The 57671-nt window shown below is 30.7% G+C and carries 45 protein-coding genes, 3 tRNA genes and 1 pseudogene (2 of these 49 cut by a window edge); 21 read left to right on the top strand and 28 right to left on the bottom strand.

The window, feature by feature from the left end:
• The 17 genes and pseudogenes from ACVC3Y_RS01930 to thrA form a co-directional block, all read right to left on the bottom strand.
• Positions 1–635, bottom strand: partial view of a YebC/PmpR family DNA-binding transcriptional regulator gene (locus ACVC3Y_RS01930; RefSeq protein WP_303425680.1) — the 5' portion only. Its footprint begins 88 nt before the window's first position; only the first 635 of its 723 coding nucleotides appear in the window; its start codon is at positions 633–635; its stop codon lies off the left edge, out of view.
• A 78-nt stretch (positions 636–713) separates the two neighbouring features.
• Positions 714–1751: a hypothetical protein gene (locus tag ACVC3Y_RS01925; protein WP_303425682.1), complete on the bottom strand. Its 1038-nt coding sequence runs from the start codon at positions 1749–1751 to the stop codon at positions 714–716.
• A gap of 6 nt (positions 1752–1757) precedes the next feature.
• Positions 1758–3797: a carboxy terminal-processing peptidase gene (locus ACVC3Y_RS01920; RefSeq protein WP_452225969.1), complete on the bottom strand. Its 2040-nt coding sequence runs from the start codon at positions 3795–3797 to the stop codon at positions 1758–1760.
• Positions 3798–3820: 23 nt separating this feature from the next.
• On the bottom strand, positions 3821–4111 hold the full coding sequence (locus ACVC3Y_RS01915; protein ID WP_452225968.1) for a 4a-hydroxytetrahydrobiopterin dehydratase: 291 nt from the start codon (positions 4109–4111) through the stop codon (positions 3821–3823).
• A gap of 23 nt (positions 4112–4134) precedes the next feature.
• A complete protein-coding gene (locus ACVC3Y_RS01910; protein ID WP_452225967.1) occupies positions 4135–4962 on the bottom strand; it encodes a sugar nucleotide-binding protein in 828 nt (275 codons plus the stop codon).
• A gap of 15 nt (positions 4963–4977) precedes the next feature.
• Positions 4978–5892 carry a glutaminase gene (locus tag ACVC3Y_RS01905; protein ID WP_452225966.1) on the bottom strand — a complete coding sequence of 305 codons (915 nt, stop codon included), beginning with the start codon at positions 5890–5892 and terminating at the stop codon, positions 4978–4980.
• 1 nt (position 5893) lies between these two features.
• Entirely contained in the window at positions 5894–6964 is a 1071-nt protein-coding gene (gene gcvT, locus ACVC3Y_RS01900; RefSeq protein ID WP_452225982.1) for a glycine cleavage system aminomethyltransferase GcvT, read from the bottom strand.
• Between the two features lie 203 nt (positions 6965–7167).
• Positions 7168–7884, bottom strand: coding sequence for an FISUMP domain-containing protein (locus tag ACVC3Y_RS01895; protein WP_303425690.1), 717 nt, complete (start codon positions 7882–7884; stop codon positions 7168–7170).
• 205 nt (positions 7885–8089) lie between these two features.
• Positions 8090–9166 carry an acyltransferase family protein gene (locus tag ACVC3Y_RS01890; protein WP_452225965.1) on the bottom strand — a complete coding sequence of 359 codons (1077 nt, stop codon included), beginning with the start codon at positions 9164–9166 and terminating at the stop codon, positions 8090–8092.
• 45 nt (positions 9167–9211) lie between these two features.
• Positions 9212–11527: a chondroitinase-B domain-containing protein gene (locus ACVC3Y_RS01885; protein ID WP_452225964.1), complete on the bottom strand. Its 2316-nt coding sequence runs from the start codon at positions 11525–11527 to the stop codon at positions 9212–9214.
• A gap of 27 nt (positions 11528–11554) precedes the next feature.
• Positions 11555–12325, bottom strand: coding sequence for an SDR family NAD(P)-dependent oxidoreductase (locus tag ACVC3Y_RS01880; protein ID WP_452225963.1), 771 nt, complete (start codon positions 12323–12325; stop codon positions 11555–11557).
• 83 nt (positions 12326–12408) lie between these two features.
• Entirely contained in the window at positions 12409–13062 is a 654-nt protein-coding gene (locus ACVC3Y_RS01875; protein WP_452225962.1) for a YdcF family protein, read from the bottom strand.
• A 59-nt stretch (positions 13063–13121) separates the two neighbouring features.
• Positions 13122–13559 (bottom strand): annotated as a pseudogene (locus tag ACVC3Y_RS01870) (RbsD/FucU family protein).
• A gap of 192 nt (positions 13560–13751) precedes the next feature.
• Positions 13752–14552, bottom strand: a complete 801-nt coding sequence (locus ACVC3Y_RS01865; protein ID WP_452225961.1) for a DUF1853 family protein — start codon at positions 14550–14552, stop codon at positions 13752–13754.
• Positions 14553–15845 (bottom strand): threonine synthase, encoded by a 1293-nt coding sequence (gene thrC / locus ACVC3Y_RS01860; RefSeq protein WP_452225960.1) that lies wholly within the window; start codon positions 15843–15845, stop codon positions 14553–14555.
• A gap of 80 nt (positions 15846–15925) precedes the next feature.
• Entirely contained in the window at positions 15926–16855 is a 930-nt protein-coding gene (locus ACVC3Y_RS01855) for a homoserine kinase (protein WP_452225959.1), read from the bottom strand.
• A 51-nt stretch (positions 16856–16906) separates the two neighbouring features.
• Positions 16907–19351 carry a bifunctional aspartate kinase/homoserine dehydrogenase I gene (gene thrA, locus ACVC3Y_RS01850; protein WP_452225958.1) on the bottom strand — a complete coding sequence of 815 codons (2445 nt, stop codon included), beginning with the start codon at positions 19349–19351 and terminating at the stop codon, positions 16907–16909.
• Positions 19352–19563: 212 nt separating this feature from the next.
• Between thrA and ACVC3Y_RS01845 the strand changes: the two genes are divergently transcribed.
• On the top strand, positions 19564–21129 hold the full coding sequence (locus tag ACVC3Y_RS01845) for an NAD(P)H-hydrate dehydratase (RefSeq protein ID WP_452225957.1): 1566 nt from the start codon (positions 19564–19566) through the stop codon (positions 21127–21129).
• 74 nt (positions 21130–21203) lie between these two features.
• On the opposite strand, the gene ACVC3Y_RS01840 is transcribed toward ACVC3Y_RS01845, so the two are convergent.
• A complete protein-coding gene (locus ACVC3Y_RS01840) occupies positions 21204–22253 on the bottom strand; it encodes a TlpA family protein disulfide reductase (RefSeq protein ID WP_303425708.1) in 1050 nt (349 codons plus the stop codon).
• Positions 22254–22373: 120 nt separating this feature from the next.
• Here ACVC3Y_RS01840 and hutH point away from each other — a divergent pair, with 120 nt between their 5' ends.
• Positions 22374–23900: a histidine ammonia-lyase gene (gene hutH, locus ACVC3Y_RS01835; RefSeq protein ID WP_452225956.1), complete on the top strand. Its 1527-nt coding sequence runs from the start codon at positions 22374–22376 to the stop codon at positions 23898–23900.
• 58 nt (positions 23901–23958) lie between these two features.
• Positions 23959–25251 (top strand): leucine-rich repeat domain-containing protein, encoded by a 1293-nt coding sequence (locus ACVC3Y_RS01830; RefSeq protein ID WP_452225955.1) that lies wholly within the window; start codon positions 23959–23961, stop codon positions 25249–25251.
• Positions 25252–25296: 45 nt separating this feature from the next.
• On the opposite strand, the gene ACVC3Y_RS01825 is transcribed toward ACVC3Y_RS01830, so the two are convergent.
• The 3 genes from ACVC3Y_RS01825 to ACVC3Y_RS01815 all read right to left on the bottom strand — a co-directional run bounded on the left by ACVC3Y_RS01825 (position 25297) and on the right by ACVC3Y_RS01815 (position 28633).
• A complete protein-coding gene (locus ACVC3Y_RS01825; protein WP_452225954.1) occupies positions 25297–25491 on the bottom strand; it encodes a TraR/DksA family transcriptional regulator in 195 nt (64 codons plus the stop codon).
• A gap of 115 nt (positions 25492–25606) precedes the next feature.
• Positions 25607–25990: a hypothetical protein gene (locus tag ACVC3Y_RS01820; protein ID WP_452225953.1), complete on the bottom strand. Its 384-nt coding sequence runs from the start codon at positions 25988–25990 to the stop codon at positions 25607–25609.
• A 96-nt stretch (positions 25991–26086) separates the two neighbouring features.
• Positions 26087–28633, bottom strand: a complete 2547-nt coding sequence (locus tag ACVC3Y_RS01815; protein ID WP_303425712.1) for an ATP-dependent Clp protease ATP-binding subunit — start codon at positions 28631–28633, stop codon at positions 26087–26089.
• 262 nt (positions 28634–28895) lie between these two features.
• Between ACVC3Y_RS01815 and gyrA the strand changes: the two genes are divergently transcribed.
• Both gyrA and ACVC3Y_RS01805 read left to right on the top strand, forming a co-directional pair.
• Positions 28896–31445, top strand: coding sequence for a DNA gyrase subunit A (gene gyrA / locus ACVC3Y_RS01810; RefSeq protein WP_303425713.1), 2550 nt, complete (start codon positions 28896–28898; stop codon positions 31443–31445).
• Positions 31446–31476: 31 nt separating this feature from the next.
• Positions 31477–32721 carry a tetratricopeptide repeat protein gene (locus tag ACVC3Y_RS01805; protein WP_303425715.1) on the top strand — a complete coding sequence of 415 codons (1245 nt, stop codon included), beginning with the start codon at positions 31477–31479 and terminating at the stop codon, positions 32719–32721.
• A gap of 52 nt (positions 32722–32773) precedes the next feature.
• On the opposite strand, the gene ACVC3Y_RS01800 is transcribed toward ACVC3Y_RS01805, so the two are convergent.
• Complete coding sequence (locus ACVC3Y_RS01800; RefSeq protein ID WP_303425717.1) at positions 32774–33523, bottom strand: C40 family peptidase; 750 nt, start codon at positions 33521–33523, stop codon at positions 32774–32776.
• A 57-nt stretch (positions 33524–33580) separates the two neighbouring features.
• Entirely contained in the window at positions 33581–34759 is a 1179-nt protein-coding gene (locus ACVC3Y_RS01795) for an acetyl-CoA C-acyltransferase (RefSeq protein ID WP_452225952.1), read from the bottom strand.
• Between the two features lie 124 nt (positions 34760–34883).
• Here ACVC3Y_RS01795 and ACVC3Y_RS01790 point away from each other — a divergent pair, with 124 nt between their 5' ends.
• From ACVC3Y_RS01790 to ACVC3Y_RS01775, 4 genes are all read left to right on the top strand, one after another.
• Positions 34884–36932, top strand: coding sequence for an HD family phosphohydrolase (locus tag ACVC3Y_RS01790; RefSeq protein ID WP_452225951.1), 2049 nt, complete (start codon positions 34884–34886; stop codon positions 36930–36932).
• A gap of 100 nt (positions 36933–37032) precedes the next feature.
• A tRNA-Ser gene (locus ACVC3Y_RS01785) sits at positions 37033–37121 on the top strand.
• A gap of 29 nt (positions 37122–37150) precedes the next feature.
• Positions 37151–37225 (top strand) — tRNA-Pro (locus ACVC3Y_RS01780).
• A 29-nt stretch (positions 37226–37254) separates the two neighbouring features.
• A tRNA-Arg gene (locus ACVC3Y_RS01775) sits at positions 37255–37328 on the top strand.
• A 110-nt stretch (positions 37329–37438) separates the two neighbouring features.
• On the opposite strand, the gene ACVC3Y_RS01770 is transcribed toward ACVC3Y_RS01775, so the two are convergent.
• Positions 37439–38560, bottom strand: coding sequence for a GTP cyclohydrolase (locus tag ACVC3Y_RS01770; RefSeq protein WP_452225950.1), 1122 nt, complete (start codon positions 38558–38560; stop codon positions 37439–37441).
• Between the two features lie 15 nt (positions 38561–38575).
• A complete protein-coding gene (locus ACVC3Y_RS01765; RefSeq protein ID WP_303425724.1) occupies positions 38576–39580 on the bottom strand; it encodes a transporter in 1005 nt (334 codons plus the stop codon).
• A 107-nt stretch (positions 39581–39687) separates the two neighbouring features.
• Here ACVC3Y_RS01765 and ACVC3Y_RS01760 point away from each other — a divergent pair, with 107 nt between their 5' ends.
• The 4 genes from ACVC3Y_RS01760 to ACVC3Y_RS01745 all read left to right on the top strand — a co-directional run bounded on the left by ACVC3Y_RS01760 (position 39688) and on the right by ACVC3Y_RS01745 (position 45369).
• Positions 39688–39963 carry a DUF4834 family protein gene (locus tag ACVC3Y_RS01760; RefSeq protein ID WP_303425726.1) on the top strand — a complete coding sequence of 92 codons (276 nt, stop codon included), beginning with the start codon at positions 39688–39690 and terminating at the stop codon, positions 39961–39963.
• Positions 39964–40081: 118 nt separating this feature from the next.
• Positions 40082–42487, top strand: a complete 2406-nt coding sequence (locus ACVC3Y_RS01755; protein ID WP_452225949.1) for a YfhO family protein — start codon at positions 40082–40084, stop codon at positions 42485–42487.
• Positions 42488–42561: 74 nt separating this feature from the next.
• Complete coding sequence (locus tag ACVC3Y_RS01750; protein WP_452225948.1) at positions 42562–43851, top strand: glycosyl transferase family 1; 1290 nt, start codon at positions 42562–42564, stop codon at positions 43849–43851.
• Between the two features lie 60 nt (positions 43852–43911).
• Positions 43912–45369, top strand: a complete 1458-nt coding sequence (locus tag ACVC3Y_RS01745) for an oligosaccharide flippase family protein (protein ID WP_303425732.1) — start codon at positions 43912–43914, stop codon at positions 45367–45369.
• Between the two features lie 87 nt (positions 45370–45456).
• Here ACVC3Y_RS01745 and ACVC3Y_RS01740 read toward each other — a convergent pair whose 3' ends face one another.
• Positions 45457–46557 (bottom strand): hypothetical protein, encoded by a 1101-nt coding sequence (locus ACVC3Y_RS01740; RefSeq protein ID WP_452225947.1) that lies wholly within the window; start codon positions 46555–46557, stop codon positions 45457–45459.
• A gap of 276 nt (positions 46558–46833) precedes the next feature.
• Here ACVC3Y_RS01740 and ACVC3Y_RS01735 point away from each other — a divergent pair, with 276 nt between their 5' ends.
• Positions 46834–47664 (top strand): TlpA family protein disulfide reductase, encoded by an 831-nt coding sequence (locus ACVC3Y_RS01735; protein ID WP_452225946.1) that lies wholly within the window; start codon positions 46834–46836, stop codon positions 47662–47664.
• A 90-nt stretch (positions 47665–47754) separates the two neighbouring features.
• Here ACVC3Y_RS01735 and ACVC3Y_RS01730 read toward each other — a convergent pair whose 3' ends face one another.
• Together ACVC3Y_RS01730 and ACVC3Y_RS01725 are read right to left on the bottom strand one after the other, a co-directional pair.
• Positions 47755–48135: a RidA family protein gene (locus ACVC3Y_RS01730; protein WP_303425738.1), complete on the bottom strand. Its 381-nt coding sequence runs from the start codon at positions 48133–48135 to the stop codon at positions 47755–47757.
• 74 nt (positions 48136–48209) lie between these two features.
• Positions 48210–50945 (bottom strand): putative LPS assembly protein LptD, encoded by a 2736-nt coding sequence (locus tag ACVC3Y_RS01725; protein WP_452225945.1) that lies wholly within the window; start codon positions 50943–50945, stop codon positions 48210–48212.
• A 127-nt stretch (positions 50946–51072) separates the two neighbouring features.
• On the opposite strand from ACVC3Y_RS01725, the gene ACVC3Y_RS01720 reads away from it, so the two are divergent.
• From ACVC3Y_RS01720 to ACVC3Y_RS01690, 7 genes are all read left to right on the top strand, one after another.
• A complete protein-coding gene (locus ACVC3Y_RS01720) occupies positions 51073–52191 on the top strand; it encodes an N-acetylmuramoyl-L-alanine amidase family protein (protein WP_452225944.1) in 1119 nt (372 codons plus the stop codon).
• A 55-nt stretch (positions 52192–52246) separates the two neighbouring features.
• Positions 52247–53194, top strand: a complete 948-nt coding sequence (locus ACVC3Y_RS01715; RefSeq protein WP_452225943.1) for an MlaD family protein — start codon at positions 52247–52249, stop codon at positions 53192–53194.
• Positions 53195–53206: 12 nt separating this feature from the next.
• Entirely contained in the window at positions 53207–54520 is a 1314-nt protein-coding gene (locus ACVC3Y_RS01710; RefSeq protein WP_452225942.1) for a 4Fe-4S dicluster domain-containing protein, read from the top strand.
• Positions 54521–54656: 136 nt separating this feature from the next.
• Positions 54657–55448, top strand: a complete 792-nt coding sequence (locus tag ACVC3Y_RS01705; RefSeq protein ID WP_303425744.1) for a (Fe-S)-binding protein — start codon at positions 54657–54659, stop codon at positions 55446–55448.
• Positions 55449–55488: 40 nt separating this feature from the next.
• Complete coding sequence (locus tag ACVC3Y_RS01700; RefSeq protein WP_452225941.1) at positions 55489–55974, top strand: ABC transporter ATPase; 486 nt, start codon at positions 55489–55491, stop codon at positions 55972–55974.
• A 21-nt stretch (positions 55975–55995) separates the two neighbouring features.
• A complete protein-coding gene (serB, locus tag ACVC3Y_RS01695) occupies positions 55996–57219 on the top strand; it encodes a phosphoserine phosphatase SerB (protein WP_303425748.1) in 1224 nt (407 codons plus the stop codon).
• Between the two features lie 245 nt (positions 57220–57464).
• Positions 57465–57671 carry the beginning of a glycoside hydrolase family 3 N-terminal domain-containing protein gene (locus ACVC3Y_RS01690; RefSeq protein ID WP_452225940.1) on the top strand. It continues 2751 nt past the right edge of the window, so the window shows 207 of its 2958 coding nt (coding positions 1–207); it begins with the start codon at positions 57465–57467; its stop codon lies off the right edge, out of view.

The raw sequence follows: 57671 nt of genomic DNA, 5'->3' as shown, positions 1-57671 counted from the left end.
GCTGCTTGTTCTGGAGTTAGTTTTTTAGTTACTTGTGGAATACGTTCAAAACCAGAAGAAAGAATTTCAATTTCACGAGATTCTAATTCTGCTTGAATAGCACCAAAACTTTCAAAAGGCGCGTAGATTAAAATGCCGTCATCGTCTGCAAAAACTTCTTCTGCACCAAAATCGATAAATTCTAATTCTAATTCTTCAGGGTCTAATCCTTCGGCATTAATTCTAAAATTACAAGTATGATCGAACATAAATACAACAGAGCCAGAAGTACCTAAACTACCATCACATTTATTAAAATAACTTCTTACATCTGCAACAGTTCGTGTATTGTTATCTGTAGCAGTTTCTACTAAAACGGCAATTCCATGTGGTGCATAACCTTCAAAAACAACTTCTTTATAATCTCCTTGACTTTTATCACTAGCTCTTTTAATGGCACGTTCTACATTGTCTTTAGGCATGTTTACTGCCTTTGCATTTTGAATAACAGCTCTTAGGCGTGAATTACTATCTGGATCTGGTCCTCCTTCTTTAACAGCCATTACAATATCTTTACCAATACGTGTAAAGGCTTTACTCATTGCAGACCAACGTTTCATTTTACGTGCTTTTCTAAATTCGAAAGCTCTTCCCATTTTAATATTATTTTTTGGTTTCCGCGAAAGCGAAAATTTTTAATTAATTATTTAGTATTACAAATTTAAAAAAAAACCTTAATCCTTAGGAATGTGCTTGTCTAAAAATTTATCTTTAGTAATATCTAATGTGTTAAATGCTTTTTGACGATTGTTATTTAGTATTGTATTTACTTTATTATAGTTTTTTACAGCTTTGTTTATTTGCTTAACTTTATCGTTATAGTCGTCAATTTGTTTTTTAGTACGTTTTTTTTCTGGAGTTTTTTCTAAGGTATTACTAATGGTTTCCATATCGTCGTTTAATACTAAAAAATCTAATAACTGTGGCATTTTATTGTCTGCTTCATCTATAAAAAAATCAAAAATTGCTTTTGTAGCCTTTACTATGGTAGCATCATTTTTATATAAAGCTGTGTTTTCTAAAATAGTGATGCCTTCTTTTGCAGATTGGCTTAGTGCATTTGTGTTTTGTTGAATTGCGCTAATATCATTTTTTTCTAATGCTTCCATTAAATATATTTCATTAATATAGACTTTAAAAAAGATAAGATATAACTCATTATAATGATTAAATACTTCTCCCGAAATTTTCATTTTTTTACTTAAATCGGAATCACTTTCAATAATATTAATATCGTGTTTTTTAGCAAAAGCGTAAAAATTGTTTTCGTATTCTGCTTGCGCTTGTTCCATTTTTTCATCTGCCATTTCCTGAGCAAGAATGTATGCTTCCATTAGATCGTAGGATTGCTCTGCAATAGCTTTCATATCTAAAATTTCGGCGTAATCGTTATTTAAGATATTTTTATTAAATGTTAAATGTTTTAGTACTTGGTTTTTATATTCGTCACCATCATAACCTTCTGCTTTTTGTACTTTAAGAAATGCTTTTTCTACAGATTTTAGTAACACTTTTCGTTTGCTAGCAATATTTTTATCATTTTTACTATGGGCAATAGCCTTTGTATATTTCCAGTTGTTTTTTGCAATAACTTCTAATTCATCTCCAACAAATGTTAAGTAATCGGAAGGGTTGTCAAATTTTTGTGCAATACTATTTTGTGTTGAAAAACATAAAAGAATGACAATTAATATTTTAGTAAAGTTGTTCATAAATTATTAGTTAGGGTTTATAAAATTGCTAAGAATTAAATAGGCTTCATGTATATAAATGTCTTTAGATAAACTGCCTAATAGCATTTGGTTATTTGTTTTTTCATTTTCATTATAGCTTAATAACTCTGTAGTTGAAAGCGTATTGGAAACTGCAATTTTTGTTTCTGTTTTTTTATTATCGAAAATAGATTGCCACATGGTTTTGTAATCTTGCTCGTGTTTATATACATTATCTAATGTTAAAGCAAGGGAATCTTCGCTATAGTAATTTTCTAATAGTTTTTTATTTGCGGTTTTTACTAAAGCAAAATCTGCGCTTTTATTAACACGAGCATTACTTTTAGTAATTAGATTTGAGAAATTAATTTTTGGAAGCGGAACATGTTTAAGTGTTGCTAGAATGGTATCGTTAGGTAATGCATAAGGTTTATCTTTTTCATTAAACTTAAAATCATCGTAAATAGAAGGTAACTGGATATCTGGAATTACACCATTAGCCTGTAAACTCTTTCCTGTTACTCTATAAAATGCTTCGATAGTAATTTTACAAAAACCTAAATTATTTTTTTCGCTTAACGGAAGAATAACTTGCGCACTTGACTTACCATGTGTTGTAGAACCAACAAGAATTGCCCTATTATAATCTTGCAAAGTACTTGCAAAAAACTCGGAAGCAGAAGCACTATAATTATTTATTAATATTATTATAGGTTTATTAAAAAAAGTACCACGACTAGGATCTCTAAAGGTAAACTGTTCGTTTTTATTATCCCTAATAATAGAAACTGGACCTTTGTTTATAAACATACCGCTTAGTTCTATAGCTTCTTGCATAGAACCTCCACCATTAAATCTTAAATCTATAATAAGTCCTTTTATATTTTCTTTTTGAAGTTTATATAATTCCTTAGCAAAATCGGTGGTTAATCCTCTTTTATTATAAGATTCTAAATTGGTGTAAAAACTTGGTATTTTAATATAACCGAAAGTAACATCTTCACCAATAATGTATCCTGTAATCGAATTCTCTTCAACTTTTAAAACCGTTTTGTTTAGCTCAATATCTAATATAGAGCCATTACTTTTTTTAATTTTAAAAGTTACAGTTTTGTTGTCGCTGTTATTTAAAAATCGAATTATATCTTCGTTTTTTATACAATGAATTTGTAAAACATTGTCTTTTGAAGTTAATGATTTTATTACATCATCTTCTTCAAAAGCACCATTTTTAAAGGCTGAACTTCCTGGAATGATATGGCTAATTACAATTTCCCCGTTTTTATTTTTTTTAGTTAGTATACCAAATGTTTCTTGTTGAATGGCCAAGGAATTCTCAAACACCGTTTTCTCGGTTTCATTAAAATAAGTAGAATTTGGATCTTGGTATTGTATAAATGCATTCAAGAAATTTTCTGTAACCAAATTTGAAATTCCTCCTTCTTGGTTTAAAATTTCATAAAGTAAACAGATTTGATTATCTATTATTTTTTCTTTGTTTGAATTTTCAAAAGTTTTAAAATTTGCTTTTACATTTTCGAAAATAGAATCTTGGTCTATAATATCTAATATCAATAAATATCGTACTTTTTTAGACCAATATCTTTTTGAATCTTCTTCGTTTTTATAAAAACGCACATCTTTGTTTTGCGTAAAATTTAAAATATCTTTTCCCGAATAATCTAGTTCTTGTTGCTTTAAATTTTCTAAATACTCAATAGATTGCTCAATTCTTAAGGTTAATACTTGTATGTATTTCGTTATAAAGTCACAATTTTTATTTTCTAAATAATCATCTATTTGAAAAGCATCTGTCTTAAATTTTGCAATATCTTTTTGTGTAAAATATCGTTTGTCTGTATCTAAATTTTCTATAAATAATTTGAAAACATGTTTAGAAAGGCTATCGTTTATAGCTTTAGGTTTATAATGCGCAACTTTTATTAAAGAATCTAGAGCTGTTAATTGATTACAAAATACATGGTCTTGTGCATTTGTAAGTATAGGAATACAAAGTAAAAAAGAATAGAGTAGGTTTTTAAACATAAAAATGAAAGGAAGATAGTAAATTATTCGTCTTCTGGCACTACAATTGTTGCAATAGCTTCGGCTAGTTTAAAGTCCTTAATGGTAACTCCATTTACATCATGAGTTGAGAGGTTGATTTTTAGAACATTATAAACATTAGACCAATTTGGATGGTGGTTCAGTGCTTCACATTCAAAAGCAATTCTACTCATAGCACTAAAGCAATCTTTAAAATTATCGAATTCAAATTCTGCGTGAAGTGCATTTTCATAGAATTCCCAATCTGGAAAGTGTAACAAGCGTTTTTCAATATCTTCTTCCGAAATTTTCATTATTTGATGTCGTTTTATTCAAACTACAAAATACTCATTTTTAATACATCTTTACTCTCAATTTGTAAGTTTTTTGGCAATAGATTTTCTTTAGGTAAAACTGCTAAATATCTATCGTCATTTGTTGTGTAGACTTGTTTATAAATAGGATTGTATACTACTAGAGAAGTTACAATTTCTTTTATAAATTCATCATGATGTATTAGGTCTGTACTTCCTAAGTGAAAAATTCCTGATTTATTCCTGTTGATGATATAATGTATTTGTTGCGAGAGTTTATCGTCTGTCGTTACATTTATTATTAAGTTAGGAAAAACCTCTATTGGCAGTTTTTCTTTTAGGTATGTTTTTATTTCTTCTATTCTTGGAGCACCTTGACCAAAAACCATAGGAACTCTTAAAATAGCCCATTTTCGTTTTGGTAAACGCATGAGCATATTTTCGATTTTGATTTTAAAATGGCCATAGATACTAGAGCTTAGAGTTTTGTCTAGCTCGTAACTTGGATAATTTTTATAGGCATCAAATACATTTGCAGACGACAAGAAAATAATCTTACAATCGTTTTGTTTTATATATTCAGAAATATGTTGATGTGCAATCGTTTGGGTTGCAAAGTTGCCGCGAAGCGCAGAAATAATAATACTAGGTTTTGTTGCTTCTAATATTTCTACGACATCATCTTCTTCGTGGTTGTAATGAAAAAATTGTTTGTTTTTTTCTAATACAGCACTGGATGTTGCATAGGTTCCAAAAACTCTAAAATAGGGGTATAGTTCTTTGTAAATAGCATTACCAATAAAGCCATTTACACCTAAAACAAGTATTTTGTGTTTCTTTTTATTCGACATGAATCGAGCAAATCTTTAAAAAATAGAGAGTTTTGTTTTGGTCGTAAAAGCTTCTAAAGCTTGCATACCAATTTTAGAATTTCCTCTAGGATTTAATCCTGGAGACCAGGTAGAAATAACAAGATTATTAGGAAGTAGTGCAACAATTCCTCCGCCAACACCACTTTTTCCTGGTAAACCAACTTCAAAAGCAAACTCACCAGCTTCATCATAAAATCCACAAGTAAGCATAATGGCATTAATACGTTTTATCTGGCTAGCACTTAACCATTGTTTGTTTTGTAAACAAGTACCATGATTTGCAAATAAATAAAAAGCATTGGTTAATTGTTCACAGTTCATTTCGATAGCACATTGGTGAAAATAAAAATCCAGTACGATATCTACATCATTTTCTAGATTGCGAAACGATTTTAAAAGGTTCGCTGCAGCAAAATTATTAAAACCTGTTGCTTTTTCTGATGCTGCTACCTCTAAATTATAATCAATCGTTTGATCGTTTGCTAAATCACGAACAAATTGTATTAAATCTTCTTTTGGATTTTCTAATTGTGAAACTAAAATGTCTGCTATTACAATAGCTCCTGAATTGATAAAGGGATTTCTTGGTATTCCATTTTCTAATTCTAATAAGGATAACTGATTAAATGGATCTCCAGAAGGTTCTACATCCATACGTTTCCAAAGTGCGTCTCCTTGTAATTGAAATGCTTTAGAAAGCGCAAATACTTTTGAAATACTTTGAATGGAAAACGGAACATGAGATTCTCCAACCGAAAAGCTTTCTCCAGAAATTAACTTTAAGTGAATACCAAAATTTTTGGCATCAATATGCGATAACTCAGGTATATAATTAGCTACCAATCCACGATCAATTTCATTTTTTAAATCGGTATGAATTGTATTAATTATTTGTTGAAAATCTTGCATGTTATCCTTTGTAAAATGGTAATTTAACAACTGTTGCAGGAACAGCATTTTTACGTATTTGAATATGTATTTTACTATTTACATCTGCAAATACTGTAGGCACATAACCAAGACCAATACCTTTGCCTAGCATTGGGCTCATGGTTCCAGAAGTTACATTGCCTATCTTTTTACCTTGACCATCTACAATATCATATCCTTGTCTAGGGATTCCTCTTTCGTCTAACTCAAAAGCGATAAGTTTACGTGTTGCACCACGACGTTTTTGGTCTGCTAAAGCTTCAGAGTTTGTAAATTCTTTGGTAAATTTAGTTACCCAACCTAAACCTGCTTCAATAGGAGAAGTGGTATCATCTATATCATTTCCGTACAGACAATATCCCATTTCTAAACGTAAAGTATCTCTTGCAGCAAGTCCAATTGGTGTTGCTCCAGCTTCGGTTACTTTATCCCAAATTTGTTTGACTTCATTATTTTTACAATAAATTTCAAATCCGCCACTTCCTGTATAACCAGTAGCAGAAATAATTACGTTTTCAATTCCTGCAAAATCACCCACTTCAAAATTGTAAAATTTAATAGCTGCTAAGTCCTTACTAGTTAAAGTTTGCATAGCTTCAACAGCCTTTGGTCCTTGAATTGCAAGTAAAGAATAGTCTTCACTTAAATCACGCATTTCTGCATCTACAGTATTTTTAGAGCTAATCCAATTCCAATCTTTTTCAATATTACTTGCATTTACTACTAATAGATATTGCTCTTCTTTTATTTTATAGATGATTAAATCGTCAACAATTCCACCATCATCATTAGGTATACAGCTGTATTGCGCTTTTCCAATAGTAAGTTTACTAGCATCATTACTACAGGTTTTCTGAATTAAAGCGAGTGCATTAGGACCAGAAATTAAGAATTCTCCCATATGGCTCACATCAAAAACACCAACACTTTTTCTAACAGTTTCGTGTTCTATGTTAACGCCTTCGTATTGTACCGGCATGTTATAACCAGCAAAAGGAACCATTTTTGCTCCTAGAGCTTCGTGAGTAGCAGTTAATGCAGTATTTTTCATTGAAATGTATTTTATTGTTTCCATGAAAATGGAAAACTAGTTTTGTATTGTTTGAAAAACAAAAGTATTGAAAAAAAATGAGTTGCTTTTAGGAATTCTATTAATATGGAGTTAAAGTTAAATTTCTTCAACGCATATAAAAAAAACGGCCTTTATCCAGGTAATTAAGCAGATAAAGGCCGTTTATGTTTTTTAAGAAATCTTTAATTTTTGATACAGCGACATGCCAATCCAACAGTATTTTCAGTAGATTCTAATAACAAACGGGCTCTTTCAAAATCTAAATTGTAAGAAAAGGAATAATTAGAATTAGAGTTAGTAACAGTCGCAGACCACCATAGTCCTATATCTCCAAAATTTTGAAAATCCCCGTTAAAACCTTCTCTACTACGATAACCACTTGGAAGGGCATTGAATCCACTAGAATTATCTGCTCCTGTATTTGGGTAATTCCAAAATGTTGTTGTTTTCATTTTACCGCCTGCAACCATTTCTCCACCTAGGTAATCTCCTAAAGTTGTCCAATCTGCAACCGTTGGTACACGCCATCCAGAAGGGCAAATTTCTACAGTATTTATAGCATACCAATTGTATAATTTTCCAAAGATATCTTCAAAGGTTGCATCATTATTATAATAACACCATGCTGGTTGTTCGGTGTAGTTTCCATTATTATAAATAGCACTCCATACTGATGTACTAGTTACTTCTTCAATATTTCCAGCATAGTTTAAATTTTCAGCAAACCATGTTTGATCGCCAATTTTTACTATATCGTAAACTTGTCCGTCGCGGGAATCTGTAATTGTTGTCTCTGTGTCCTCTGAGTTGTTAAGGTCTTTTATTTCATCTTCTATACAGCTTGTTGTTAAAAAGAAAGATAGTAAAATTGTAGTTGAAATTTTGGTTAAGTTTTTCATAGGTTTATTTAATTGATTAATAGTTTCTTACTCTATTTTAGTCTTTTCAGATTCCGACTTTTTTAATAAATTCGAAAATATGCATATTATTTGAAAATTAAATTTTTATTCGTCAATTTTTCACCTTTCAATATTATTTGTTTTCATCATAATATATTCGGTTTTTCTTGTTTTAATTGGGGATTAATTTTTTAAGGCTAAAAAATTAATTTAGTGAAGAGATTTGCTTATTTATACTCCCTTTTTTTGTATTCAAGTTATTTATTTTTTTTCGTAATGGGGTTTCAATGTATTTATAACTAAAAGCAGCACACACTATAAGAACAATAAGTGAGATATAAAAAACAAGCGCTAAGTTGTCTATTTTTAAATAATAAAAGATACTGCTAATATATAAGTATACTGGTTTTTGAAGTATGTAAATACCATAACTTATTTCTCCTAAAAAAACGAGTGATTTTGTATTCGAAATTCTAGTTAACATACCTTTATTAGATGCTATTAAAAGTATTAATGGAACAAAAACAAATGCTAACATGCCATTGTGAAATATGATGCCAACGTTCTGTTTTAATAACAATACGGAGCATATTAGGATCACAATAATTAACCAATCGTAATTTCTTTTCTTTATTCCTTTAATAAAAAAAATACCCGCCAAGTTTCCAATTATAAACTCATTTAAATGCATTAGTGGAAAGTAAAAAATAAAATCATGCCCTTTAGATGGGTAGCCTTCATAAAATGAAGAATAGAATAATACATGAAGTATTATTTGACTAATTATAAAAAATAATAAAACAAGAATTGTTGTTTTTTGTAGCGAACATTTCTTGTAGAATTGATTAAATATTAAAGGGAAGGACAAATAGAAAAATAACTCCACAGCTAATGACCAGCCAGGTGTATTTAATGATAATGCATATCCAGGAAACCAACTTTGAACCATAAAAAGATTAGCTAATAAACCATAAAAATCTATTGATTTCCCTGCAATAATTAAATATAAAAATACGAGTATAATAGCTAGTAAATAAACGGGGTATATTCTTGCAAACCGCCTTTTAATATAATTTCGAAAATCTATCTTATTTTTATTCCCATAAGCAATAATCATCACAAAACCAGAAAGAATAAAAAAGTAGCTTACACTAACATTAGATTGACTAAAAAGGTCTTTAACACTATCTAAATGAAAAGGAAATGCATTTTTTCCATAATGAAATACAAAAATGGAAATCGCAGCGATAAATCTAGTAAAAGTTAATTGTTCTAATCTCATGTTTGTTTTTTGCATACTAAATATTAGTATCAATTATGTATTTTATTAATAAAGTATATCCTGTTTTTGTTGCTCTACAACTTTTATCTCACCAGAATTAATACACTTATTATTACTATGATGGTTATTTTTAATTCCCCATAATATAGCGATAGATTTCACTAGATTATTTTGAAAAGTATTGTCCTTAATATGCACATTAATAATTCCTGTAGTCTTAATTAATATGTCACTTTTTTCCTTTTTGCCACAGGCAATAAACGTATTGTTGTTTATTATTAAGTTTCCACCAATAGTGGACTCGTCATAACCACCACGATAAAAATGAATCACATTCTGTTGTACGTTATTAAATTCACATGCATTAAATGTTACCATTTCGGCATTATAATCTCCTTTTATATCTGCTGCTAAAACAAAACCATTTTCACAATTCTGAATACTTGTATGGTTAAAATGAATACGATCAGCAAAGGAACCCTTAGTCGCTTTTAAAGCATAATTAAACCCATTTATTATGCAATTATCTATGTTTAAATTATATGCGGAAGCCATATTTTTATCTAATGGAGCAAATGCCAATTGATTATTTTGTCCTTGTAGAGAAATATTATTTAAATTTAAGTTTCCATTTGGATGCATTAGAAAAACGGGAGTGTTATCAGCTCCTTTAAAAATTAGTGGCACTTTATTAGTTCCTTTAGATTGAATAGTAATTTCCTTATCTATTTGAAGAGAATGATTAATAATATATTTTTCTTCATTATTTAATTCTATTATATCTCCAGAGCTTGCTTGCGCTATTGTTTTTGCTAGATCTCCTTCTTTTGATGAAGCTGTAAAAGTTTTCGTTTTAGAAATTTCTTTTTCTTTGGAAAACCATTTAGGTCCGTATTTGTTTTTATCTATTTTAAATTTTTCAGCAGTTGCAAAATCATTAATTGCACCAATTTTACTTTTTTTAACTCTAGAAGCACCAAAAACATCCTCTTTAATTTTCGAAAAATCATAGCCATTAAAAACGGAGTCTAAGCTTTCGTTTTTTACTTCTGTAGGAACAAACAACCAATCGTTAAGTTGTTTTATTTTTATTTTTTTATTCTGAAGGATAGCATATTCGGTATAAGCAATACCATTATTATCAATGCTATTATTTTTAAATAAAATACCTTCCATATTATCATGATTTATAAAAGGAGTTTTATCTTCTTCAGTATTATAAATTAAATTATTTGCAATTGTAGAACGAATAGGAGGAGCAGAGCGAATTTCACTCTTAGGAAGCACATTGGCACTAGCTATGTTTTGACCAACACCTATTTGAATTGGCGATTTACAATCTACCCAAGTATTGTGAGCAACCACAATATCTGTAACTTGTTTGTATCTATTTAATGGGGTCATAGGAATTCCATTCATTATGGCTAGCGGGCTTCTAAATGCTTCACCTTTTATCTTATAGAAATAGTTATTTGTAATCCAATGTCCAGTATTTATTGCTCGAATTCCTCCATAAAAATTAGAATCATCACCTCCAATAAAAATATTAGCATTTACTGTTGCATAACTGCCATGACGTAAAACTAGAGAGCCTTCACATTTGTAAAAAATATTGTTTGTATACGAGTTGAAATTGGTTTTATCTGAGATGATTTCTACTTCACCATTACAAGCATCAAAATAATTGTTTGATACATTTACATAGCCAGGAGAAACGCGAGTTTTACTATCACCAACTCGAATTGTTTCTGCTCTTGGACCACCTTTTCTTGGTCTAGGGCCAAAATAATTATTTACAATTTGGTGGTTTGTATTAATATGTTGATTTCCTGTAAAAAAGACTCTTAATGTTTCACCATCATTCGACTTTCCAGAAATATAACAATGATCTAAAGTGTTGTTTTTACCGTAGAACTCAATCCATCTATCGTTTGTAGATCGATTAGGTTTAGTAAAATCTTTAATAACAGTATTCGTTACTCTTGTATTAAAAGCTACGCTATCTTCATTTATTTTAAAACGAATAATACTTTCTGGAGCATAACCATTTTTAAAATACAAACCATCTACAATTAAATGTTGTCCTCCTAAATGCAGAAAAGATTGTCCTTCAAGAATTACTTTTCCAGGGGTTTCGGCACGAAGTGTAATTGGTTTTTCTTTCGTCCCGTTTCCGTAAAAATGAATAGCTGCATTTTTCCAAACACCATTTTTTAAGACGATTTCATCACCAGCAATAGCAGAATTAATAGCTTTTTCAAGAGTATTTAAATCGGTTACAAGATTTTTTTTTGTTTTTAAATCTGAATTACAAGCAAATAAAAATAAAGTGATAAATGTAAGTTGTATGATGTTTTTCATTGAAAATATTTTTAAAGTATCCTATTATTAACGTGCCATCCAACCTCCATCAATAAGAAGAATACTTCCGTGCATGTATTTGGAAGCCTCAGAACATAAAAACACGATTGGTCCAGCAAAATCTTCAGGATTCCCCCAACGTGCTGCAGGAATTCTAGTAAGTATCGCCTCAGAACGTATGCTGTCTTTTCTTAATGCTTGGGTATTATCGGTATTAATATAACCGGGGGCTATAGCATTAACATGCACACCACTTTTTGCCCATTCATTTGCAAAGGCTTTTGTAATTTGTCCAATAGCACCTTTACTTGCAGCATAACCAGGAACTGTAATTCCACCTTGAAAAGTAAGTAATGAAGCAGTGAAAACAATTTTACCTGTACCTCTTTTAACCATGTCTTTACCAATTTCTCTAGTAAGAATAAATGGTGCTGTTTGGTTAACCTCAATCACTTCATCCCAAATTGCATCTGTATGTTGTGAAGCAGGTGCTCGTTTTATAGTTCCAGCATTATTTACTAAAATATCTATAATAGGAAAGTCTTTTTTTACTTCTGTAATGAATGTATTTAATGCATTACGATTACTAAAATCACAACTATATGCTTTAAATGTACGGCCTAATTTTAGTACTGCTTTTTCAATCTCACTTCCAGAGGTTTCTAAACTTGCACTAACACCAATAATATTTGCTCCAGCTTCGGCCAAAGCAATCGCCATTGCCATACCAATACCTCTTTTGCAACCAGTAACTAATGCTACTTTTCCATCTAATTTAAATTGATTTAATACATTCATGAAAATAAAAATTTTGTTGGTTTTATTATTCCAACACAAAGGAGTTTTTTTAATATTATGTCACTTAATTAAGAGATAAAATGTTAAGGGTCTAAAGGACTATTGGACCTTTTAAATACTTCTTGACTTGGTATAAAACTTGTTTTGTAAAGCGATAAAAAACGAAATTTACCAACCTTATAACCTAATGTTTTTTTACTAGAACTTTGATACGTAGATATGGCTTGAGCGCCAAAATAAAAATTTTGACCAAATGAAGTAATAATTAAAGCTCTTTCTAGATTATGTTTTAACATAAATCTACCACAATTTCTCATATTGGTTACAGACGTTCTTGCATAAGGATCTAAAGCAATTTGTTTTTCGTTAAGATTAAACTTTGACATTAATACTTGTTTCATTCCGTAAGCTTCATTGTTTGGAGTTTGTGGTGGTCTTACATTTCCTCCAGAAACCATAATTAGTGGTACACCAAATTTTCGCATTGCTTTTATTGCTCTTCCAAGTCGTTTAATCTCTTGTTTGTTGGTTCCTTCCGGTTCTGTTATATTTCTAGGTGTAAAACCAGGAACAATAATCATTTGATATTTTAGCTTTTTTATATGTTCAATATTGTTTTGAATAGCTAGACTTACAGCAGTGTTTTCTGTTGTAATATTTATAGCAACATTACCTTCAAAAGCAACATTGGGATTTGCATATGCATATAAATTAGGTTTAATAGGAGTGATTATCATGTTTTTATACTTTCAAATTTAAAAGAACTACTAGTTGTTTTTTTATATTATTTAAGTTGCTAAAAATTACTTTCTTCAGCCATTTTAACGACTCCAACTGTTAGTATCAAATTAGCAAAACGACGCTGTTCTCCAGTTTGAATAATTAATGTAGTATTTGGGTCTCTTATCTTATCATAAAAAGACCAACGCTCCATAATATCTCAGGTTACATCGTCTCCCAATAAATTTTTATATGCATCGTGAATTTCGGCATTTGCTTCTGCTGGTTTTTCCATAACAATTGCACCTTGAACTGGGCATACTTGTAATATACCATCAAGTACTGTTAGCGCGTCTAATAATCCAGGACGAAAGTTAAGGTGTACAGTAGTAGAATTTGGACCTGTCATGGCGCCAACTGGTAAATTTCCATCTGCGATAACTACTTGTGCAAAATGCCCTGAACGGGCAAGTACTTCCATTATTGTTGGGTGTATTACAGGAGTTTTTAACATAAACTTATCTTTGAAATATAATTAAAAATAGAATGAATTACTGAATTAAATTTATTGTGATACTTTTTATAGTATTGACTTCGCGGTTCATGGTAGGAATCGTTTAAGTTCGAAGTTCGTCATTTTTATTGAGATAGTCAAACTTATATATTCATTGTATAATGAGATTACTTTATTTTTCCTCTTAGCATGCTACCACCAAACTACAAAACATTTTTCGGTTTTAGCATTTGGTTTTTTTAACCAACATAAAGGAGCTTTTTCTTGTTTTAAAAATGGTGTTAATTCTTTTAGAAAAGTATGGTAATCTTGCCAGAAATTATGTGTAGGTATATCGGTAAGCCAATCTCTTTTTTCTGGAATATAAAATTGATAATCAGCAAATTGATCAAGTTCATTTTTTCTAATGTAAAAACCTTTTACGCAATTAGAGTTTATAGTTTTAAAAGAGACATCTTGCTTATTGTATGGTAAAAATAATTGCGCTTTAAAGCATACTTTTTGAAGTACTTCTTCAACATGTAAATCTAGTTTTTCAATGGTCGCTTTTGTGCAACTATGGTAGAGTAGTGGTAGTTGTTTTTGGGTTAGCTTACTAAGTTTTTGTATAAGACTATCTTTTCTGTTTGGCCCAATCCAATGATCAATTTCTTTATTACCAACAGTTGCATCATACAAATAAAATTTATAGACTATTTCTAGATGAATTGGTTGATTATTTTGCTTTAAAAGACAATCTATTTCACCTATAGTTATTTTTCTATCTTGTATTTGAAGGTTTTCAGCAAGAATTGAAATAGAAGAATCTTGCTGTAATTGATGACTAACAAAACGTTCTACTAGTTTACCAAGACGTAATTTAGAAGTGTTTTTAGTAAAACAATTAGAAATAGAATTACCAATTTCTAATTGTTCTATTTTAATTTCTGAAGGATTTAACCACAAATTTGGAGTATTTAAAAAACCCAAATATTGCAAGTTTATATCGTTCATTTATTGTAATAAAAAGTTCTTTAAATCTTCGTAAGTACTAATTTTATTAGCTTCTTTTGTTTTACCCATCACTGCTTGAATTTGTTCTGGCAATGCTTGCTTTTGAGGAATAACTTCTTCTACAACATCTAAAAACTTAGTTGGGTGTGCAGTTTCTAAAAATACACAATGTGCATTTGGGTTTTCTTGTAAATACGATTTACAACCTAAATAGCCAACTGCTCCATGCGGATCTGCAACATAATTATAATTGTTATATATTTCTAACATGGCTTCTTTAGTTACAGCATCTGAAAAACTAAAAGAAGACAAGTTGTTTTTTAAACTCTCAAAGTTATTTTTATAGATTTCTTGAATTCGAATAAAATTACTTGGGTTACCAACATCCATTGCGTTACTAATAGTTTGTACAGACGCTTTTGGATTATATTCTTCGGTTTTTAGATAGTTTGTAACTACGTTATTTTCGTTATTAGAAGCAATAAAGTGCTTAATTGGTAAACCTAATTGTTGTGCCATCATACCAGCGCAAACATTTCCAAAATTCCCACTAGGAACAGAAAAAACAATGTCTTTATGTGTTTTATGTAATTGCTTATATGCAAACATAAAATAGAAAAGTTGTGGTAACCAACGTGCTACATTAATAGAATTTGCTGAAGTTAGTTGCATTTTACTCGTTAAAGTATCGTCTAGAAAAGCACGTTTAACCATATCTTGACAATCGTCAAAAACACCATCTACTTCTAACGCTTTAATGTTTTGACCTAAAGTTGTTAATTGTTTTTCTTGAATATCACTTACTTTTCCTGAAGGATATAATATTACTACATTAACGCCTTTTACACCAAGAAAACCATTAGCAACAGCTCCACCGGTATCACCAGAAGTAGCTACTAAAACAGTTACTTCGTTGGTGTTATTTTGATTAAAATAGCCTAGACATCTAGCCATAAATCTAGCACCAACATCTTTAAAAGCCATGGTAGGACCATGAAAAAGTTCTAAAGTAGAAATATGATCATTTAATTGTATTACAGGAAAATCAAAAGAAAGTGTTTCTTCTACAATCGTTTTTAAAATGTCTTCCGGAATTTCTGGCGAAACAAACTGTTTAATGGCTTGGAAAGCAATTTCAGAATAGGATAGGTTATCTATATTATCAAAAAAAGATTTTGGTAAAGGTGTGATGCTTTCTGGAAAGTATAATCCTTTATCTGGAGCTAATCCTTTTATAACTGCATCTTTAAAAGATGTGTTAGGTGCTTTATGGTTTAAACTGTAGTAATTCATGTTTATTTTCCGCGAAAGCGGTAATCTTTTAATTATTGTATTTTTTATAATACTTCGACAAGCGTAGTGTAATTTTTTTATTATTTACTTTCTATAATTTTAATTCCTTCTGCGTTAATTTTGGAAGTGAATGTATAGAATTGTATTCCTGTTTTAGTATATACTTCTTGTATTGCTTTTTCTACTTTTTTTGCTGTTTCTATGTCTTTAGATAAAGAAAAAATAGAAGGACCAGAACCTGAAATACCACTTCCTAAAGCGCCGTTTTTAATTGCAGCTTCTTTTACTTCAGCATAATACGGGATTAATTTGCTTCTAAAAGGTTCGACAATTACATCTTGTAACGATTCTCCTAATAAATTATAATCATTGGTATGTAATGCATGTACCAAACTACCAACATTAGACCACTGCGTAATAGCATCTTGCATGGGTACATTTTTTGGTAAAATATTTCTGGCATCTGCAGTTTTTACTTCTATTTGTGGATGAATTAACGTTGCATATAGATTAGATGGAGTAGGTAGTTCTAGTATTTGTAATGGCTGATTACTTTTTACTAAAGTGAATCCGCCAAAAATTCCAGGAGCAATATTATCTGCATGTTCACTGCCACTTGCTACAGCTTCACCTTTCATAGCAAAGTTTGATAATTGGGTTTTGTTATATGGTTTTGCTAGTAGTTCGTTAATAGCAAAAACGGCTCCTGAAGCACTAGCAGAACTACTCCCAATACCACTTCCTGGTTTAATTTTTTTATAGATTTCGATTTCAAATCCGAATTCCGGATTAGCATCCTCATAAATTGCTAAAGCAGCAACTCCAGCAACATTTTTTTTTGTTTCTAAAGGCAAATCAAAACCATCAATTTTAGTGATTTTAATACCTTTTTCAACAGTTTTTCTAATAATCATTTCATCACCAACGGTGTCTAAACAAAAGCCTAACACATCAAATCCACAAGATACATTGGCAACCGTTGCTGGTGAGAATATTTTTATTTCGTTCATTTATAATTTCGTTTGCGTAAGCACAGCTTACTGCTACTAAATACTGTAAACTTATTTGTTTGCAATTTGAATAATATCTGCGAATAAACCAGAAGCAGTAACATCTGCTCCAGCACCAGCACCTTTAACAATTAAAGGTTGTTCTGGATAACGCTGTGTATAAAACATAACAATATTATCTTTTCCTTCTAGGTTATAAAAGGGATGACCTACCGGAATTTCTTTTAAACCAACTTTTGCTTTTCCATTATTATATTCTGCAACGTATTTTAACTGACAGTTATTTGCTTTTGCAGAAGCGTATAGTTTTTGAAAATGAGCTTCATCTGCCTTTAATGTTTCGTAAAAATCATCAACAGAATCACTTTCTAAATTTGCTTTGGTTAAAAAGGAATCATTTTTAATATCATCAATTTCTATTGAGCCACCATTTTCACGAGCGAGAATTAATATTTTTCTTGCTACATCAATTCCGCTTAAATCTATTCTAGGATCTGGTTCTGTATAGCCTTCAAATTGTGCTTGTTTTACTGTGTCATGAAAATTTCTTTTATCACTAAAGTTATTAAACACAAAATTTAGACTACCTGATAAAACAGCTTGAATACTGGTTACTTTATCTCCAGAAGCGATTAAGTTTTTTAAGGTGTTAATAATAGGTAATCCTGCACCAACATTAGTTTCGTATAAAAAAGGTGCATTGTATTTTAGTGATAAATTTTGTAGGTTTTTATAGCTTTCTAAAGTACTAGAACAAGCAATTTTGTTACAGGCGACTACAGCAATACTATTTTTAAGATAGTCTGCATAAAGTTTAGAAACCGCTTCGTTTGCAGTGATATCAACAAAAATACTATTACGTAGATTAAGTGCAATTACTTTATTTAAAAAGCCTTGTAAGCTTGATGCATCTGCATGATGAAATTGTGCAGCCCAATTGTTTAAATCGAGGCCTTTTTCATTAAAAATCATTTTTCTAGAATTAGCCATCCCAACAATTCGAACATCAATTTTAAGATTCTTTTTTAAATAAGCATGTTGCTGTTGTATTTGGTCTATTAGTTTTTCGCCAACATTTCCAACTCCAGTAATAAATACATTAAGCTGTTTTGTGTTTTCTTCAAAAAAACGTTCATGTAAAGTATTTAAAGCTTTCTTAACATCTTTGTCTGCAATTACTGCAGAGATGTTTTTTTCGGAAGCTCCTTGCGCAATCGCTCTAATATTTATATTGTTTTTACCAAGTGTACTAAACATTTTTCCGCTAATACCTTGATGACTTTTCATGTTATCACCAACAAGAGCAATTATAGATAAATCTTTTTCTAAAATTAAAGGCTCTATTTTATGAAGGGATATTTCGTTTTCAAAAGTTGTATCTATTGCTTCTTTTGCAACTTCAGCATCTTTGGTTTCAATACCTAAACAAATAGAATGTTCTGAGGATGCTTGCGTAATTAATACAATGTTTATTTTTTCTTGTGCTAAAGTTTCAAACAAACGTTTAGAAAAACCAGGTATACCAATCATTCCACTTCCTTCTAGTGTAAGTAAAGCGATATTACTAATATGACTGATTCCTTTTATTGGTGATTTTCCAGTAGATTCATTTTTAGAAATAATAGTTCCAACTTCTTCTGGTTTCAAGGTGTTTTTTATATGAATAGGAATATCTAAATTTAAAACAGGTTGCACCGTTGGAGGATATAGTACTTTTGCACCAAAATGCGATAACTCCATAGCTTCTTGATACGAAATTTCATCGATAGGAAAAGCTTGTTTAACCAATTTAGGATTAGCGGTAAACATACCACTAACGTCTGTCCAGATTTCTAATTGTTTTACTTGTAAAGCAGCTGCAATTATTGCTGCAGTAAAATCGGAGCCACCACGACCTAGTGTTGTAATTTCTCCAAGTTTCGATTTAGAGACAAAACCGGGTAGTATGGTTATTTTTTGATTTGCTTTATTAAAATAGTCTTTTATATTTTGGTTGGTTGCATCATATTCTACTTCAGCTTTTGTGAAATTAGAATTGGTAACTACTAATTCTTGGCTATTTTTTACTTCTGCATTAATACTTCTGCTTTTTAAAGTTTCGGCAATAATAAAAGAAGACAATAACTCACCAAAACTTACTAGTTTGTCCGATGTTTTAGGGGATAATTCATTAATTAAATAGATACCATCTAGTAAGCTTTTTAAATCTTCCAACATACTCTCCACATTGCTTAAAACAACTTTGTTTTGCTTTGGAATTAATTCTGAAATAATATTAAAATGCGTTTTTTGAATTGCCTCAAACTCCTTTACATACGTTTGGTCTTTATTGTTTGCTAATGCTCCAGCTTTTAATAGTCTATCTGTAATACCTCCAACAGCAGAAACTACACATATTATAGCATCACTTTTAGAATAATCTTCTAAAATGCTAATCACTTTGTTTATGTTTTTTGAGCTTCCTACAGAAGTCCCTCCAAATTTTAATACTTTCATTGATTTCTACTTAATTATATAAGTTTTAATATACGTTTCAAAAGTATTACATTTACTTCTAAAAAAATATTAAAACAGTATTTTTGAGGAATTAGTAAAATAAGTTCCATATTATTAATAAAAATGAAACATTCCTGATAATACTGAAGTTTGATGAAGAATGATTAAAGGAATATAATCAGGACAAAAATAAAAGCAATAAGAATTAACAAATGAAAATATTTTCGAAAGAACAAATCTACGAAGGAGACAAATTAACAGCCGAAAAACAAGGGATTAATTCTACAGATTTAATGGAGCGTGCTGCAACCCAAATTTTTAATTGGATGCACATGCGAATGCAAGGAGCACAAGTACCAATTCATGTATTTTGTGGTATAGGTAATAATGGAGGTGATGGGTTAGTTTTAGCTAGACACTTGATTACACATGGTTATAATGTAAAAATGTATGTAATTAATTGTAGTGATACAAGATCCAAAGATTTTTTAATTAATTATGATAGAATAAAAAATGTCACTAAATCTTGGCCTATATTAATGACGAATTCCGATGAGTTACCAGAAATACATTCGGATGATATTATTGTAGATGCCATTTTTGGTATAGGTTTAAACAGACCAGTTGTAGATTGGGTAAAAGTTTTATTTCAACATTTTAAAGCTTCTAAAGCATTTACGCTATCTATAGATTTACCTTCTGGAATGTTTCCGGATAAGGTTCCAGATAATGAAAATGATGTAGTTTGGGCAAATTATACTTTAAGTTTTCAGACTCCAAAATTAATATTCTTTTTACCAGAAACTGAAAAATATACAGTACAATGGGAAGTGTTAGATATTGGTATTGATCCAGAATTTTTGCACACAACAGATACCGTTTACGAGTTGATTGGAAAAATGGAAATGCTACCTCTATATAAGCCTCGCAAAAAGTATTCTAATAAAGGCACTTATGGTCATGCTTTAATTGTAGGAGGGAGTTATGGTAAAATTGGAGCAGTTACACTTGCAAGTAGAGCTGCTTTATCTTCTGGAGTTGGATTAGTTACAACGTATATACCTAAATGTGGATATACTGTTTTACAGTCTTCTTTTCCCGAAGCTATGGTAATTACAGATACAAATGAAGAAATTATTACCAATATTAAATTTGAAATAAAACCAAATGTAATAGCATTTGGTGTTGGAGTAGGAACTGCTACAAAAACGATAACTGCTTTTGAAAACTTTTTAAAAACAAATAAAACACCGTTAGTAATTGATGCAGATGGAATTAATATTCTTGCCAAAAAGAAAGCGCTACTAAAATTAGTACCAGAGCTAACCGTTTTAACACCACACCCTAAAGAGTTGGAGCGTTTGGTTGGTGTTTGGAAAGACGATTTTGATAAGTTAGAAAAAGCGAAAGCGTTATCTAAAAAATACAACCTTATTATTGTAATAAAAGGAGCGAACACGATTACTGTTTTTCAAGATAAAGGATATGTAAATACTACTGGGAATCCTGGTTTAGCTACTGCAGGAACAGGAGATGTGCTTACTGGAATTATAACCGGGTTAATAGCACAAGGATATGAATCACTTTCTGCTACGCTTTTCGGAATTTATCTGCATGGGAAATCTGCAGATATCGCAATAGAAGATTATGGTTATCAAAGTTTAATTGCTAGCCATGTTATTGAAACTTTAGGTGAAGCATATATCGATTTATTTAAACAGCCAGAACCACCGCAAGTAGAAGAGGAAGCCGAAGAGAATAAAACACAGAAAAAATAATATAATTTATTTATAAAAAAAAGCCACTCTAAAGAATGACTTAACAAAGTTAAACAGAGTGGCTTTTTTTTATACTATAAATCTAAAGAAGCGAAAAGCTTATTAAATTTTGGACTAGATGGTCTTGGTGCATCCGCATTAACTACAACACCATTAGGATCTATTAAAATAAATCTAGGAATACTATTTACTTTATATGCAGCTATAAAATCAGATTTCCAATTTTTATCTGAAAACAACTGAATTCCGCCCATTTCTTTTTCGGTTATCATTTTCTTCCAACCCTCTTTCGAAGCTTCAAAAGATCTGTTTTTATAACCTCTTCCGTTATCGACAGAAATACTAACAAAAGAAACTTTTTTACCGTGATATTCTTTTTCTGCTTCTTTTAGAGCAGGAAGTTCAGCTAAACACGGTCCACACCATGTTGCCCAAATGTCTATATATACATAATTACCTTTTAAATCTGCTAAAGAAGTGGTTCCTCCTGCAAAATTTTCATAGTCTTTAAAAGTAGCAGATGGTTGACCAATATAGCTAGCAAATTGTTTTGCACGTTCTACTTCTCTTTCTTTATTCTTAACAAAATAGCCTAACATTTTTTCCTCAAATCCATCTACATCCTCTTTTTCTGTAGTATATAAAGAAGGTTCAATATCTTTGTTTTGCTCTAAAAACTCAGCTCTTTTTTTGTTGATTTCTGTAATATTTTTTTTAAAATCGGCTTCTTCAAAATCAAAAAGGCTAGGAGGAAAAAGGGTTTCTTCCATTAATGCTTTTTTAGCTAAATAATTATTTGTTTTATCTCCAATTCCGGAATAAGCAATAGTTTCATCAAACATTTTTGTGTCTAATGTCATGTTAAGATCATATCCATTTTGTAGGTAAAGATTCGAACTTTCTCCGCCATCATAAAAATTATATATTCCTGCATCTACTTTTAAAGTGTCGCTAAAAGTACCATCTTGGTTAACTTTAATCGTTTTAGAATATGTTTGGGTTCTTAAAACAATAGAATCACTATTTTTGTCTATAATTTTTCCAGAAAAAGTAACATAATTTTTAGCTTCTTCTTTACAAGCAATCATGCTTAAAGCGCATATTGCAATCCATAATTTTCTCATTATTTGTGTTTTATTTCTTCAAAAATAGTAATAATATTTTATTAAACCCTTTAATTAATTATTAACAATAGTTGCATAACTAGTTTTGAATTATCATTTTTGATTTACTTAAAACATATCATGAGCAATTACCATTATATATCTTCTGAAAAACTTGACATTGTAACGATTTACAATATTTTTAACGATAATAAAAAGCTAAAACTTTCAGAAGAATCTGTAAACAAAATAAAAGCTTGTAAAAAATACTTAGATACTAAATTAAGTGAAGCAGAAAAACCATTTTATGGTATAAACACTGGTTTTGGCTCTTTATATAATGTAGAAATATCAAAAAAAGACTTAACTAAATTGCAAGAAAATTTAGTAATGTCACATGCTTGTGGAACAGGAGAACGTGTTCCGGAAAGTGTTGTAAAAGTGATGTTGCTTTTAAAAATACAATCTTTAAGTTATGGGCATAGTGGTGTGCAGTTAGAAACGGTAAACCGATTGATAGACTTTTTTAATAATGATGTTTTTCCTTTTGTTTTTACCCAAGGTTCTTTAGGAGCTTCAGGTGATTTAGCTCCATTAGCACATTTGGCTTTACCATTAATTGGAAAAGGAAAGGTGGTACATGAAAAGCAAGAAAGAAATGCAAGTACTATACTTAAAAAGTTTGGTTGGGAACCTATAAAATTAGAAGCTAAAGAAGGTTTAGCTCTTTTAAACGGAACGCAATTTATGAGTGCTTATGGGGTTTACCTTTTATTGATGTCGCATAAAACATCATATTTAGCAGATGTAATTGCAAGTATTTCACTGGATGCTTTTGATGGTAGATTAGAACCATTTCATGATTTAGTACATCAAGTCCGTCCACATCCTGGACAGCTAAAAGTAGCACGACGTTTTAATGAATTTTTAAAAGGAAGTGAAATTATTATAAGAGAAAAACAACATGTACAAGATCCATATTCTTTTCGTTGTATACCTCAAGTGCATGGAGCAACAAAAGATACTTTAGATTTTGTGGAACGCGTTATTTTAACCGAAATTAATTCGGTTACCGATAATCCTAATATTTTTCCGGAAGAAGATTTAATTATTTCTGGTGGAAATTTTCATGGGCAACCTTTAGCTTTAGCATTGGATTATTTGAAAATTGCAATGGCAGAAATTGGTAATATTTCGGAGCGTCGTGTGTTTCAATTAGTTTCTGGTTTACGAGGATTACCTGCTTTCTTAGTAGATAATCCAGGTTTAAACTCTGGTTTTATGATTCCGCAATATACAGCAGCAAGTATTGTTAGTGCTAACAAGCAATTGGCAACTCCTGCAAGTGTAGACAGTATTGTTTCTAGTAATGGCCAAGAAGACCATGTTAGTATGGGAGCAAATGCTGCAACGCAAGCATATCGTTTAATTAGAAATGTGGAACGTGTAATTGCTATTGAATTAATGAATGCTAGTCAAGCAATTGCATTTAGAAACCCATTAAAAACCTCTCCATTTTTAGAATCCTTTTTAGAACTTTACAGAAAAGAAGTTTCGTTTGTTAAAAAAGATCGCGTATTACATGATGATATTGAAGCCTCTATTCAATTTTTAAGTGATGTAGATATTGAAATAGAGGAGTTGTTTTTGAATAATTATGGTGTTTAGGTTTAAATACTATTGTTTGCTTATTATTATTATTATTATTGAATAAACTTAACAAACTATGAAATATTATTTTTCAATTTTACTTTTATTAATTTCTTTAAATACTTTACAAGCACAGATTGTTAATATTCCAGATGCTACTTTTAAAAGTTATGTTCTAGGTCAAGGAGATATTAATAATGATGACGAAATTCAAGTTTCAGAAGCTGAGCTATTTACTGAATTAAATATATATTCTCAAAATATCAATTCATTAGAAGGTATTAATAGCTTTGTTAATTTAGAAATCCTTAATTGTTCTAACAACCCTCTAGCTAGTATTAATGTTAGTAGTTTAATTAATTTAAAATTATTAAGATGTGATAATACACAACTAATAAATTTAGATGTAAGCAATTTAATTAATTTAGAAGAATTAAACTTTTCTCATAATCAAATTACAAATATTGATTTAAGTAATTTAACTAGTTTAAAAATATTAGTTTGTCGCTATAATCAACTTACACATTTGAATGTTAATAATTTAAGTGAATTAGAGATTTTAAGTTGTGACATTAATGAAATATCAAATTTAAATGTAAGTAATTTACTTAACCTAGTTTCTTTAGCATGTTCTAGTAATGAAATGACTAATTTAGATTTATTAAACTTACCTAGCTTAATAAATCTAAATTGTGATTTTAATTCTATTTCTACAATAAACACTAGTAGTTTAGCTAATTTGGAAGGGTTATATTATGGTTTAAATGAAATAGATGAGCTAGATTTCACGAATTTAACAAGTTTAAAAAGGTTAAATTGTATTGGTAACGAAATTGTTAATCTTGATATAAGTAATTTAACAAATTTAGAAGAATTGTATTGTGGTTATAATCAACTTATAGATTTAGATGTAAGCAACTCTTCTTTTTTAAATTATTTAGATTGTGATGGTAATCCTTTAGAAACGTTAAATATAAAGAATGGAGCTTCAGAAGAACTGTATGTAGATTATAGTGTATTGGAATATGTTTGTGCTGATGATTTTGAAGTTGAAAATATTGAAAATTTAGTATCAGATAATTGTGTTGTTGAAAGTAATTGTAATTTAGGTGTAATTGACAATATTTTAAATATTATTGATGCTAGTATTTATCCAATTCCAGTTGTGGAAAATATGACGATAAAAAGTGAGAACAATTTTAATAGAATTAGTATCTATAGTGTAAATGGACGTTTATACAAAAAAATTAATTTACAATCTAATAAAAAAGAAATGCAAATAAATCTTAAAGATTTAAGTTCAGGTCTATATTTTGTTAAGATTAAAAGTATAAGTGGAGAATCAACTATTAAATTTGTTAAACAATAATTGTTGGCTTGATAATAGAGGAGATATTTTTAAATAACTACGGAATTAAGAAGCACAATTAACACAAAATCTGCTGTGTGGCATTAGCATAATTCTTCCAAGAGGAATATTAGTATTGCATTTTGCACAAATACCAAATGCTGGTTCGAGAAGATTAGACAAAGCAATTTGAAGGTTTTTAAGTTTTTGGTCCGCTTTTTTTAATGCAGCTTCATTAACAGATTTGTTAATTAATAACATTTTCTGGAGCAAAAGGCTTGGTTATTTCTTCTATATTTGAAATAATAAATTTGGGTTTTTACTAATTCTTAATGTATTAAGGTTTCAATTTCTTTTAATTCTTTAGAATTCATGATTAACTTTTTTGCAAACTACAGATGGTATTTGCCCAAGAAATAGCTTCATCTAGTTCTTTAAACATCTCGAAAGGTTTATCGAAAAAAAGTTTTTCTATTAAAGCGTTACTCATATCTATTTCTTTTTCAGAAACGACAGCAAAACCAATAAGGTTTTTAATTTTTTTTGTTTCAAAATAAACTGCAGGATTAACAGCATAAGAGTTTACACGATTGGTAATGTAAACAAATTCTTGATCGGAATAAAAGGTCTCAGTTAGTTTTATTAGTTTTTCATTATCTTCTACAGTAACTGTTTCTCCTTGGTTTATTTCCATGATGAGATAATTTTCAAAAATACTAACGAAGCCTATTCCTAAATCTATGTGTGTAGTTTTTGTCATTAGTTAACTTTAAGAGGATTGTATTTGTTAAGATACAAAAAAAAAGAGGTTAACTAAAATTAATTAGAAAACCTCTTCATTAAATATTGAAAGTTATTAAGACTCAGCAGGTTTTTCTGCTTTTTCAATTTCAACTTTTAATTCATTAGATTCTTTATCTAAATCCATCATAATTTTATCTCCTTCCACTAATTGAGAAGTAATGATTTCTTCAGCTAATGCATCTTCAATATACTTTTGAATAGCTCGCTTTAAAGGTCTAGCTCCATATTGCTTATCAAACCCTTTATCTGCAATATAATTTTTGGCAGCTTTGCTTAATTTTAAAGTATAGCCAAGATCTTTTATTCTTAAAAGAAGTTTTTCTAATTCAATATCAATAATTTTATTGATATCCTCTTTTTCTAAAGCATTAAACACTACTACGTCATCAATTCTATTTAAAAATTCTGGAGCAAAGGCTTTTTTAAGAGCATTTTCAATTACGCTTTTTGCGTTTGCATCTTCTTGTGCTTTTTGAGAAGATGTACCAAAACCAACTCCTGTTCCAAAATCTTTCAGCTTTCTAGCTCCAATATTGGAAGTCATGATAATAATGGCGTTTCTAAAGTCTATTTTTCTACCAAGACTGTCTGTTAAATACCCATCGTCAAGCACTTGAAGCATCATGTTAAATACGTCTGGATGTGCTTTCTCAATTTCATCTAATAAAACGACAGCATAAGGTTTGCGTCTTACTTTTTCGGTAAGTTGACCACCTTCTTCGTAACCAACATATCCTGGAGGAGCACCAACAAGTCTGGATATTGCAAATTTTTCCATGTATTCGCTCATGTCGATTCTAATTAAAGAATCTTCAGAATCAAACAATTCTTTTGCTAACACTTTAGCTAACTGCGTTTTACCAACTCCAGTTTGCCCTAAAAATATAAAGGAACCAATTGGTTTGTTAGGGTCTTTAAGTCCAGCACGATTACGTTGTATTGCTTTAACAACTTTTGCAACAGCTTCATCTTGACCAATTACTTTTCCTTTTATAAGTTCTGGTAATTGAGCGAGTTTATTGCTTTCTTTTTGCGCAATTCTATTTACAGGAATTCCTGTCATCATAGAAACGACATCTGCTACGTTGTCTTCGCTAACAGTTTCGCGATGTAATTTGGTGTCTTCTTCCCATTTTTCCTGTGCAATGGCAAGATCTTTTTCAATACGTTTTTCATCATCACGTAGCTTTGCTGCTTCTTCGTATTTTTGTTTTTTTACTACTGAAGATTTAGTTTCCTTAACTTCTTCTAACTGTTTTTCTAATTCTAGAATTTGTTTTGGTACTTCAATATTTGTGATATGAACTCGAGATCCTGCTTCATCTAAAGCATCAATGGCTTTGTCTGGTAAAAAACGATCTGTCATATATCGATTAGTAAGCTTTACGCAAGCTTCAATAGCTTCTGGAGTATACTCTACGTTGTGATGCTCTTCGTACTTACCTTTAATATTATTAAGAATCTCTATAGTTTCATCTACCGTTGTAGGTTCTACAATTACTTTTTGAAAACGACGTTCTAGCGCACCATCTTTTTCGATGTACTGTCTATATTCATCTAAAGTAGTTGCACCAACACATTGTATTTCTCCTCTTGCTAAAGCGGGTTTAAACATGTTTGAAGCATCTAAGCTTCCAGTTGCTCCACCAGCGCCAACAATGGTATGAATTTCGTCAATAAAAAGAATAATATCATCATTCTTTTCTAGCTCATTCATAACGGCTTTCATACGTTCTTCAAACTGACCTCTATATTTTGTTCCTGCAACTAGGCTAGCTAAATCAAGAGTAACGACTCTTTTGTTAAAAAGAATACGAGATACTTTTTTGCTAATAATTCTGTTAGCAAGTCCTTCAGCAATTGCAGATTTACCAACCCCTGGTTCTCCAATAAGAAGTGGGTTGTTTTTCTTTCTACGGCTTAAAATTTGAGATACACGTTCTATCTCTTTTTCGCGACCAACTACAGGGTCTAATTTTCCTTCTTCTGCCATAGCAGTAAGGTCTCTACCAAAATTATCTAAAACAGGAGTTTTAGATTTTTTGTTAGATTTTCCTCCAGAAGGAGAATTAAAAATATCTTTAGACGCATCTTCTGGAGAAGAAGTATCGTCATCAGGAAACTCTGCTTTTGGTTCTATATAGTTATCGTCGTTAGTAATCATAAATTTAAATTGTTCTTTAACATTATCATAATCCACTTTCAACTTATTTAAAAGTTTAGTAGTAGGATCGTTTTCATTTCTTAGAATGCACAATAATAAGTGTGCAGTATTAATCGACGTACTTTGAAATAGCTTAGCTTCTAAAAAAGTAGTTTTTAAAGCACGTTCTGCTTGTCTTGTAAGATGTAGGTTTTTCTTTTCGTTAGTAGCTACAGCAACATTTGGATTCGCAGGACTTAAAATTTCTACTTTACGTCTTAAATGATTTAAATCAATATCTAATGCGTTTAATATGTTAATAGCTTTGCCATTTCCATCTCGTAATAAGCCAAGCATTAAGTGCTCAGTACCAATAAAATCATGGCCTAAGCGTAAGGCTTCTTCTTTACTAAATGCAATTACATCTTTTACTCTTGGTGAAAAATTATCATCCATAAATTGTTTCTTTCTTCATTAAAAATACTAAAATCCTATTACTAAAATCAAAAACTATACCTTAATTTATAGGATATATGCTAATAGACGAAAAAAAGTTTATAAAATCAAAATAATTAACAGCATACTTATTAACTAAAAAAGCACTCTCAATTGTTAATAAAAAGTCTTAAAAAAATCATTTGAAACGCTTACTATGACTAATGAAAGTTTTATATTAGCATGTTTTGAAAATAAGAGAATAATTTAATATTTTATATATATGGCAGAAGGAGAAAAACTCATTCCTATTAACATTGAAGATGAAATGAAATCGGCTTACATAGATTATTCTATGTCAGTCATTGTGTCACGTGCTTTACCAGACGTAAGAGATGGTTTAAAACCAGTGCATAGACGTGTACTATATGGTATGCATGAACTAGGTGTTAGAGCAAATAGCGCACACAAAAAATCTGCAAGAATAGTTGGTGAAGTTTTAGGTAAGTATCACCCACATGGTGATACATCTGTTTACGATGCAATGGTACGTATGGCTCAAGAATGGAGTTTGCGTTATATGTTAGTAGATGGTCAAGGGAACTTTGGATCTGTAGATGGCGATAGTCCAGCTGCAATGCGTTATACAGAAGCTCGTATGCGTAAAATATCGGAAGACATGTTGGCAGATATTGACAAAGAAACAGTAGATCATAAATTAAATTTCGATGATACTTTAGAAGAACCAACGGTTTTACCAACGCGTATTCCAGGACTTTTAGTTAATGGAGCTTCTGGTATTGCAGTAGGTATGGCTACCAATATGCCACCGCATAATTTAACCGAAGTTGTAGATGGTACTATTGCATATATTGAAAATAAAGATATTGAGATTGATGAGTTAATGCAACACATTAAAGCACCTGATTTTCCTACTGGAGGAACCATTTATGGTTATGATGGTGTTAAAGAAGCATTTCATACAGGAAGAGGACGTATAGTAATGCGTGCCAATGCTATTATAGAAGAAGTACAAGGTCGAGAGTGTATTATTGTTACCGAAATCCCTTACCAAGTTAATAAAGCAGACATGATTAAAAAGACTGCAGATTTGGTTAATGATAAAAAGTTAGATGGAATTTCTACTATTAGAGATGAATCCGATAGAAATGGAATGCGTATTGTTTACGTATTAAAGCGTGATGCAATACCTAACATTGTTTTAAATAAATTATATAAGTATACTGCATTACAATCTTCATTTAGTGTAAATAATATTGCACTAGTAAATGGAAGACCTCAATTGTTAAATCTAAAAGAGCTTATTCATTATTTTGTCGAGCATAGACATGAAGTAGTTGTAAGACGTACTACTTATGAGTTGCGCAAAGCGGAAGAAAGAGCACATATTCTAGAAGGTTTAATTATTGCTTCCGATAATATTGACGAAGTAATTGCGATTATTCGTGCATCATCTAACGCAGATGAAGCAAGAGCAAACTTAATTAAGCGTTTTGAACTTTCCGAAATACAAGCTAAAGCTATCGTAGAAATGCGTCTACGCCAATTAACAGGCTTAGAGCAAGACAAATTGCGTGCTGAGTATGAAGAAATAATGAAAACCATTGAAGACCTTAAAGACATTCTTGATAAAAAAGATAGAAGAATGGATATTATTAAGGAAGAACTTCAAGTCGTTAAAGATAAATATGGTGATGATCGTCGTTCTAAAATTGAATATGCAGGAGGAGACTTAAGCATTGAAGATATGATTCCTAATGAAAAAGTAGTAATTACCATTTCACATGCAGGATATATTAAACGTACATCACTAACCGAATACAAAACACAAAATAGAGGAGGAGTAGGGCAAAAAGCTTCAACTACTAGAAATGAAGACTTCTTAGAACATTTATTTGTAGGTACCAATCACCAATACATGTTATTCTTTACGCAAAAAGGAAAATGTTTCTGGATGCGTGTTTACGAAATTCCTGAAGGAAGTAAAACTTCAAAAGGTAGAGCTATTCAAAACCTAATAAATATAGAACAAGATGACAAAGTAATGGCATTTATTTGTACTCAAGATTTAAAAGATGAAGAGTACATAAATAGTAATTTTGTAATCATGGCTACTAAAAAAGGACAAGTAAAAAAGACTTCTTTAGAGCAATATTCTAGACCTAGAACTAACGGTATTAATGCAATTACCATTAAAGAAGGTGATGAGTTATTAGAAGCTAAACTTACAACAGGTGAGAGCCAAGTAATGTTAGCGCTTAAATCTGGAAAAGCAATTCGTTTTGAAGAAGCTAAAACACGTCCAATGGGAAGAAATGCTTCTGGAGTTCGTGGTATAAGACTTCAAAATGAAGACACTGATGAAGTTATCGGTATGATAGCTGTTAACGACATGGAAAGCAATATACTTGTTGTTTCCGAAAATGGTTATGGTAAACGTTCTAGCTTAGAAGATTATAGAATAACTAATCGTGGAGGAAAAGGAGTAAAAACTATTTCTATTACAGAAAAAACAGGTAACTTAGTGGCTATCAAGAATGTAACAGATACAGACGACCTAATGATTATTAATAAATCTGGAATTGCTATACGAATGGCTGTTAAAGATTTACGAGTAATGGGAAGAGCAACACAAGGTGTTAAGCTTATTAATTTAAAAGGAAATGACTCTATTGCAGCTGTTGCAAAAGTAATGCAAGATGAAGATGAAGTAGAATTGGATGAAGATGGAAATGTTATAATTCCTGAAATCACTCAAAATACTAGTGATAATGAAGATGGCACAACTCTTGATATTACTGAAGAAGAATAAACAATACAATTAATTAAACAAACTTTAAAAAATGAAAAAAAGAGTAATTATAGCTTTAGCACTATCTGTTAGTGTATTTTCTTTTGCGCAGAAAAAAGAGCTTAAAACTGCCGAAAAAGCAATTAAAAATAATGATTTTTCTGTGGCTAAATCTATTTTAGATAAAGTAGAAAGTACTTATCCAGATATGGATGAAAAGTCTAGTGACAAATTTTATTATTTAAAAGGTAAAGCCCTTTATGCTAATGGAGCTGGTAATGATGCCGATTTAGATTTAGCAATTGAGAATTTTGACAAAGTAAAAAGTTCTTATAAAGTTGAAATTGGAAATGTAAAGCAGAATTTAATAAATACCCTTTTAACTAATTCTAATGATCAATATCAAGCATCACAATATTTAGAAGCAGTAAAAGGATTTGAAAAATTATATAAGCTAATTCCAACAGATACTACTTATTTATACTATGCTGCATCTAGTGCAATTTCTGGGAAAGATTATGAATCTGCAGGTAAAAACTATGAAAAATTATTAGCATTAGGGTATACAGGAATTGAAAAACAATATGTAGCAACTAATGTAGAGACTGGTGAAGTGGAAGCATTTCCACAATCTCAAAGAGATTTATTTGTAAAAGCAGGATCGCATGTAAAACCAACGGAGAAAATTTCAGAATCTAAAAGAGGAGAAATAGTAAAAAACCTTGCTTTTATTTATTTAAATAGTGGAGAATCTGAAAAAGCATTAACTGCTGTTCAAGCTGCTAGAAAAATGGATCCTACAGATGCTAATTTAATTTTATCTGAAGCTAATCTGCATTATAAAAATGGAGATAAAGAAAAGTATAAAATGTTAATAGAAGAGGCAATTCAATTAGATCCAGAGAATACAGATTTAATTTTTAACTTAGGAGTTGTTGCATCTGACAATGGTGATATTGAAAAAGCTAAGGAATATTACAATAAAGTAATCGAATTAGAACCTGAAAATATAAATGCACAAACCAATATGGCTGCATTGATTTTAAGTCAAGAAAATGCTCTAATCGAAGAGATGAATGGTTTGGGTACATCGAATGCAGATAATTTACGTTACGACGAATTAAAAGCAAAACGAACAACCATATACCATAGCGCAATTCCTTACTTAGAAGCTGTTTTAAAAGTACAACCTAAAAATATCGATGTTGCTAAAACATTATTAAATATTTATGGTGCAATCGGAGATACATCAAAAGAACAAGGAATAAAAACATTAATCGATTCTTTAGGGAACTAAAAGACGAATTTATTCATAAAAAAAAGCCACTTATTTATAAGTGGCTTTTTTATTATATAATCTTTTTTATTACTCGCAGTTTATGTGTATGCAGTCGCTTATCAGCATTGTAAATTCCTGAGTGATCTAAACGATCTATTCTAACTTTACCATGTGCATGAATAATATAATTATCTTCCATAATAATGCCAACATGGATTATATCTCCTTCATTATTATCAAAAAAAGCTAAATCTCCTGGTTCACTTTCTTCAATAAAACTTAAAGCTTCACCTTGGGTAGCTTGTTGTGATGCATCCCTTAATAGTTTATATCCATTAAGTTTGTACACCATTTGTGTAAAGCCAGAACAATCTATTCCTAAAGGTGTTTTTCCTCCCCAAAGATATGGTGCATTTAAAAAGGAGAATGCGGTTTGTATAAGGTTTTCTTTCGGTTTAATAGTTTGCGTAGTAGATCCATCAAAAGTATGATCTAATAAGTTTAAACCGTTTAAAGAAGCTCCTAAAGTAACCGGATATAAATGTTGTTCTTTGTCTTGTACAAATTCAATTAAGTCATTAGAAAGAATTGGGGTTTCTTGATCTAAAGTACTGTACTGTTCTTCAGTAATTTCAATATATTGTTTATTATCAATCCAACCTTCATATTTATCAAATGCTAAACGAATTTTGCTCCAAGATTTACGTTGCTCCAAAACTTTAAAATAATCACCATATAAAACTTGCGAAACGAGTTCGGTTTTGTCTGAAGGTTCAAATCTTAAAGGAACAATGCTTAAGTTACAAATTCCGTATTGCATTAATTAGAATTGAATTTAGATTAGGTTTTAGATTAATTTATTTAAATTTCTAATTAGTTAGGAACGCTCGATAACAATTGCAGAAGCACCACCACCACCATTACAAATAGCAGCAGCACCAATTTTCGCATTGTTTTGCTCTAACACATTTAATAGTGTAATAATTATTCTAACACCAGAGCATCCTAAAGGGTGACCTAAAGAAACAGCTCCACCATTTACGTTTACATTGCTATCGTTTAAACCTAGAATTTTCATATTGGCTAATCCTACAACAGAAAAAGCTTCGTTAAATTCAAAAAAATCTACATCCTTAATAGACATTCCAGCTTTATCTAATGCTTTTGGTAAAGCTTTAGAAGGAGCAGTTGTAAACCATTTTGGTTCTTGAGCAGCATCAGCATAACTTTTAATACTTGCTAAAGGTTTTAAACCTAAAGCATTCGCTTTTTCTCTACTCATTAAAACCATGGCACCAGCTCCATCATTTATTGTAGAAGCATTAGCAGCAGTTACGGTTCCATCTTTACTAAAAGCTGGACGTAGCGCAGGAATTTTATCCATTCTTACATTCGAAAATTCTTCGTCTTTATTTATAACAACAGGTTCTCCTCGTCTTTGCGGTACTTCAACAGGAACCACTTCATTGTTAAATTTTCCAGCTTCCCAAGCGGCAGCAGAACGTGTGTAAGACTGAATAGCATAAGCATCTTGATCTTCTCTTGAAAACTCATATTCTGTTGCACAAGCGTCTGCACAAACTCCCATTGCATTTTGGTCGTAAGCATCCACTAGGCCATCACGTTGCATACCATCTTCCATTTTAGCTGGACCAAATTTTGTAGCAGTTCTAGCGTGAAAATAGTGCGGAATTAAACTCATGTTCTCCATTCCTCCAGCAACCACAATATCTGCGTCTCCTAAAGCAATAGCTTGTGCTGCTTGCATTACGGTTTTCATACCAGAAGAACAAACTTTATTAATAGTAGTACAGGGTACTGTATCTGGAATACCAGCATAAATAGCTGCTTGTCTTGCTGGTGCTTGACCAGTACCAGCTTGAACAACATTACCCATTAAAACTTCTTCCACCATTTCTGGATTTAAGTTTATTTTTTCTAGTGCTCCTTTAATTGCTATTGCTCCTAATTTAGGAGCAGGAATTGTAGATAATGCGCCTAAAAAGCTACCAATTGGTGTTCTTGCTGCAGATACTATTACTACTTCTTTACTCATAAGAATGTACTTTTAAATTTAATTATTGCGAAATTAATCAATTTTTAGCATAAATTAATACGATTAACATTTTATAAGTATTTAAAAAGTATATTTTATTACATTTGAAAATAGTATTACCTCTATGAAAGACTTTATCAACAATTTATATAAAAACCATGCACTAATATATAAGGTGCTACTATTTATAAGTGCCACCGTATTGATTGTGTATTTATTTCCTAAGCAAGGAAAATTTAAATATAATTTTGAACAGGGCAAACCTTGGCAATCTGAAAATTTATATGCGCCTTTCGATTTTGCAATTAAAAAAACTTCAGAAGAAATAAATAAAGAAAAGCTACTTATTGAAAAACAAGCAAGTTTGTATTTTAACTTAGAGGATAAAATAGAAAACAATGTTCGAATAAATTATAAAGCTGGTTTTTATGAGATTTTTCCAGATTCTCTTTCAGATGCATCTCTAAATAAATTATTTAAAACTGGTGAATTAATTTTAGATAATTTATATAATAATGGAGTATTAAGCGAAAACTATACTTTTTCCGAAGATAAAAAAAGTGTTATTCTTAACGCACAAACTACAATTAAGCAAACGTTGTTTTCAAATTTAGTGAAACAAAAAGATCTTTCTTCTATAGTAAATAAAGTTTTAGCAGATAGGGAACAAGGTTATTTTCAAACTCAATTTCTAGCCTTATTTTTTGATGTTGTAGAACCAAATCTCACCTATAATAAATCGTTAACAGAAGGCGCTTTACTAGAAGATTTAAATAGAATAGCCTACACAAGAGGAAGTATAAAAAAAGAGACCTTAATTATCTCGAAAGGGGAAGTTGTAGAAGGAGAGAAGTATCAAACTTTAGAGTCTTTAAAAAACGAATACAAGTCGCAAGTGTGGACTGCTTCAAACTATAATTGGGTTGTTTTTGCTTATACTTTATTAGTGGCATTAGCTTTATTAATGCTATTACTATTTTTAAGAAAATATAGGTTAGATGTTTTTAATAACAACACTAAAGTTACTTTTATATTTTTTAATGTTATTTTAATGGTATTGTTAACCACTTTGGTTATTAGCTACAATTCGAAATATTTATATGTAGTTCCAATTTGTATACTACCATTGGTTTTAAAAGCTTTTTTTGATGCTAGACTCGGTTTGTTTACACATGTAATAACTGTTGTATTATTAGGGTTAATTGTGCCTAATAGTTACGAATACATGTTTTTACAAATTATAGCAGGAATTGTAACAATACTAACGGTTTCTGAGCTGTATAAAAGAGCGAATTTATTTATTTCGGTAGGACAAATAACACTTATTTATATCATTGCATATTTTGCGTTTTTTGTAATTCATGAAGGAAGTGTAGATGCCATACATTGGGAGACTTTTGGTTTATTTGTGTTATGTGGACTAGCAACACTATTTGTACAACCACTTATATACGCTTATGAAAAATTATTTGGTTTAGTTTCCGATGTGTCTCTATTAGAATTGTCGGATACTAACTCAAAATTATTAAAAGAATTATCTAATAAGGCTCCAGGAACTTTTCATCATTCTTTAAACGTGGCTAATTTGGCTGAAGCTGCTGCGAATGAAATAGGAGCAAATGCTATGTTAATTCGAGTAGGAGCATTGTATCATGATATTGGTAAAATGAAGAACCCTACATTTTTTACCGAAAATCAATCTACAGGAATAAATCCTCATGATGAATTGTCTTCTATTGAAAGTGCGAATGTTATAGTAGATCATGTTATAGATGGTATTGAAATAGCAAGAAAAAACAACCTTCCAGATCGTGTAATAGATTTTATTAGAACCCATCATGGTACCAGCGTAGTTTATTATTTTTATAAAAAAGAGAAAGCTATAAATGAAGACATAAAGAAGGAAAACTTTATGTATCCTGGTCCTAAGCCATTTAGTAAAGAAACAGCAATATTAATGATGTGTGATAGTGTAGAAGCAGCTTCTAAAAGTTTAAAAGAACCAACATCTACCAAAATTGATAAATTTGTAGAGAATATAATAAATAAGCAAATGGAAGGCGAACAATTCTTGAATGCCAATATTACTTTTAAAGAAATTCAGTCTATAAAAAAAGTGCTAAAACACAAGCTTGCAAACATTTATCATTTACGAATAGAGTATCCAGAATAATTTTTTAAAAAAAGTAAAAAAAATGCTTGTGTTGTTTAAGATGAAAACTTACATTTGCATCCGCGTTTAAATATAAATGCGATGTTCATATAAAATTATTGGAGAGGTGCCTGAGTGGCCGAAAGGAGCGGTTTGCTAAATCGTCGTAGGTGGAAACACTTACCCAGGGTTCGAATCCCTGTCTCTCCGCAATTTTCAAATTAATTTTTGATAACCTTCGGGGTGTAGCGTAGCCCGGTTATCGCGCCACGTTTGGGACGTGGAGGCCGCAGGTTCGAATCCTGCCACCCCGACACTGTTTTCGTAGAAACATAAAAACTACGGGCTCTTAGCTCAGCTGGATAGAGCACCTCCCTTCTAAGGAGGCGGTCTCAGGTTCGAATCCTGAAGGGCTCACTTAAAGCTTCACAGAAATGTGAGGCTTTTTTGTTTTTATAGTTTTTTTATTTAGTAATAAAAAAAGCTTCCAATTTCTGGGAAGCTTTTTTTGTTTGTAATAAAGTTACTTATTGTATAACTTTTTTAAATGTCTTTCTGCGTTTAATAATTTTAGGATTAAAGTGTTTCCAAATTTGTTGTATAGCAATATTGTTTGCTAATTCTGGAGTTCGTATACAGTTTTCTATTCCTAAGGCATCAAAAGTTTTGTAGCATTCATTAAATATAATTGCTGTAATACCTTTGTTTTGGTATTCTGGAGCAATTCCTATTAAATAAAAAATAACATCTTTACTTTCTCTTTTAGCTTTTAGAAGTTTTAAAAAGCCAAAAGGAAAAAGCTTTCCATTAATTTCTTGTAACACTTTAGAGAAGGAAGGCATAACTATCGCAAAAGCAATCATTTTATCGTCTTTATCGAAAACAAATTTTATGAATTCTGGATTAATAAAACTAATAAACTTCTTTTTAAAATATGCTTTTTGTATATCTGTTATTTCAACAAAAGAAGATAGAGACGCATAAGATGTATTAAACAAATTAAACATTTCATCGACATATGGCATAACTTCTTTTGTTTGCGTAAAATTACGCGCTTTAACTTTGTAGCGTTTTTTAATTAAATCATTTGCTTTTGTAAAAGAGGTTGGATCTATATTTCCAAAAGGAAAACTGCTTTCTATCCATTCCTTTTCTGGTAGGTAGTTATGCTTTTCTAAATGTGTTACGTAATAGGGGTGATTATACCAAGTAATCATAGTACCAATAACATCATAACCTTCGGTTAAAACACCAACTTTATCTAGATTAGAAAACCCTACAGGACCTTCTGTATACTCTAAATTATTTTGCTTGCCAATTTCTGCAACTTTGTCTAAAAGCGCTTTAGATACATCTAAATCATCTACAAAATCAAACCAACCAAAACGCATTTTCTTTTCATTTTGGTTGTTAACTTCAAGCCAATTAATAATTGCAGCAACGCGTCCTACAATTTCGTCGTCTTTGTAGGCAAGAAAAAAATAGGCATCTGCATCGTTAAAAACAGGGTTTTCTTTTTTGTCGAAAGTTTTTAATTCTTGCGAAATTATTGGCGGTACCCAATATTTAGAATTCTTATAAAGCTGGAATGGAAATTTAACAAATGCTTTAAGCTCTTTCTTTGTGTGTACTTGTTTTATGGTAATCATAAAATCAATAGTTCTTTATTCTTCATCAAAATTCTGTTCTTGCTTTTCTCTATTGTTCTTTTTAGATTTTCTAGATTCTTTATTTCCTTTTTTACCTTTTTCTTTTTTACTTTTCTTACCATTTCCAAGTTCACCACCATTATCTATTTCTTTATCTTGATGAAAATCTAATCTATAAGATGCGCCAACAGTAACTCCAAAAACAGAAGGAGTGTCTTTAGTGTTTAGTGTTAGTGCAGTATCTAATTGAAAATTTCTATTCCAAAGATATGCACCTCCAAATCGAATTAAGTTATCTGCGTAAAAATCACTGCTTATTCCTTGAGCCTCACCAAAAACAACCCATTGTTCGTTTATAGATTTGGTAAGTGTTAATATATAGGAAAAATCAGATTGGTCTGTACCAATCCTATCTTTTACAAAGTTCATAACATATACCCATCCACCTGCAAAGTTGTTTTGAGTTGCAACCATGATTTTTGGACTAAATCCTTCTACACCATACGCTGTGAACGGATTATCTTTAGTGTCAAAATTTGCACCAACATAAACTGCAACAGCAGGAACTAAGGACTTCCATTTAAATTTATGGTTCGCATTCCAGCTATATATGTTTGGTTTTTCATCTCCTGCTTTTTTGTACGGATCGTAGACTAGGTATTTTGCTCCAATAGTAAGTGTTTTAAAATTACTGAATTTGTCTTCGTTAGCAACTGTATTTGTAAAAGTTCTTTTAGTAGATTGATAAGTCCCTTCAATATTAAGCTCTAATTGCTCCCATAATAAACCATATCTAGCGGTGAAATCGATACCAAAACTTTTGTCATCTCGTTTTAAACGTGAATGGTTTTCATTTAACATATATGGTCCTGCTTCAAATTGAATAACATTTGTGCCTACTGAAAATGCACTTTTAGAAACACCTGGTCTGTTAGAGTTTATTACTTCTGTATATTGTGAGTATCCAGAAAGCGAAACAGAAAAAGCAAAAATTGCTATATAGAATTTTAAGAACTTCATGTTTTATGGGTTTATTTGGCTTCAAATATATATATTTTATATTTTTTTTAAGTATTTATAAGATAAATTAAGACTTAAGAATTGTATTTTTGTTAAAAAATGATTTTATGTTGCAATTAGCATCTGTTACTGGAGTTGTAAAAATTATCTTAATCATACTTTTAATCTATTATGGTGTGAAAATTTTATCAAGAATATTTGCTCCTATTTTATTAAAATTTATTACCAAAAAAGCGGAACAGCGTTTTGGTGAACAGTTTGGTGGTTTTAGAAATCCACAACAAACAAAAAAAGAAGGAGAAATTACTATAGATAAAATGCCAGAGAATAAATCTTCTAATAAGAATGTTGGCGAATATGTAGATTACGAAGAAGTAGAATAATGCTATTTTTTTTATTCTTTGTACTTCTATAAAAATTCCAAAATATTAGCTTCACATAAATTGGCTTAGTTTCAAAAATTATGATTATTTTTCAAACTTATTGTTATACATATAATTCATGCAGTTTTCTATAAAAAAAGTACTTCCTCATTTTCTTGTTCTAGTTGGTTTTGTAATTCTTTCACTTGCATATTTTAGCCCTGTTTTAAAAGGAAAGCAAATTTTTCAAAGTGACATCATGCAATATACAGGGATGGCTAAACAGCAAATCGATTATAGAGCAAACACTGGAGAAGAAACCTATTGGACCAATAGCGGATTTGGAGGTATGCCAACCTATATGCTTGGTGCAAAATACCCGCATAACTACATAAAAAAACTAGATTTAACTTTACGTTTTTTGCCTAGACCAGCAGATTATTTATTTCTGTATTTTATAGGCTTTTATGTGCTATTGTTAGTTTTAAAAGTAGATTTTAAACTAGCAGCTTTAGGAGCTTTAGCATTTGGTTTTTCTACCTATCTCATAATTATTTTAGGAGTTGGACATAATAGTAAAGCACATGCTATTGCATATATGCCATTAGTTTTAAGTGGAATAATTCTCACTTTTAGGCGAAAATATATAGTCGGATTTTTACTAACAACTGTTGCTATGGCTTTACAGTTGGTGGCTAATCATCCGCAAATGACATATTATTTAATGTTATTGGTTATTATTTTAGGAATTGCCTATTTAATAGATGCTTACAACAAAAAAGTGTTGCCACATTATTTTAAATCTGTTGGTTTGTTAGTTGTTGCTGTTATTTTTTCTTTAACATTAAATGCAACGAACCTTTTGGCTACGCAAGATTATGTAAAGGAAAGTACTAGAAGTAAAAGCGAATTAACTATTAATCCAGATGGATCACCAAAAGAAATAACCTCTGGACTTAGTAAAGAGTATATAACAGAATATAGTTACGGGTTTTTAGAATCTTTTAATCTATTTATCTCCAGAATTGTTGGTGGCGGAAATTATGAAAATGTAGGTAAAGACTCTGCTTATTTTGATTTATTAGTTGCTAAAGGAACCCCTCCTTTACAAGCAAAAGAATATGCAAAAGAAGCTCCTACTTATTGGGGAAATCAACCAATTGTTGAAGCTCCTGCTTATGTTGGTGCTGTTGTAATTTTTCTATTTGTTTTTGCGCTTTTCTTGGTGAAAGGACGATTAAAATGGTGGATTGTAGGCGGAACCATTTTCTCCTTATTACTTTCCTATGGAAAAAATTTAGGCTTAATTACAGACTTTTTTATTGATTATGTACCACTATATAGTAAGTTTAGAGCTGTTTCTTCTATTCAAGTAATATTAGAATTATGCATTCCTATTTTAGCTATATTTGGTTTAACTAGGCTGTTTAACAATTTTGAAAAAGATGAAGAAAAGCTTAAAGCTTTAAAATATACTGTTGGTATAACTGCTGGAATTGCCATTTTGTTTTTACTCTTTAAATCTGCTTTTAATTTTTCTGGTGTAAATGATGCATTTTTCAAACAAAAATATGGTCAGCAGTTTATAGATGCTGTTCGAGAAGACAGAAAAATGTTGTTTTCAAAAGACACTATTAGAACGCTTATTTTAGTGCTACTTTCTGCCGGAACTATATTTATGTTTTTAAAGAAAAAATTATCCGAAAACTTAGTAATTGTAGCTTTTGCAATATTGATAGTTTTCGATTTAGTTTCAGTAGACAGACGCTACGTCAATAATAACGATTTTGTTTCTGCCTTAAAGGTTAAAAAACCATATCAAGCAAATCCTGCAGATATTGAAATTCTTAAGGACACTACACATTTTAGAGTTTTTGATCTTACTGATAATTACTCCAGAGCATCCTTTTTTCATAATTCATTAAGTGGTTATCATGCTGCAAAAATGAGACGCTATAACGAGCTTTTCAATTTTCATATTACTAAAAACAATATGAATGTTTTAAATATGCTAAATACCAAGTATATTATTGCAGAAGAAGAAGGAACTATTTTTCCGTTTACCAATACAGATGCGAATGGAAACGCTTGGTTTATTGAAGAATTAGAGCAAGTTGCAACTGCTAATCAAGAAATTATAGCTTTAGATAGTTTAGACACAAAAAGAAAAGCTGTGTTTCTTAAAACGGAAGCTATTAATGGGAATACAAGCTTTAAAGTAGATTCTCTTTCAAACATTACTTTAAAAGAATATAAGCCTAACTATATTAAATATCAGTCAAATAATAACAATCCTGGGTTTGCTGTATTTTCTGAAGTCTATTTTAAAGAAGGATGGAATGCATATATTGACGGAAAATTAGAAAAACATTATAACGTAAATTATGTATTACGTGGTATGAAAATACCAGCAGGACAGCATATAGTAGAATTTAAATTTGAACCAAAAGTTATACAAACAGGTAGTACAATTACCTTAACAAGTTCTATTCTTTTCGTTTTACTATTTATAGGGGGATTGTTTTTTATATTTAAGAAAAAGTAGCTATCATTCCTGTAAAAGCAGGAATCCACAATAGTTTCAATTTTTAAGATTCTTGCTTTTAAAGGAATGTCAAAATGAATAAAAAAAAAGTACTTATTATAAGCTATTACTGGCCACCAGCTGGAGGGCCAGGAGTACAGCGTTGGCTTAAATTTGTAAAGTACTTACCAGAATTCAACATAGAACCTATTGTTTATATTCCTCAAAACCCTAGTTATCCTTTAATAGATGAAAGCCTTGTTGAAGAAGTGTCTAATGCAACGACAATACTTAAACAACCTATTAGCGAACCTTATAAGTTAGCAGGAATTCTTTCTAAAAAAAACACAAAATCTATTAGTAAAGGCTTGATTCCTGATGTAAAAAAGCAAAGTATTTTACAGCGTTTATTATTGCTTATTCGTGGTAATTTCTTTATTCCAGACGCTAGAAAAGGTTGGGTAAAGCCATCGGTAAATTATCTTTCTACTTACATAAAGGACTATCATATTAATACAATTGTTACAACAGGACCACCACATAGTCTTCATTTAATAGGCTTGAAACTTAAAGAGAGGTTAGGAGTAAATTGGATTGCAGATTTTAGAGATCCTTGGACAACTATTGGCTACCATAAAGAGTTAAAGCTTACCAGTGCTTCCAAACAAAAACATATCGATTTAGAACGTAAAGTTTTGCAAACTGCAGATCAAATTATTGTAACAAGTACAATAACAAAATTAGAGTTTCAAGAAAAAACAAAGCAACCAATAGCAGTAATTACAAATGGTTATGATGTTGAAAAAACAAAAGCAATTTCATTAGATGAAAAATTTACATTAGCACATATTGGTTCTTTATTAGCAAAAAGAAACCCGGAAGTTTTATGGAGAGTTTTAAATGAATTAATAACAGAGAATAATGAATTTGCAAAACAGTTTCAGTTAAAATTAGTTGGAGCTGTTAGTCCAAATGTAATTAATAGTATTGAGCGTTATGGGTTAACTAATCATTTAGATATGGTTGGCTATGTTTCACATAGTGAAGCAATTATGTTTCAGAAGGAGTCACAATTATTGTTGCTGATTGAAATCGATTCAGAAGAGACCAAATGCATCATTCCTGGGAAATTATTTGAGTACATGGTTTCTAACAGACCTATAGTTGCATTTGGTCCAAAAGGAACAGATGTAGAAAAAATTATAGTAGAAACCAATACCGGAAATTATTTTATTTATTCGGATTATGAAAAATTAAAAAGTGTAATTTTAATGCATTTTAAAGCATTTCAAGAAAACAAACTAAAATCGAATGCTATTGGATTGCAAAAATATAGTAGGAGAGAACTTACTGGTAAATTAGCAGAATTACTTCGTGAAAAATAGAATTAGCAAAAATGTAGTAACTTGCTTTTTGGAATTTAAATTTAGGGATTATATTATAATATGGGAATAGTTGCTTCACAATCCATTAAAAACACCATCGTTACCTATTTAGGTTTTGGTGTTGGAGCAATTAACACCTTGTTTTTATATACCGCTTTCTTATCTCCTGAACACTATGGATTAGTAATTTATGTACTTTCTACTGCAAATTTAATGATGCCATTACTAATTTTTGGCGTTAATAATACTTTAATAAAATTTTACTCTTCGTACAAAACAAAGAAGCTTCAAAACAGCTTTCTAACTTTCATGTTGTTTTTACCTTTGCTTTTTGTTATTCCTGCTGGTCTTTTAGGTTCCTTATTTTATGAAACTATTGCTAATTGGTTAGCAAATGAAAATCAAATAATAAAAGATTATACATGGTTAATATATGTATTAGCCGTTGCTTTTGCATATTTTGAAATCTTTTTCTCATGGAGTAAGATTCACTTTAAATCGGTGTTTGGTAATTTTATGCGAGAAGCTTTCCATAGATTAGGTACAATGACTTTATTACTAGCAGTATTCTTTAATAAACTAACTGTAGATCAATTTATTTACGCAATAACTATAGTTTATATTATTCGTATGTTGATTATGATGGGCTATGCTTTTAGCATTCGTTTTCCTAAGTTAATCATTACTAGATCTTTTGATTATATTACTGTTTTAAAGTATAGTTTTCTTATCATTATTGCTGGTTCTGTATCCATGATATTATTAGAGTTAGATAAGTTTATGCTTGGTGAGTTAATAGAAATAGAAAATGTAGCATATTATAGTGTTGCCATTTTTATTGCAACAGTAATTGCTGTGCCTGCTAGAGCAATGCAACAAATTGTGAATCCGTTAACAGCTTCCTATTTAAATAATGAAAACCATTGGGATTTAGAACAACTCTATAAAAAAAGCTCTATAAATTTATTTATAATTGGAGGTTTTATTTTTGTTTTGATACTGGTTAATATCAATCAGTTATATGCTTTATTAAAACCAGAATATAGTCAAGGATTATTTATTGTAATTGTTATTTCTGCAGTAAAATTAGTAGATAATCTTTTAGGAAATAATAATGCTATTATTTTTAATTCTAATTATTACAGAATTATATTAACCTTTGGTTTCTGTATTGTATTACTTGCTGTTAGTTTAAATTATTTGCTCATTCCTATCTATGGAATAGAAGGAGCAGCAATTGCAAGTGTTATTGCTTTTACTATTTATGATGCATTAAAATTATGGTATGTAAATTTAAAATTTAAAATACATCCTTTCACAAGTAAAACAGGATATACATTAGTGTTAATTTTATTCCTTAGTTTAGGTTTTTATTTCTGGGAATTCCATTTCCATCCTATTATTAATATTGTTATTAAAAGCACACTGGTAGCAATTTGTTATGCATTTGTTGTGTTTAAATTCTCTTTATCTAAAGATATCACAACACTAATAAAAAAATTATTAAAAATTGAATAAGATATAGGCTTTCTAATAAAAGAAAACCCTATCAAGTTGCTTTGGGGCAAACTAATGATAGGGTTTTCAACTAACTAACCAAAATTTTTATCTTCTACTTTTTGTGCTTCTTGAGCTAGAGGTTGTTCTATTTGTATTTCTAGATGATCTGCTTGTAACTTTGCTATTTGCTCTAACAGATGCATTACTCGCTACTTTTCTATTGGTTCTTGGTATACTAGTAGATACATTAGAGTTTTTTCTAGGTGTACTTGTTGTTACTCTTGGTGTAGACCTCGTTTTTTGTTTTGTAGAAACCGAAGTTCTAGGTCTAGGTACATTTGTTGTTGTTCTAGGTTTTGTTGTATTCGTTTTTACTCTAGGACTAGAATTATTAGTTCTAGGAGTACTTGTAGCTACTCTTGGCCTTGGAGTGTTATTTCTAGGAGAAGAAGTTGTTACTCCACTTCTAGGTCTTGGCGTGTTTGCACTTACTGTATTTCGAGGTCTATCGTTTCCTCTAGTAGCCAATTCACTTCTTCTGTTTATTGTGTTTCCTCGTCTACTAGCAACTGCTGAGGTACGTCTGTAATTGTTAGAAAAAGGTCTAGTATATTGGTATCTAATAGGTCTATAATTTTGTCTATATGGTCTATTAAATACAACACAATGATTAATATTAGGAATTCTAAAAAAAGCATGCCATGGTCTATAAACATAAAAGCGGTTATACATATTTATGTAACCTGTATGGTGTGAAAAACGGTTATATCTGTTATAGTGAACATATAAACCGCCAACTTGTGTTACAAAACCAAAATTATTATAGTTAATAAAAATATTTCCCACTTGGCTAACTCGACCATAGTAATCATAAAAAACTGGAACATGTTCTACTTGAACAATGGCGCCAAACTCATCATATTGCACATATGCATTATAATCGTATCCTGAGTTAAAACTAATATTTGTATTACCATGATTCACAGACACATTTATGTTTGGTCCATAATTACGCATGTAAAAATCAAATTGACCATCCGGAAAGATTGAAAACTCTACACCTTGTTCTACAAAAATGAAAGAATTTCCATAACCTCTAGAAGTGCTACTAGTATTAATATTGTCGTCTACTGTTGTGGTTGTAGTTGCGTTTACAGTAAATCCTGTTAAAAGGATTGTTGTTAAAATTGCTAAAATCTTTTTCATAATTGTAAGTTTTAAAATTGAACTTACTATAAGAGATACAAGCATCGTGCCAAAAAAACAAACCGGCTTTTAAAGCGCATTTTTACAGCTGTTTCATTGATTTTCTTTTTATCTAAGTAGAAAGTAAAGTTTCTATTTTGTAGAATTTTTTAATGCAATTATATGTAACTATTTTTTTTATAATATAAATTTTCACCTGTAATAGTCAATATTTTATTAATTCAACTATATTTGTAGTTATATAACTGTAAATATAGTTATAAAACATTTTCCTTCATGAATACAAATAAAAAATTAGTAAATAGAAAAAATGTAATATGTAAATTAATTCTAGCTTTAAGTTTTGTCTTATTTAATTTTTATGCTTTAGCACAAGAACAAGAAATTAAAAAGCCAGAATATGTAATCATATCAAATAACAAAATAATTACAAAAGAGCAACTTAAGGCGCTAGGTAATAAGGGCTTAATTAAAGCCATGAATAAAGGTGTTAGTATAGAAAAGTGGCGAGAACTATTAGAAACTATAGGGGATGAAGTAGGTGACAGAGAGTTTATTATTATTATAGACCTATTTACTGAAGAAGAGAAACAGCAACTCCAAGTAAAATTAGAGGGGACACCTAAAATAGAAAAAAAACAAAAAGCGCAAGTAAAGGAGCTGAAGTTAAATATAGGGGATATTGCAAGTGACTTTAGTGTGCAAATGGTAAACAACGAAGTTATCAGGCTATCCAATTTAAAAGGGAAAGTTGTTCTAATTAATTATTGGGCAACTTGGTGTGCGCCGTGTTTAATGGAGTTTGCAGAATTTCCTGAAAAAATATTAGAACCTTTAAAAAATAAAGATTTTGTTTTAATACCTATTGCTATTGGTGAAAAAAAAGAGGTGGTTTATAATAAAATCAGGAAAATGAAAAAATACGGTGTTAATTTTAATGTTGGTTATGATCCCGAAAGTGAAATATGGAACCAATATGCAACAGGAGCAATTCCTAAAAACTTTATTGTGGATAAAAATGGAGTTATTAAGTATATTTCTATTGGTAATGCGGAAGGAAATGTAGACAAACTAGCAATAGAAATTAATAAATTACTCGAGGAATAGAGAATTGTAATTTTGGTAATTATCTGGTTTAAAACCCCAAAATATTTGATTGCTATTTGGGGGTTTTAATGGTATTTAAAAATGTAAAATTTAAATAACAGCTATACAGCTAATCTCTACATTTACAAATTTTGGTAAGTTAGCAACTTCAACAGTTTCTCTAGCAGGAGCAGAGCTATCATTAAAATATTGACCATATACTTCATTTATTGGAGCAAAGTTGTGCATATCGCTAATAAAAATAGATGTCTTTATAACATTATCGAAAGTCATGTTTGCAGCAGCAAGCACGGCTTTCATATTTTCCATAACTTGTTTGGTTTCAGTTTTAATGTCGTCTAAAACTAATTCTCCTGTTTCTGGATGTAAAGCAATTTGTCCAGATGTATATAAGGTGTTTCCAGAAAGTACAGCTTGATTGTATGGACCAATAGGTGCTGGTGCGTTTGGTGTAGTGATTATTTTTTTCATGATTATAAAGTTATTCAATTACTAATTATTAAGTTGTATAAATAACTTAATAATCATAACTATTTTATTAAAACCTAAAGTTGATCATCAGGCTGTCTACGTTTTTCGTACTTGATATCTTTTAAAATACTAGATTTAATTCCTATAAAGAAATTCCAAGAACTTCTTGTACTAAACGGTACCCATGAAAAGTTCATTCGCCAACTTAATAAATCCCGTTCAAAACGCAACTGTGTATAGGTGAAACCTTGATTTTTTAAATCGTAACCAGAAGATGCTCCAACAGACCACCTTGGAGCAAATTCAATATCTCCAGAAAACATTAGCGAATGCGATGATATTTCATTTTGTCTTGCAGCATTCGAGTAGTTTACAGCGTATGCAAGACGTAAACTCCAAGGTATTTTATAATTATAAAATTCACTAGGTTTTTTTTCTTCTTGCTCATTGTTGTTTAATCTTTGGTCTGCAAAATCTTGATTAACACCAAATAAATCATCTGCTCGTCCACCACTACGTAAATTTTCTTCTCTGCTGTTTTCTCTACTTTCGTCGTTATCACCACTAAAAGTTTTACTATTTAATGTATAATTCATGGTTAGGTTTGCGCTTGTAAGTCTAAATAAGCTTCCTCCATTATTTACATTGTAAGTATCTATTTTACTGTTATTATTATCTAAAGCATAAGGGTCTAATACAGCTCCAAAGTTAATAGACATTTTATCATCCAGTATTTGTGTTCCACCACTTACACGTAAAGGACTCCACTGTAGTGAATCTCCAGCAAAATTATATGAGGTGGAAAAATTTAAATTATTTAATAAAATGATTTTTTTTGCTTCGGTTGCAGTACTATCTTTATCTCTTACTTTAGCTTCAAAATTATTAGAAAGATTTAACCCTAAAGAGCTGGAAAAAGTTTGACTTGGAGAACCATAAATATTATCTTCAAAACGTGTAAAATCTACAGTTTCTACTTCTTCAGCAACTTCTCCATCTGCTGTAACAACTTCATAAGAATCCCAATACCTATCAAAAGAAGGGTTAATATTATAGCTTACCGAAGGACGCATAACATGCCTAATGGCTTTTATTTTTCTATCTTCTCCTTCTTTTTCAAAATTAAACATTCCGTAAAGTGTGGTTCCTAAACTTGTGCTAAAATTGTAAGTTCTAAAAGCATCAAAACCACTTTTTTCTATTTCAACTTCTTCTTCTAAATCCGTATCGTAATATTTGTCTATAGTTTTAAACGTCCAGTTTTCTTCATAATTGGTACTAGCACTTAAACTAAAATATTTGAAAAGTTTGAAGTTTGTAGACAAAGGAATGCTATGCTGAATACCGCTTTTTGCATCGTCCCACATTTCTTTTTTAAAGAAAAGAGAATCTGTTGTAGTAATTCTATTTTCTGCACTTAAATTATACTGAAAGTTTATATTTTGTATAATTCCTTTTTTGGTTCCAGTTTCGCTTGCAAATGGAAAGATTCTGCTAACACTTGTTTGTATAGTAGGAAGCGTCATTGTTATGCTCTCTGTATTTGTGTTTTGAGAATGTGTTGCAGTAGCACTAAAATTTACTTGTGGTTCACCTTGAAATGTTTTAGAATAGGAGATAGAAGAAGACAACGTATTGTTTAAAAAATTGGCAACGTTTACTTGATTTATCGAGTTTTGATAATAGGTGCTACTTCCTAGGTTTACGGATGCAGAGAAACGTGAATTTGGACTAGCTTTTGTGTCTTGACTGTGTGACCAACGTATATTATATATAGTGCTTTTTGAGTAATCTGAAAAACCACGTTCGCTAGTAATTAGATTTTCATATCTAAAACCAAGATTACCGTTAAACTTGTAGCGAACATTATATTTACTTTCTAATCGTAAACCATAACTACCATTGGTGTAATAATCACCAAGTACTGCTAAATCTAAATAATCACTTAAAGCAAAATAATAACCGCCATTTTGTAAAAAATATCCTCTAGAGTTTTGCTCACCAAAACTAGGGAATATAACACCAGAAGTCTGTTTTTTTGTCAATGGAAAATATGCAAAAGGCAATCCAATAGGAGTAGGAACTCCATAAATAAACATATTAGTTAATCCAGTAGCAACCTTTTCGTCAGGAACTACTTTGGCTTTTCGTAACAGAAAATAATATTCTGGATCCTCCCGGTTTTCTGAAGTTGTATATTTAGCGTTTTGTACAAAATACACCGAGTCGTTTTCTTTTTTAGAGACCTCACTATCAAAAAAACCGCCAGCTTGTTCTGTTCTAGAATTAAATATTAAAGCTTTTTCTGTATCAATATTGAAACGAATAGAATCTGGTTCTACAATTTGTGTGCCTTGTTTAAAAACAGGGTGTTGGGTGTATTCGCCTAGAGAATCTTTAACCCTTCCTGCATATACTTCATTTTTGCTATAATCGATTACAATTATTCCTGCTTTAATTTCCATGTCGCCATAAATAATTTCGGCTTCGTTATATAAATACAATTTTTGCTCTTTCTTATTAAAAGAAGTATAGTCTTTCGCTTTGTAACTAACAATGTCGGTAAGGAATTCCGATTTAGGCTTAACGGAGTCTTTTTTTGTAGAGTCTTGGCCTTTTTCGGTGAGTTCCAATATAGAAACCGCTTCTTTTGGCTGTAAAACATCGTTTACATTAACTGCAATTGTGTCTCCTTTTTTTATAGGTGCAATCTCTCCTCCAGATTTAGGTCTGTCTTGTGCAAAGCCAAACATGTTAATAAACATGGTAAAACTTAAAGCAAAAAGTATTTGAAATTTATTTGTACGCAACGCTTTTAATGTATTTTTGTAAAAGTATGGCTCGGTTTTTGAATTGCCAAAATTACATATATTTTTTATGATTAATTTAATATTAAGCAATTTAAAATAATACAAGCCTAAAATAGTTATTATCTGTATGCAAACGAATAGATTATCACAATTCTTATCTTTTATAATAGTATTAACGTTTTTTGTTAATATATCTAATACATATGCACAACAAACAGAAAAATTTGTAGTAGTAATAGATGCTGGTCATGGAGGGCATGATCCTGGAAGACCAACAAAAAATGGGTATACAGAAAAGGATATTGCTTTAAAAGTTGCTTTGCAGGTTGGTAAAAATCTAGAGAGTAATAAAAATATTAAAGTTATTTATACCAGAAAAACCGATGTCTTTGTAACACTTCGTGGAAGAGCAAAAATTGCTAATGATGCAGATGCAGACTTATTTGTTTCTATTCATTGTAATGCACACCACACACAAGCACATGGAACAGAGACATATGTATTAGGTGTTGGTAACACAGAACGTAATTTTAATGTTGCTAAAGCTGAAAATGAAGTAATATTTTTAGAAGATAATTACGAAAAACATTATGAAGGTTTCGATCCTAATGCTCCAGAATCTTTAATAGGCTTGACTTTAATGCAGGAGGAATATGTAGATCAAAGTATTATGTTGGCAGATTTAGTAGAAAAAGGATTTCAAAACAAATTAAAAAGAAAAAGTAGAGGTGTAAAACAAATTAGCCTTTGGGTGCTGCACAACACATACATGCCAAGTGTTCTTATTGAAACTGGATTTATTACAAATACAAGTGAAGGAAAATATTTAAATTCTTCTAAAGGCCAACAAGAAATCTCTAAATCTATAAGTAATGCTATTTTAGACTATAAAGGTACTTTAGATCAAAATATAGGGGAATTTGTTTTTACTCCTCAGGAAGAATTTCCAAGTGTCACTAATGAGAAAGAACAAATTATTGAAAATGTAGTTTTTAAAGTGCAAATTGCTGCTAGCTCAAGAAAACTAGCTCCAAAGGCATATAATTTTAAAGGGTTAGATGCTATTTCTAGAGAAAAAGAAGGTGCTCTTTATAAATATTTTCATGGATATACATCCGACTTTACTAAAGCTAAGAATTTACAAGCAAACGCAAAAAGTAAAGGATATACATCCTGTTTTATAGTTGCTTTTAAAGATGGAATAAAAATTACTCTAGACCAAGCCTTAAAAACAAGTGCTAATTAGAGCCATTCTTTATAAATTTATTTCTAATTTTGTTTCATAACCAATCCAATTTATATTGAAGTTATCTAGAGAAATTAAAACAGCCATACTAGTAATATTAGGAATTGTATTCCTAATTATTGGTATTAATTATTTAAAAGGTATAAACATCTTTCAACAAAAAAATGAATTCTATACAGAATTCGATTATAATGCACTTACGCCTTCATCTCCCGTCACCATTAAAGGAAATAATGTAGGAAAGATAAATAGTATTAAATACGATTTCGAATCTGGTAAAACTCGTGTAGCTTTTACCATCGATAAAGATTTAAAGTTTTCTAAAGAAAGTAAAATGCGCCTTTATGAACTAGGATTAATGGGAGGAAACGCAATGGCTATCATTCCAGTAGAAGGAGGAGTTCCTGCTAAAAACGGAGACTTCTTACAGTCTGAAGTAGAAGAAGGTCTTGTAAAAAGCTTAACAAGTAACTTTTCTGGATTAAGTTCTGGATTAGATGGTACATTAGAATCTGCAGATTCCCTTCTTGTAAGCCTAAATAAATTAGTAAAAGACGATACAGAAAAAGGATTAAAAAATGCTATTGGAGAATTAAACACTACCATAAAATCTTTTCAAACGTTATCGTATTCCTTTAACTCTTTAATTGCTAAAAACGATGAAACACTTACTTCTATGCTTTCTAATTTCGATAAAGTAAGTAAAGATTTAGGTGCACTTTCTGAAGATTTAAAAGATGTAGAATTATCAAAAACTGTTAAAACCTTAGATGAAACCTTACTTAATGTAAATACACTTTTAGCAGATTTAGATAAAGGAGAAGGTACTCTTGGTAAGTTACTTACAGACGATGACCTATACAATAACTTGGAGGTAGCTTCGCAACAATTACAAGAATTATTACAAGACTTTAAATTAAACCCTAGCAGATATGTAAAAGTTTCTGTCTTCGGAAAAAAAGATAAAGCAGGCTACGTGAAACCAGAAGACGAAAGACAATAAACCAACCATTACATGAATTACTTACCAAATATAATTTTTGCCATAGCCCTAATTTTAGGCTTTGGTTATTTTGCTAAAAATGTAAAAAAACTTGTTCGTAATATTAAACTAGGGCAAGATGTAGATGTTAGTGATAATAAGTCACTACGTATGAAAAACATGATCAACATCGCTTTAGGACAAAGCAAAATGGTAAAGCGTCCAGTTTCTGGGTTTCTTCATGTTGTTGTTTATGTAGGATTTGTAATTATAAATATTGAAGTTTTAGAAATAATCATCGATGGGCTTTTCGGTACACATCGTATTTTTTCTAGTGTATTGCCAGAAGCAGTTTATGGTTTCTTAATTGGTACTTTCGAAATTCTAGCAATTTTAGTTCTAGTTGCAGTAATCATTTTTTGGATAAGAAGAAACGTAATAAAATTAGCGCGTTTCTGGAAAGACGAAATGAAAGGTTGGCCAAAAAGTGATGGAAACTTTATTCTGTATTTCGAAATGGTTTTAATGACTTTATTTCTAGTCATGAATGCAACCGATGGTACTTTTCAAGAAGCAAATTCCGGAAATATTATTAGCCAATATATAGCACCTTTGTTTTCCGGTATAGCAGAGAGCACAGTACATTTCATTGAAAGAGCAGCTTGGTGGCTACACATTGTTGGTATTCTTATATTCTTAAACTACCTGTATTTTTCAAAACACTTACATATCCTTTTGGCTTTTCCAAATACCTATTATGGTAGAGTAAATAATAAAGGAGAACTAAACAATTTAGCATCTGTAACTACCGAAGTTAAGATGATGATGGATCCAAACGCAGACCCGTTTGCAGCAGCTCCAGAAGGAGCAGAAGACGAAGTTCCTGCAAAATTTGGAGCAAGCGATGTACAAGATTTATCCTGGGTACAATTATTAAATTCTTACACCTGTACAGAATGCGGACGCTGTACCAGCGAATGTCCAGCAAACCTTACTGGAAAAAAGCTTTCACCTAGAAAAATCATGATGGATACTAGAGATCGTCTAGAAGAAGTGGGTAAAAATATAGATACTAATAAGGGCACGTTTGTCGATGATGGCAAACAACTGCTTGGCGATTATATTACTAACGAAGAAATCTGGGCATGTACCAGTTGTAACGCCTGTGTAGAAGCTTGTCCTGTAAGTATAGATCCGTTATCTATTATTATAGAAATGCGTCGATACTTGGTAATGGAACAAAGCGCAGCGCCAACAGAATTAAACAATATGATGACAAATATTGAAAATAATGGTGCACCATGGCCTTATAACCAACAAGACCGATTAAACTGGAAAAACGAGTAGATTAATTTGGGCGTTACCACAAGGGTCGCGCTTTCGGCAGTCGCTTTTTTTAAGAAAAATAAAAAAGAGCTTCAACAATGCCTCTATCGCTAACGCAGTTAAAAACTAAAAATTAAATTTCGAAAATTACAACATAATGAGCGAACAACTTAACGTACCAACAATGGCAGAGTGTATGGCAGAAGGTAAAACACCAGATATTTTATTCTGGGTTGGATCTGCTGGAAGTTATGATGATAGAGCTAAAAAAATAACGAAAGCCTTTGTAAAAATATTAAACAAAGCAAACGTTAATTTTGCAGTATTAGGTACCGAAGAAAGTGCTACAGGAGATTTAGCAAAACGAGCAGGAAACGAGTTTTTGTTTCAAATGCAAGCCATGATGAATATTGAAGTGCTTAACATGTACGAAGTGAAGCGTATTGTAACTTGCGACCCACACTCCTTTAACTGTTTAAAAAACGAATATCCAGGACTGGGTGGTGTGTACGAGGTTATTCATCACACACAGTTTATAAAAGAATTAATTAGCTCAGGAAAGCTAGATGTTAAAGAAAGTGACTATAAAGGAAAACAAATAACCTTTCATGATCCTTGTTATCTAGGTAGAGCAAATTCTGAATACGATGCACCAAGAGATGTGTTAAATGCTCTTAACGCTAATCTCGTAGAGATGAAACGTAGCAAAGCAACAGCGTTATGTTGTGGAGCAGGAGGCGCTCAAATGTTTAAAGAGCCAGAAAAGGGAGATAAAGATATTAATGAGCTTCGAACAGAAGATGCTTTACAAACAAACCCAGATATTATAGCAACGGCTTGCCCGTATTGCATGACTATGATGTCTGATGGTGTGAAAGTAAAAGAAAAAGAAGCACAAATAAAAGTGATGGATATTGCTGAGTTAATTGCTAGTTCGCAAAATTTGTAATTAATACCTTTTCTGTAATTCATAATCCTTAATTTAAAAAATGTTAGTAGACTTTAATACATTACCAGAAGAATCTCGCGTTTGGATCTACCAAGCAAATCGTTCTTTTTCAGATCAAGAAATGGAAGAGATTTCTAACAAGCTAAATATATTTATTGAAAATTGGGCGGCACACGGCGCAGATTTGCAAGCAGGATATAATCTTGTTTATAAGCGATTTATAGTTATCGGTTTAAACCAAAACATGAACACTGCGACTGGTTGTTCAATCGATGCTTCTGTGCAATTTATCCAACAATTAGAAAAAGATTACAACGTAGATTTAATGGATAAAATGAATGTCTCCTACAAACAAGGAGAGTATATTGCTTATAAATCTTTAACTGATTTCAGAAAAATGGCAAAAGACAAAGCAGTTTCTAAAAATACTATAGTCTTTAATAATTTAGTAAATACAGTTGCTGAGTTTAAAGAAAACTGGGAGGTTCCAGCTAGCGAAAGTTGGCATAGCAGATTCTTAAATTAAGTATAGCAAATAAAAGCAAGCATGAGTAATGAGATTTTTTTATTAAACATTTCTGGACCAGACAGACCAGGATTAACTTCAAGTTTAACAGGTGTTTTAGCAGAATATGGCGCTAAAATTCTAGATATCGGTCAAGCAAATATACACGACACACTTTCTTTAGGTTTTTTGTTTGAAATTGGTTCTAAAAAAAAATCAGCAGCAGTTTTAAAAGATTTGCTTTTTAAAGCATACGAACTAGGTGTAACAGCCAAATTCAGCCCAATATCTTTAGAAGATTATGAAAAATGGGTTTCCCTTCAAGGAAAAGATCGCTACATCATTACTATATTAGGAGAAAAACTTGCTGCAGAACAAATTTCGGAAGTCACTAAAGTGATTTCAGAAATTGGTTTAAATATTGATGCTATTAAAAGGTTAACGGGGCGTATCTCACTTACGCAAGAAGAAGAGTATCCTAGAGCTTCTATACAGTTATCTATTCGAGGTAAAATTGATAATAAACCAGAATTGACTGCTAAATTTATGCAGATCTCTCATGATTTAGATGTAGATATTGCCTTTCAAGAAGACAATATTTATAGACGTAACAGACGTTTGGTTTGTTTCGATATGGATTCCACGCTAATACAAGCAGAAGTAATAGATAAGCTCGCAGAACTTGCTGGTGTTGGAGATCAAGTAAAAGCTATAACAGAATCTGCAATGCAGGGAGAAATAGACTTTAATGAAAGTTTTAAACAACGCATGAAACTTTTAAAAGGCCTAAGTGAAGATGTGTTACAGGATGTTGCAGTTAATTTACCAATCACAAAAGGAGCAAAAAGACTAATTGATACTTTAAAGAAGTATGGGTTCAAAACAGCTATTCTTTCTGGTGGTTTTACGTATTTTGGTCATTATCTACAAAAAGAATTAGGAATGGATTATGTGTATGCCAATCAATTAGAGATAAAAGATGGTGTATTAACAGGAGGTTATCTTGGTGAAATTGTAGATGGTAATAAAAAAGCGGAGTACCTTAGAGAAATTGCTACAAAAGAGGGTATAGATATTAGTCAAACCATTGCAGTTGGTGATGGGGCTAACGATTTGCCAATGTTAAACTTAGCTGGTTTAGGTATTGCATTTCATGCAAAACCAACGGTTAAAGATAATGCACAAAGCTCTATATCTAGCATTGGTTTAGATGGCGTATTGTATCTTTTAGGATATCATGACCGGCATATTGATCTGCTAGAATAGCTTCTTTAATTTGCTTTCTTAAATTCTAAATAATTAAAGTTTCTAGACTTACGTGTAATATTCTTTGTTTTACCTTGCTCATAGTTGAATACTCTTTGCATTACGATTATTATTATACTTAAAAAGGATGCACTTTTAATAAACTAGTTAATAATTCTTCTAAAATCTATCATAAAGTCTGTAAAACTTCGTTTTAAAAATGTTATTTTGGCATAGTTTTTAAGCTATACTTGTAAAACAATTTTATGCGTCCATACTATATATTACTTTCAATAATTTTCTATTCTTTTTTTAGCCAAGCACAAGAGATTAATCCGCTTTTGAAAGGGGATGGTGTTTCCCAAAATAAATGGGTAGATAGTTTGTATAACACTTTGACACTTAAGGAAAAGGTTGGTCAATTATTTATGGTTCAGGTTTTTTCTAATCAAGATTTAAAAAACAAAGCTAAA

Source organism: Lacinutrix cladophorae (assembly GCF_053604645.1).
This window is presented reverse-complemented; position numbering and strand designations above follow the sequence as displayed.

Coding starts and splice junctions, on each gene's coding strand:
- ACVC3Y_RS01925 (WP_303425682.1), bottom strand. CDS start 1,751: ATGAACAACTTTACTAAAATATTAATTGTCATTCTTTTATGTTTTTCA.
- ACVC3Y_RS01920 (WP_452225969.1), bottom strand. CDS start 3,797: ATGTTTAAAAACCTACTCTATTCTTTTTTACTTTGTATTCCTATACTT.
- ACVC3Y_RS01915 (WP_452225968.1), bottom strand. CDS start 4,111: ATGAAAATTTCGGAAGAAGATATTGAAAAACGCTTGTTACACTTTCCA.
- ACVC3Y_RS01910 (WP_452225967.1), bottom strand. CDS start 4,962: ATGTCGAATAAAAAGAAACACAAAATACTTGTTTTAGGTGTAAATGGC.
- ACVC3Y_RS01905 (WP_452225966.1), bottom strand. CDS start 5,892: ATGCAAGATTTTCAACAAATAATTAATACAATTCATACCGATTTAAAA.
- gcvT (WP_452225982.1), bottom strand. CDS start 6,964: ATGAAAAATACTGCATTAACTGCTACTCACGAAGCTCTAGGAGCAAAA.
- ACVC3Y_RS01895 (WP_303425690.1), bottom strand. CDS start 7,884: ATGAAAAACTTAACCAAAATTTCAACTACAATTTTACTATCTTTCTTT.
- ACVC3Y_RS01890 (WP_452225965.1), bottom strand. CDS start 9,166: ATGAGATTAGAACAATTAACTTTTACTAGATTTATCGCTGCGATTTCC.
- ACVC3Y_RS01885 (WP_452225964.1), bottom strand. CDS start 11,527: ATGAAAAACATCATACAACTTACATTTATCACTTTATTTTTATTTGCT.
- ACVC3Y_RS01880 (WP_452225963.1), bottom strand. CDS start 12,325: ATGAATGTATTAAATCAATTTAAATTAGATGGAAAAGTAGCATTAGTT.
- ACVC3Y_RS01875 (WP_452225962.1), bottom strand. CDS start 13,062: ATGATAATCACTCCTATTAAACCTAATTTATATGCATATGCAAATCCC.
- ACVC3Y_RS01865 (WP_452225961.1), bottom strand. CDS start 14,552: ATGAACGATATAAACTTGCAATATTTGGGTTTTTTAAATACTCCAAAT.
- thrC (WP_452225960.1), bottom strand. CDS start 15,845: ATGAATTACTACAGTTTAAACCATAAAGCACCTAACACATCTTTTAAA.
- ACVC3Y_RS01855 (WP_452225959.1), bottom strand. CDS start 16,855: ATGAACGAAATAAAAATATTCTCACCAGCAACGGTTGCCAATGTATCT.
- thrA (WP_452225958.1), bottom strand. CDS start 19,351: ATGAAAGTATTAAAATTTGGAGGGACTTCTGTAGGAAGCTCAAAAAAC.
- ACVC3Y_RS01845 (WP_452225957.1), top strand. CDS start 19,564: ATGAAAATATTTTCGAAAGAACAAATCTACGAAGGAGACAAATTAACA.
- ACVC3Y_RS01840 (WP_303425708.1), bottom strand. CDS start 22,253: ATGAGAAAATTATGGATTGCAATATGCGCTTTAAGCATGATTGCTTGT.
- hutH (WP_452225956.1), top strand. CDS start 22,374: ATGAGCAATTACCATTATATATCTTCTGAAAAACTTGACATTGTAACG.
- ACVC3Y_RS01830 (WP_452225955.1), top strand. CDS start 23,959: ATGAAATATTATTTTTCAATTTTACTTTTATTAATTTCTTTAAATACT.
- ACVC3Y_RS01825 (WP_452225954.1), bottom strand. CDS start 25,491: ATGTTATTAATTAACAAATCTGTTAATGAAGCTGCATTAAAAAAAGCG.
- ACVC3Y_RS01820 (WP_452225953.1), bottom strand. CDS start 25,990: ATGACAAAAACTACACACATAGATTTAGGAATAGGCTTCGTTAGTATT.
- ACVC3Y_RS01815 (WP_303425712.1), bottom strand. CDS start 28,633: ATGGATGATAATTTTTCACCAAGAGTAAAAGATGTAATTGCATTTAGT.
- gyrA (WP_303425713.1), top strand. CDS start 28,896: ATGGCAGAAGGAGAAAAACTCATTCCTATTAACATTGAAGATGAAATG.
- ACVC3Y_RS01805 (WP_303425715.1), top strand. CDS start 31,477: ATGAAAAAAAGAGTAATTATAGCTTTAGCACTATCTGTTAGTGTATTT.
- ACVC3Y_RS01800 (WP_303425717.1), bottom strand. CDS start 33,523: ATGCAATACGGAATTTGTAACTTAAGCATTGTTCCTTTAAGATTTGAA.
- ACVC3Y_RS01795 (WP_452225952.1), bottom strand. CDS start 34,759: ATGAGTAAAGAAGTAGTAATAGTATCTGCAGCAAGAACACCAATTGGT.
- ACVC3Y_RS01790 (WP_452225951.1), top strand. CDS start 34,884: ATGAAAGACTTTATCAACAATTTATATAAAAACCATGCACTAATATAT.
- ACVC3Y_RS01770 (WP_452225950.1), bottom strand. CDS start 38,560: ATGATTACCATAAAACAAGTACACACAAAGAAAGAGCTTAAAGCATTT.
- ACVC3Y_RS01765 (WP_303425724.1), bottom strand. CDS start 39,580: ATGAAGTTCTTAAAATTCTATATAGCAATTTTTGCTTTTTCTGTTTCG.
- ACVC3Y_RS01760 (WP_303425726.1), top strand. CDS start 39,688: ATGTTGCAATTAGCATCTGTTACTGGAGTTGTAAAAATTATCTTAATC.
- ACVC3Y_RS01755 (WP_452225949.1), top strand. CDS start 40,082: ATGCAGTTTTCTATAAAAAAAGTACTTCCTCATTTTCTTGTTCTAGTT.
- ACVC3Y_RS01750 (WP_452225948.1), top strand. CDS start 42,562: ATGAATAAAAAAAAAGTACTTATTATAAGCTATTACTGGCCACCAGCT.
- ACVC3Y_RS01745 (WP_303425732.1), top strand. CDS start 43,912: ATGGGAATAGTTGCTTCACAATCCATTAAAAACACCATCGTTACCTAT.
- ACVC3Y_RS01740 (WP_452225947.1), bottom strand. CDS start 46,557: ATGAAAAAGATTTTAGCAATTTTAACAACAATCCTTTTAACAGGATTT.
- ACVC3Y_RS01735 (WP_452225946.1), top strand. CDS start 46,834: ATGAATACAAATAAAAAATTAGTAAATAGAAAAAATGTAATATGTAAA.
- ACVC3Y_RS01730 (WP_303425738.1), bottom strand. CDS start 48,135: ATGAAAAAAATAATCACTACACCAAACGCACCAGCACCTATTGGTCCA.
- ACVC3Y_RS01720 (WP_452225944.1), top strand. CDS start 51,073: ATGCAAACGAATAGATTATCACAATTCTTATCTTTTATAATAGTATTA.
- ACVC3Y_RS01710 (WP_452225942.1), top strand. CDS start 53,207: ATGAATTACTTACCAAATATAATTTTTGCCATAGCCCTAATTTTAGGC.
- ACVC3Y_RS01705 (WP_303425744.1), top strand. CDS start 54,657: ATGAGCGAACAACTTAACGTACCAACAATGGCAGAGTGTATGGCAGAA.
- ACVC3Y_RS01700 (WP_452225941.1), top strand. CDS start 55,489: ATGTTAGTAGACTTTAATACATTACCAGAAGAATCTCGCGTTTGGATC.
- serB (WP_303425748.1), top strand. CDS start 55,996: ATGAGTAATGAGATTTTTTTATTAAACATTTCTGGACCAGACAGACCA.